Annotated in this window: 53 protein-coding genes and 2 tRNA genes (2 of these 55 running past the window's edge); 41 read left to right on the forward strand and 14 right to left on the reverse strand. The window is 65.5% G+C overall.

From position 1 onward, the window contains the following. Both K7G82_RS21245 and K7G82_RS21250 read right to left on the reverse strand, forming a co-directional pair. Positions 1 to 727, reverse strand: partial view of an NUDIX hydrolase gene (locus K7G82_RS21245; RefSeq protein WP_222991958.1) — the 5' portion only. The gene continues 26 nt to the left of window position 1, outside the view; 727 of the gene's 753 nt are visible here — the first part of the coding sequence; the start codon lies at positions 725 to 727; its stop codon lies beyond the left edge, outside the window. An 81-nt stretch (positions 728 to 808) separates the two neighbouring features. Then, positions 809 to 884 (reverse strand) — tRNA-Ala (locus K7G82_RS21250). A gap of 229 nt (positions 885 to 1,113) precedes the next feature. On the opposite strand from K7G82_RS21250, the gene K7G82_RS21255 reads away from it, so the two are divergent. Next, positions 1,114 to 1,929 (forward strand): DUF2171 domain-containing protein, encoded by an 816-nt coding sequence (locus tag K7G82_RS21255; protein ID WP_246623768.1) that lies wholly within the window; start codon positions 1,114 to 1,116, stop codon positions 1,927 to 1,929. Between the two features lie 136 nt (positions 1,930 to 2,065). On the opposite strand, the gene K7G82_RS21260 is transcribed toward K7G82_RS21255, so the two are convergent. Continuing rightward, positions 2,066 to 2,149, reverse strand: a tRNA-Tyr gene (locus tag K7G82_RS21260). Between the two features lie 123 nt (positions 2,150 to 2,272). After that, a complete protein-coding gene (gene ypfJ / locus K7G82_RS21265; RefSeq protein ID WP_222991960.1) occupies positions 2,273 to 3,169 on the reverse strand; it encodes a KPN_02809 family neutral zinc metallopeptidase in 897 nt (298 codons plus the stop codon). Between the two features lie 174 nt (positions 3,170 to 3,343). Between ypfJ and K7G82_RS21270 the strand changes: the two genes are divergently transcribed. The 5 genes from K7G82_RS21270 (at position 3,344) to K7G82_RS21290 (ending at position 8,299) form a co-directional block, all read left to right on the forward strand. Further along, positions 3,344 to 4,513 carry a patatin-like phospholipase family protein gene (locus tag K7G82_RS21270; RefSeq protein ID WP_222991961.1) on the forward strand — a complete coding sequence of 390 codons (1,170 nt, stop codon included), beginning with the start codon at positions 3,344 to 3,346 and terminating at the stop codon, positions 4,511 to 4,513. A gap of 124 nt (positions 4,514 to 4,637) precedes the next feature. Next, positions 4,638 to 5,423, forward strand: a complete 786-nt coding sequence (locus K7G82_RS21275) for a 3-hydroxybutyrate dehydrogenase (RefSeq protein WP_222991962.1) — start codon at positions 4,638 to 4,640, stop codon at positions 5,421 to 5,423. A gap of 171 nt (positions 5,424 to 5,594) precedes the next feature. Then, positions 5,595 to 6,134: a DUF4893 domain-containing protein gene (locus K7G82_RS21280; RefSeq protein ID WP_246623769.1), complete on the forward strand. Its 540-nt coding sequence runs from the start codon at positions 5,595 to 5,597 to the stop codon at positions 6,132 to 6,134. Between the two features lie 288 nt (positions 6,135 to 6,422). After that, positions 6,423 to 7,739, forward strand: coding sequence for an amidohydrolase (locus K7G82_RS21285; protein ID WP_222991964.1), 1,317 nt, complete (start codon positions 6,423 to 6,425; stop codon positions 7,737 to 7,739). After that, entirely contained in the window at positions 7,739 to 8,299 is a 561-nt protein-coding gene (locus tag K7G82_RS21290; protein WP_222991965.1) for an ASCH domain-containing protein, read from the forward strand. The genes K7G82_RS21285 and K7G82_RS21290 overlap by 1 nt, the downstream gene beginning before the upstream one ends. A gap of 131 nt (positions 8,300 to 8,430) precedes the next feature. Here K7G82_RS21290 and K7G82_RS21295 read toward each other — a convergent pair whose 3' ends face one another. Further along, entirely contained in the window at positions 8,431 to 9,189 is a 759-nt protein-coding gene (locus tag K7G82_RS21295) for a crotonase/enoyl-CoA hydratase family protein (RefSeq protein WP_222991966.1), read from the reverse strand. Positions 9,190 to 9,222: 33 nt separating this feature from the next. Beyond that, a complete protein-coding gene (locus K7G82_RS21300; RefSeq protein WP_222991967.1) occupies positions 9,223 to 10,725 on the reverse strand; it encodes a flavin-containing monooxygenase in 1,503 nt (500 codons plus the stop codon). Positions 10,726 to 10,937: 212 nt separating this feature from the next. On the opposite strand from K7G82_RS21300, the gene K7G82_RS21305 reads away from it, so the two are divergent. The 5 genes from K7G82_RS21305 (at position 10,938) to K7G82_RS21325 (ending at position 14,440) form a co-directional block, all read left to right on the forward strand. Continuing rightward, positions 10,938 to 11,357 (forward strand): rubrerythrin family protein, encoded by a 420-nt coding sequence (locus tag K7G82_RS21305; protein ID WP_222991968.1) that lies wholly within the window; start codon positions 10,938 to 10,940, stop codon positions 11,355 to 11,357. Positions 11,358 to 11,492: 135 nt separating this feature from the next. Then, on the forward strand, positions 11,493 to 12,830 hold the full coding sequence (locus K7G82_RS21310) for a (Fe-S)-binding protein (protein ID WP_222991969.1): 1,338 nt from the start codon (positions 11,493 to 11,495) through the stop codon (positions 12,828 to 12,830). Between the two features lie 5 nt (positions 12,831 to 12,835). Beyond that, positions 12,836 to 13,429 (forward strand): DUF3501 family protein, encoded by a 594-nt coding sequence (locus K7G82_RS21315; RefSeq protein WP_222991970.1) that lies wholly within the window; start codon positions 12,836 to 12,838, stop codon positions 13,427 to 13,429. 49 nt (positions 13,430 to 13,478) lie between these two features. Then, the gene (locus K7G82_RS21320; RefSeq protein WP_222991971.1) at positions 13,479 to 13,871 is read left to right on the forward strand and encodes a hypothetical protein; all 393 of its coding nucleotides are present in this window, start codon (positions 13,479 to 13,481) and stop codon (positions 13,869 to 13,871) included. A gap of 248 nt (positions 13,872 to 14,119) precedes the next feature. After that, on the forward strand, positions 14,120 to 14,440 hold the full coding sequence (locus K7G82_RS21325) for a hypothetical protein (RefSeq protein ID WP_222991972.1): 321 nt from the start codon (positions 14,120 to 14,122) through the stop codon (positions 14,438 to 14,440). Between the two features lie 108 nt (positions 14,441 to 14,548). On the opposite strand, the gene K7G82_RS21330 is transcribed toward K7G82_RS21325, so the two are convergent. Then, a complete protein-coding gene (locus tag K7G82_RS21330) occupies positions 14,549 to 16,150 on the reverse strand; it encodes an isocitrate lyase (RefSeq protein WP_222991973.1) in 1,602 nt (533 codons plus the stop codon). A gap of 144 nt (positions 16,151 to 16,294) precedes the next feature. Between K7G82_RS21330 and K7G82_RS21335 the strand changes: the two genes are divergently transcribed. Together K7G82_RS21335 and K7G82_RS21340 are read left to right on the forward strand one after the other, a co-directional pair. Then, positions 16,295 to 17,680 carry a helix-turn-helix domain-containing protein gene (locus K7G82_RS21335; protein WP_222991974.1) on the forward strand — a complete coding sequence of 462 codons (1,386 nt, stop codon included), beginning with the start codon at positions 16,295 to 16,297 and terminating at the stop codon, positions 17,678 to 17,680. A 114-nt stretch (positions 17,681 to 17,794) separates the two neighbouring features. After that, entirely contained in the window at positions 17,795 to 18,205 is a 411-nt protein-coding gene (locus K7G82_RS21340) for a VOC family protein (protein WP_222991975.1), read from the forward strand. Between the two features lie 12 nt (positions 18,206 to 18,217). On the opposite strand, the gene hisN is transcribed toward K7G82_RS21340, so the two are convergent. Together hisN and K7G82_RS21350 are read right to left on the reverse strand one after the other, a co-directional pair. Further along, entirely contained in the window at positions 18,218 to 18,997 is a 780-nt protein-coding gene (hisN, locus tag K7G82_RS21345) for a histidinol-phosphatase (RefSeq protein WP_222991976.1), read from the reverse strand. Between the two features lie 187 nt (positions 18,998 to 19,184). Next, on the reverse strand, positions 19,185 to 20,120 hold the full coding sequence (locus tag K7G82_RS21350; RefSeq protein WP_222991977.1) for a ribose-phosphate pyrophosphokinase: 936 nt from the start codon (positions 20,118 to 20,120) through the stop codon (positions 19,185 to 19,187). Between the two features lie 197 nt (positions 20,121 to 20,317). On the opposite strand from K7G82_RS21350, the gene K7G82_RS21355 reads away from it, so the two are divergent. The 9 genes from K7G82_RS21355 (at position 20,318) to K7G82_RS21395 (ending at position 28,552) form a co-directional block, all read left to right on the forward strand. Next, entirely contained in the window at positions 20,318 to 21,973 is a 1,656-nt protein-coding gene (locus K7G82_RS21355) for an NAD+ synthase (protein ID WP_222991978.1), read from the forward strand. Positions 21,974 to 22,033: 60 nt separating this feature from the next. Continuing rightward, on the forward strand, positions 22,034 to 23,338 hold the full coding sequence (locus K7G82_RS21360) for a glutamate--tRNA ligase (protein ID WP_222991979.1): 1,305 nt from the start codon (positions 22,034 to 22,036) through the stop codon (positions 23,336 to 23,338). A gap of 103 nt (positions 23,339 to 23,441) precedes the next feature. Next, on the forward strand, positions 23,442 to 24,098 hold the full coding sequence (locus K7G82_RS21365; protein WP_246623770.1) for an energy transducer TonB: 657 nt from the start codon (positions 23,442 to 23,444) through the stop codon (positions 24,096 to 24,098). 1 nt (position 24,099) lies between these two features. Further along, complete coding sequence (locus tag K7G82_RS21370) at positions 24,100 to 24,501, forward strand: hypothetical protein (RefSeq protein ID WP_222991980.1); 402 nt, start codon at positions 24,100 to 24,102, stop codon at positions 24,499 to 24,501. Positions 24,502 to 24,518: 17 nt separating this feature from the next. Further along, positions 24,519 to 25,472, forward strand: coding sequence for a bifunctional diaminohydroxyphosphoribosylaminopyrimidine deaminase/5-amino-6-(5-phosphoribosylamino)uracil reductase RibD (gene ribD / locus K7G82_RS21375; RefSeq protein WP_222992034.1), 954 nt, complete (start codon positions 24,519 to 24,521; stop codon positions 25,470 to 25,472). Positions 25,473 to 25,482: 10 nt separating this feature from the next. Beyond that, positions 25,483 to 26,097, forward strand: coding sequence for a riboflavin synthase (locus tag K7G82_RS21380; RefSeq protein ID WP_222991981.1), 615 nt, complete (start codon positions 25,483 to 25,485; stop codon positions 26,095 to 26,097). 49 nt (positions 26,098 to 26,146) lie between these two features. Beyond that, the gene (gene ribB, locus K7G82_RS21385) at positions 26,147 to 27,439 is read left to right on the forward strand and encodes a 3,4-dihydroxy-2-butanone-4-phosphate synthase (protein ID WP_222991982.1); all 1,293 of its coding nucleotides are present in this window, start codon (positions 26,147 to 26,149) and stop codon (positions 27,437 to 27,439) included. After that, positions 27,439 to 27,858 (forward strand): 6,7-dimethyl-8-ribityllumazine synthase, encoded by a 420-nt coding sequence (gene ribH, locus K7G82_RS21390; RefSeq protein WP_222991983.1) that lies wholly within the window; start codon positions 27,439 to 27,441, stop codon positions 27,856 to 27,858. Before ribB ends, ribH begins: the two co-directional genes overlap by 1 nt. A 142-nt stretch (positions 27,859 to 28,000) precedes the next feature. Further along, positions 28,001 to 28,552: a GNAT family N-acetyltransferase gene (locus K7G82_RS21395; protein ID WP_222991984.1), complete on the forward strand. Its 552-nt coding sequence runs from the start codon at positions 28,001 to 28,003 to the stop codon at positions 28,550 to 28,552. A 73-nt stretch (positions 28,553 to 28,625) separates the two neighbouring features. On the opposite strand, the gene K7G82_RS21400 is transcribed toward K7G82_RS21395, so the two are convergent. Further along, positions 28,626 to 29,057, reverse strand: coding sequence for an ExbD/TolR family protein (locus tag K7G82_RS21400; protein ID WP_222991985.1), 432 nt, complete (start codon positions 29,055 to 29,057; stop codon positions 28,626 to 28,628). 176 nt (positions 29,058 to 29,233) lie between these two features. Here K7G82_RS21400 and K7G82_RS21405 point away from each other — a divergent pair, with 176 nt between their 5' ends. Genes K7G82_RS21405 through K7G82_RS21435 form a run of 7 tightly spaced genes read left to right on the forward strand, consistent with a single transcriptional unit; the run spans position 29,234 to position 33,671 of the window. Then, positions 29,234 to 29,962 carry a hypothetical protein gene (locus K7G82_RS21405; protein ID WP_222991986.1) on the forward strand — a complete coding sequence of 243 codons (729 nt, stop codon included), beginning with the start codon at positions 29,234 to 29,236 and terminating at the stop codon, positions 29,960 to 29,962. 46 nt (positions 29,963 to 30,008) lie between these two features. Further along, positions 30,009 to 30,383, forward strand: a complete 375-nt coding sequence (gene crcB, locus K7G82_RS21410; protein WP_222991987.1) for a fluoride efflux transporter CrcB — start codon at positions 30,009 to 30,011, stop codon at positions 30,381 to 30,383. Beyond that, complete coding sequence (locus K7G82_RS21415; RefSeq protein WP_222991988.1) at positions 30,380 to 31,498, forward strand: RluA family pseudouridine synthase; 1,119 nt, start codon at positions 30,380 to 30,382, stop codon at positions 31,496 to 31,498. Before crcB ends, K7G82_RS21415 begins: the two co-directional genes overlap by 4 nt. Beyond that, on the forward strand, positions 31,498 to 32,100 hold the full coding sequence (locus tag K7G82_RS21420; RefSeq protein ID WP_222991989.1) for an FMN-binding negative transcriptional regulator: 603 nt from the start codon (positions 31,498 to 31,500) through the stop codon (positions 32,098 to 32,100). The genes K7G82_RS21415 and K7G82_RS21420 overlap by 1 nt, the downstream gene beginning before the upstream one ends. A 10-nt stretch (positions 32,101 to 32,110) precedes the next feature. Further along, on the forward strand, positions 32,111 to 32,770 hold the full coding sequence (locus tag K7G82_RS21425; protein WP_222991990.1) for an HAD-IA family hydrolase: 660 nt from the start codon (positions 32,111 to 32,113) through the stop codon (positions 32,768 to 32,770). Then, positions 32,767 to 32,991 (forward strand): hypothetical protein, encoded by a 225-nt coding sequence (locus K7G82_RS21430; RefSeq protein WP_222991991.1) that lies wholly within the window; start codon positions 32,767 to 32,769, stop codon positions 32,989 to 32,991. Before K7G82_RS21425 ends, K7G82_RS21430 begins: the two co-directional genes overlap by 4 nt. Beyond that, positions 32,988 to 33,671, forward strand: a complete 684-nt coding sequence (locus tag K7G82_RS21435; protein WP_222991992.1) for an ATP12 family chaperone protein — start codon at positions 32,988 to 32,990, stop codon at positions 33,669 to 33,671. The genes K7G82_RS21430 and K7G82_RS21435 overlap by 4 nt, the downstream gene beginning before the upstream one ends. 12 nt (positions 33,672 to 33,683) lie before the next feature. Here K7G82_RS21435 and K7G82_RS21440 read toward each other — a convergent pair whose 3' ends face one another. After that, positions 33,684 to 34,760, reverse strand: coding sequence for an alkene reductase (locus tag K7G82_RS21440; RefSeq protein WP_222991993.1), 1,077 nt, complete (start codon positions 34,758 to 34,760; stop codon positions 33,684 to 33,686). A gap of 53 nt (positions 34,761 to 34,813) precedes the next feature. Here K7G82_RS21440 and K7G82_RS21445 point away from each other — a divergent pair, with 53 nt between their 5' ends. Next, positions 34,814 to 35,731: a DMT family transporter gene (locus tag K7G82_RS21445; protein WP_222991994.1), complete on the forward strand. Its 918-nt coding sequence runs from the start codon at positions 34,814 to 34,816 to the stop codon at positions 35,729 to 35,731. Positions 35,732 to 36,763: 1,032 nt separating this feature from the next. On the opposite strand, the gene K7G82_RS21450 is transcribed toward K7G82_RS21445, so the two are convergent. Next, entirely contained in the window at positions 36,764 to 37,996 is a 1,233-nt protein-coding gene (locus tag K7G82_RS21450) for a UbiH/UbiF/VisC/COQ6 family ubiquinone biosynthesis hydroxylase (RefSeq protein WP_222991995.1), read from the reverse strand. A gap of 139 nt (positions 37,997 to 38,135) precedes the next feature. On the opposite strand from K7G82_RS21450, the gene K7G82_RS21455 reads away from it, so the two are divergent. Next, entirely contained in the window at positions 38,136 to 40,460 is a 2,325-nt protein-coding gene (locus K7G82_RS21455) for an FtsK/SpoIIIE family DNA translocase (RefSeq protein ID WP_222991996.1), read from the forward strand. 187 nt (positions 40,461 to 40,647) lie between these two features. After that, the gene (locus tag K7G82_RS21460; RefSeq protein ID WP_222991997.1) at positions 40,648 to 41,277 is read left to right on the forward strand and encodes a LolA family protein; all 630 of its coding nucleotides are present in this window, start codon (positions 40,648 to 40,650) and stop codon (positions 41,275 to 41,277) included. Between the two features lie 373 nt (positions 41,278 to 41,650). Here the strand turns inward: K7G82_RS21460 and K7G82_RS21465 are convergent, their stop codons facing one another. Then, complete coding sequence (locus tag K7G82_RS21465) at positions 41,651 to 42,274, reverse strand: porin (protein ID WP_246623772.1); 624 nt, start codon at positions 42,272 to 42,274, stop codon at positions 41,651 to 41,653. A 332-nt stretch (positions 42,275 to 42,606) separates the two neighbouring features. Between K7G82_RS21465 and K7G82_RS21470 the strand changes: the two genes are divergently transcribed. From K7G82_RS21470 to K7G82_RS21490, 5 genes are all read left to right on the forward strand, one after another. After that, positions 42,607 to 43,095, forward strand: coding sequence for a DUF3576 domain-containing protein (locus K7G82_RS21470; RefSeq protein WP_222991998.1), 489 nt, complete (start codon positions 42,607 to 42,609; stop codon positions 43,093 to 43,095). A gap of 9 nt (positions 43,096 to 43,104) precedes the next feature. Next, positions 43,105 to 45,603 carry a leucine--tRNA ligase gene (gene leuS, locus K7G82_RS21475; protein ID WP_222991999.1) on the forward strand — a complete coding sequence of 833 codons (2,499 nt, stop codon included), beginning with the start codon at positions 43,105 to 43,107 and terminating at the stop codon, positions 45,601 to 45,603. Next, a complete protein-coding gene (gene lptE / locus K7G82_RS21480; protein ID WP_222992000.1) occupies positions 45,600 to 46,133 on the forward strand; it encodes an LPS assembly lipoprotein LptE in 534 nt (177 codons plus the stop codon). The genes leuS and lptE overlap by 4 nt, the downstream gene beginning before the upstream one ends. Further along, complete coding sequence (gene holA / locus K7G82_RS21485) at positions 46,130 to 47,161, forward strand: DNA polymerase III subunit delta (RefSeq protein WP_222992001.1); 1,032 nt, start codon at positions 46,130 to 46,132, stop codon at positions 47,159 to 47,161. Before lptE ends, holA begins: the two co-directional genes overlap by 4 nt. A gap of 276 nt (positions 47,162 to 47,437) precedes the next feature. Beyond that, the gene (locus K7G82_RS21490) at positions 47,438 to 48,826 is read left to right on the forward strand and encodes a M20/M25/M40 family metallo-hydrolase (RefSeq protein WP_222992002.1); all 1,389 of its coding nucleotides are present in this window, start codon (positions 47,438 to 47,440) and stop codon (positions 48,824 to 48,826) included. A gap of 563 nt (positions 48,827 to 49,389) precedes the next feature. On the opposite strand, the gene K7G82_RS30075 is transcribed toward K7G82_RS21490, so the two are convergent. Then, positions 49,390 to 49,521, reverse strand: coding sequence for a hypothetical protein (locus K7G82_RS30075; RefSeq protein WP_281423043.1), 132 nt, complete (start codon positions 49,519 to 49,521; stop codon positions 49,390 to 49,392). Positions 49,522 to 49,680: 159 nt separating this feature from the next. On the opposite strand from K7G82_RS30075, the gene K7G82_RS21495 reads away from it, so the two are divergent. The 4 genes in view from K7G82_RS21495 to K7G82_RS21510 are tightly spaced (at most 25 nt apart) and all read left to right on the forward strand, a layout consistent with a single transcriptional unit that may run on beyond the window. Next, positions 49,681 to 52,374, forward strand: coding sequence for a TonB-dependent receptor (locus K7G82_RS21495; protein ID WP_222992003.1), 2,694 nt, complete (start codon positions 49,681 to 49,683; stop codon positions 52,372 to 52,374). Positions 52,375 to 52,393: 19 nt separating this feature from the next. Beyond that, positions 52,394 to 53,860 carry a sugar porter family MFS transporter gene (locus K7G82_RS21500; RefSeq protein ID WP_222992004.1) on the forward strand — a complete coding sequence of 489 codons (1,467 nt, stop codon included), beginning with the start codon at positions 52,394 to 52,396 and terminating at the stop codon, positions 53,858 to 53,860. A gap of 2 nt (positions 53,861 to 53,862) precedes the next feature. Beyond that, entirely contained in the window at positions 53,863 to 54,642 is a 780-nt protein-coding gene (locus tag K7G82_RS21505; protein WP_246623780.1) for an SDR family NAD(P)-dependent oxidoreductase, read from the forward strand. A gap of 25 nt (positions 54,643 to 54,667) precedes the next feature. Further along, positions 54,668 to 56,118 carry the 5' portion of an alpha-L-fucosidase gene (locus K7G82_RS21510; RefSeq protein ID WP_222992006.1) on the forward strand. The gene runs 142 nt beyond the window's last position, so the window shows 1,451 of its 1,593 coding nt (coding positions 1-1,451); its start codon is at positions 54,668 to 54,670; its stop codon lies off the right edge, out of view.

Raw genomic sequence — 56,118 nt, forward strand, 5'->3', positions numbered from 1 at the left:
GTTGCTCGGTCACCGGATAGCCGAGATCGTCGGGAATCAGCAGATAGGGGCCGCTTTCCCGCTGCTCGACCCAGGGACGGATCAGCCGGATCGGATAGTTCGCGCTATAGGCGGCGGCGGCATCGAAATCGGCGAACAGCGCGAGCCGTTCGAGGTTGCGCCAGGTCGGGAAAATGACGCGCGCCGCGCCGGACCGCGCGCGATCGAGCACCGTATCGGCATCCGCCCAGAAAATATGCGTGTTCTCGCTGGCGTCCACGCTGGGCTCGGGCGCATTTTCGGGCAGGCGCGCGATATAGAACCGTGTGTCGAAGGCGCGGGTCTCGCGGAAATTGGGGCACCAGCGCGCCCATGGGACCAGCATGTCGAGATCGAGGCGCCAGCCGCCGCGCGCGATCGCCTCGCCGAATGCCATGCCGTCGACCATCGCCTGGCGCAGCGCCGCCACGGTTTCGGGATCGGGCATGGGGTCGAAGCCGATCGCGATCCCGCTTTCCTCCAGCGTCTCGCGGATCGCGGCGACGCGGGCCGCGCCATCCTCCGGATCGGCGGCGCCCGCCGCCAGCACATGGTCGCCGGGATCGACCCGCCCGCCCGGAAAGACCAGGGCGCCGGCCGCGAAGCTCATCACGCTGGCGCGCTTGACGATCAGCAGTTCGGGTGGCGCGCCCTTGCGGTCGCGAAACACGATCAGCGTCGCCGCCGGGGTGGGTTGGGGATCGGTCATGCCCTTCGAGCTAGGCTCGACGTTGGGCTTTGGAAAGGGGGCTTTGGAAAGGCGGCTTCGGAAAGGGAAGCTTTGGCGGGGTGGTGGAGCTGAGGGGAATCGAACCCCTGACCTCTGCAGTGCGATTGCAGCGCTCTCCCATCTGAGCTACAGCCCCGCCCCGTACCCGGCGCTTCCGCGCGGGCCGCTCCCTTTAGCTTCACATTTCAGGGGATGCAACGGGCTTGATCATGCAAAATTCCTGATCGTTTCGCCTGCGTCAGGCGGTTCGTCGGCATGGCGGAACGATTGGACGACTCGCCCCGGAACTCCGCCATGAACTCTCCATTTTTTCAATGGATTGCGCGCGGCGTGACGCCCGCGCTCCGCTGTTGAGGAGGTGTTCGATGGGCTATTATCGAAACGAACGCGGTTTCCAGACGGGATCCCGCGAAGAACGCGACTATCGCGATCATCGCTTCCGGGACGATCGCGGCGCCAGCGCCTATGGAGACCGTTTGCGCGGTTACGATCGCGAGCGCTACGATCAGCCGCGTGGCCGTTCATATGAATCGTGGAGTGATCGCGAACGAAGCCGTTATGGCCGCGCCGATATGCCGCGCGATTATGATTATGACGATCGCGGCTTCTTCACCCGCGCGGGCGACGAGGTCCGGTCCTGGTTCGGCGACGAGGATGCCGAGCGGCGGCGCGAACTGGATGCGCGCCATGACGAGCGTTATGAAGCCGATCGCCCGCAGCGGGGATCGCGCCATCATGATCCCAGCTACAATCATTGGCGCAACCGCCAGATCGCGGCGCTCGACCGCGATTATGATGAATATCGTCGGGAAACCCAGTCGCATTTCGACAATGAATTCGGTTCCTGGCGCAGCCGCCGGTCCAGCCAGCGCGATTCGCTCCAGCTGGTGGCCGAACATATGGAGGTCGTCGGCAGCGATGGCGCCCATGTCGGCACGGTCGACAAGGTACGCGGCGATCGCGTCATCCTGACGAAGGGCGACACCGATGCCGGCGGCCATCATCATTCGATCCCGTCGGCCTGGATCCAGTCGGTCGACGATCGTGTCACGATTTCGAAGTCGGCGGACGAGGCGCAACGCGCCTGGCGCGACGAGGAGCGTCGCGGCGCGCTGTTCGGTGATGTCGATGACGGCCGAAGCGCGTCCTACAGCTATGCCCGCTTCATGAGCTTCTACTGATCGCGAGCTCCCTCTCCGGGAGGGATGTTCCGCACATCCGCAGATGCGGTGCGGAACGAACGGGAAGGGCCGGCATGGCGACATGCCGGCCCTTTTCGCGAAGAGCGCCCGGTGCGGAGAAATGCGCGCTTTTCGCTGGTGGACGGGGAAGGAATTCGCACCTTCACAGCAATTGCGGGGGATTTACAGTCCCTTGGGTTCACTCATACCCAGCCCGTCCGCGCGTGACGGGCACAGCTCGCCCGTCAGTTGGAGCGGGGGTATCGATAGCCGAGAGCGAACATCTTCATAGGCGGGCCTTTAGCCCTGATGGCGGCGCCTGTCCATCGTGCGGCCGATCGCTTCAGATCGCGCCGCTGAACGTGTCGCATTGCGCGGGATCGCCCGTTTCCAGCCCGCGCTTCAGCCATTTCATGCGTTGGGCCGAGGTGCCGTGGGTGAAGCTTTCGGGCACGGGGCGCTGGCCGGCGGCTTTTTGCAGCGTATCATCCCCGATCGCGTTGGCGGCGGTCAGCCCTTCCTCCATGTCGCCGGGCTCCATCAGATTCTTGTCGTTCGCCGCCCAGACACCGGCATAGCAATCGGCCTGCAGTTCCATGCGCACCTGCAGCGCATTGCCTTGCGCGCGGCTGGCGCGTGCACGCTCCGCATGGACCCGTTCGGCGGTGCCGGTGATGGTCTGGACGTGATGGCCCACTTCATGCGCGATCACATAGGCGCCGGCGAAATCGCCTTTCGCGCCGAAACGGTTGGCGAGCTCATCGAAGAAGGAGACGTCGAGATAGATGCGGTGATCGGCCGGGCAGTAGAAGGGACCCATCGCCGCCTGCGCCGCGCCGCAGCCCGACTGGTCGTTGTCGGTGTAGAAGACCAGCACCGGTTTTTCGTAGCTCTGGCCGTTCGCCTGGAAGATGTCGCTCCAGCGCCGTTCGGTCGAACCCAGCACTTTCAGGATCGTGCTGCGGAGCTGCGGATTGATCGTGGACCCGTCCGGGCCCGCCTGTGTGGAAGGTGCCTGTGTCTGCGACTGGGGCGCAGGTGTGCTGAGTTGGCCGCCGCCGAATGAATCGAGCCCGAACACCAGCGCGATGATGATCAATATCACGAGGCCGCCGCAGCCGATCTTCCCGCCGCCCAGGTTGAGGCCGCCGCCGCCCATCGGAAAGCCGAAACCGCGACCGCCACCGCCGCCGCTGCGATCCTCGAAGCTGGTGCTTTCCTGTTCGTCGTCCAACCGCATGGCGCGCTCCCCAGCCTGTGTGCGTCTCGATCCGTTTCAACGTTGCGCCACCCGAAGGCGTTGCGCGAAGCAAGTTATGGCGCAGCCCGCGCGTCGTGGACAGTCCTCTTGCATTGGCCTTCGCACACCGGAAGCGATGGCCCTGCGGAGCGTCTTCTGATATTGCGCTGCACAATGGCTCGGCCCGATCCCGCTTCCAGTCGCCGTACGGCACGCAACGCCGCGTTGCCGCTGCCCGATCAGGTCGCGCTCGTCCTGCAAGGTGGCGGTGCGCTGGGCAGCTATCAGGCCGGCGTGTTCGAGGCGCTGGCCGATACCGGCATCGAGATCGACTGGGTGGCGGGCATCTCGATCGGCGCGGTCAATGCGGCGCTGATCGCGGGCAATCCGCCCGAACGCCGGGTCGAACGGCTGCGCGCCTTCTGGGATCGCGTCACCAGCGCATTGCCGAGCTTTCCGGTCTGGCACGACGATCAGCTCCGCGAGTTCCTGCACGAATGGTCGGCCGGCTTCGTCGCGGGTTTCGGCGTGCCCGGTTTCTTCAGTCCGCGCGCCATTCCGCCGATGCTGGCCGTGCCCGGCACGATGCAGGCGCTCAGCTTCTACGACAGCGCGGCGCTGGCCGGCACGCTCGACGCGCTGGTCGACTGGGATCTGCTGAATGATGGGCCGATGCGGTTTTCCGTGGGGGCGGTGAACGTCGAATCGGGCAATTTCCGCTATTTCGACAATCGCATCGAACGCATCGACGCGCGCCACATCATGGCGTCGGGCGCGTTGCCGCCCGGCCTGCCGCCGATCGAGATCGACGGCTGCCTGTGGTGGGATGGCGGGCTGGTGTCGAACACGCCGCTCAGCCATGTGCTCGACAATCAGTCGGGCGACCTGCTGGTCTTCCAGGTCGATCTGTTCTCCGCCGCGCATGATCGCCCGCGCACGATCATGGACGTGATGGCGCGCGAGAAGGAGATCCGCTTCTCCAGCCGCACGCGTCAGGTGTCGGACCAGTTGCTGAAACTGCGCAAGGAGCGGGAAGCGATCCGGCGCGCGCTCTCGAAACTGCCCGCGGACCTCGCCGAGGATCCCGATATGAAGGCGCTGGCGGAGCTGGCGCGCGAAAGCGCGGTCAATCTGGTCCATCTCATCTATCGCGCCAATGCCTGGGAGGGCGGTTCGCGCGACTATGAATTCTCGGCGCGCACCATGGCCGAGCATTGGCTGGCCGGGCATCAGGCGGTTTCCGGCGCGATCTCCAAGGCCGGGCTGCTCGCGACCAACATCATCGACGGCAAGACCGCCGCGTTCGATTTGTCTCCGCCGGCGACGGCGAAACCGGACATATGAGTTTCCTGAACACCTTGTCATCATCCGGAAAGCGGGATTCCAGCCAATCTCCGGCATCATGCCCGGAGACCCTGGAGTCCCGCCTTCGCGGGAATGACACCGAGATATCGAAAGGCTGACCAGAATGTTCCTCAAGGGCAAGACCGCGCTCGTCACCGGCTCCACCTCCGGCATCGGCCTCGCTTATGCCAAGGCGCTTGCCGCCGAAGGCGCGAACCTGATCATCAACGGCTTCGGCGATGCGCAGGCGATCGAGACGGAGCGTGCGGCGCTGGCGCAGGCGAGCGGCGGCGATGCGATGTATAGCGGCCACGATCTGACCAAGGTCGATGAGATCGAGGCGATGATGGCGGAGGCCGCCAAGGCGTTCGGCGGCGTCGACATCCTGATCAACAATGCCGGAGTCCAGCATGTCGCGCCCGTCGAGGAGTTTCCGCTCGACAAATGGAATCTGATCATCGCGCTCAATCTGAACGCGGCGTTCCACACCACCCGCCTTGCCGTGCCGCACATGAAGCAGAGCAAATGGGGGCGGATCATCCAGACGGCCTCCGCGCATTCGCTCGTCGCCTCGCCGTTCAAATCGGCCTATGTCACCGCCAAGCACGGTCTGGCCGGCTTCACCAAGACGGTCGCGCTCGAACTCGCCACGTTCGGCGTCACCGCCAACTGCATCTCGCCGGGCTATGTCTGGACGCCGCTCGTCGAGAACCAGATCCCGGACACGATGAAGGCGCGCAACATGACGCGCGAGCAGGTGATGAACGACGTGCTCCTCGCGGGCCAGCCCACCAAGACCTTCGTCACGGTCGAACAGGTGGCGGCGCTCGCGCTGTTCCTGTGCCGCGACGAAGCCAGCACGATCACCGGCGCCAATCTGTCGGTCGACGGCGGATGGACGGCGCAATAATTCGGTAGGGGTTTTCCGCACTGGTCCTTTCGGTGGCGCCCTGTCATGCTGGCTCCCGTCAGTTACGATAGGGTCGCCATGAATGCAGTTTTCCGGGGGGCGCTCATTGCCCTTCTGGTCGCGGGATGCACGTCCAAGGGGCCGTCCGGGGTAAGATCGTCTTCCGCTCCGATGGCGGCCGACTGGCGCAAGGTCGCGACCGCGGCCGATCGCCAAAGGCTGCGGGATTGGCGGACCGCCTTCACGACGGCGTTGCGGCAGGCGCGCCTGTCGCATGCCGCGCAGGTCGCGAACCAGGGCGCGCTGCTCGAACCCGATGCGGCGATCGCCGATCCCGACGGCATCCCGCCCGGCGCCTATCGCTGCCGCGTCATCAAACTGGGTGCGAAAAGCGCGGGCATGAGCGACTATACCGCTTATCCGGCCTTCAACTGCGACATCGCGGACGAGGGCGAGGTTTCGAGCTTCACCAAGACCAGCGGATCGCAGCGGCCCGTCGGCCTCGTGTTCAACGACGATGGCGGCCGCCAGATCTTTCTGGGCACGCTGATGCTGGGCGACGAGACCCAGGCGATCGATTATGGCCGCGATGCCGATCGCGACATGGCCGGCGCGGTCGAGAAGATCGGCCCGCGCCGCTGGCGGATGATCCTGCCCTGGCCGCGTTTCGAATCGATGATGGACGTGATCGAACTGGTGCCGGCGGGCTAGAGCGGACTGCGCAAAACCTGAATCGCGAAGTCCGCTCTAGATGTTTGTGATCGCATCGTTTTTACGGAAAACCGGTTCCCACTTTTCCGCACGATGCTCTAAGGATTTCTCTCTTGTCTCGGCTCTTCTCTCCCTGTCGCTCCAGCGAAAGCTGGAGCCCATGCGATCCTTGCAGATTTCGCGATGTTCCAGCCATTGCATGGGCTCAAGCTTCCGCTGGAGCGACGAAGGGTTTTGAGTTCAACGGCTTTTCGGCCTAGCGTCCCGCGCATCATCTGGGAGACCCGAATGCGCCGCCTTGCCCCCGTCCTTGCTCTGCCTCTGCTGTTCGCCACCCCCGCGCTTGCCGATCCGCTGCGCGATGCCGTCGCGAAGGACATGCCGGCGGTGATGCCGCTCTATCGCGACCTGCACGCCAATCCCGAATTGAGCATGAAGGAGGTCAACACCGCCGCGAAGCTCGCGGTGGAGGCGCGCAAGCTGGGCTTCAAGGTGACCGAGAAGGTCGGCGTGACCGGCGTGGTCGCGGTGATGGAGAATGGCCCCGGCCCGGTGCTGCTGATCCGCGCCGACATGGACGGGCTGCCCGTTCCCGAACAGACCGGGCTCCCCTTCGCCAGCAAGGCCAAGGGCGTGAGCGCGACCGGCGTCGAGACCAGCGTGATGCACGCCTGCGGGCATGACACGCACATGACCGCCTGGGTCGCCACCGCGAAGCGGCTGGCGGCGATGAAGGATCAATGGTCGGGCACGCTCGTCATGATCCTGCAGCCGGGCGAGGAGACGAGCGAAGGCGCCAAGGCGATGCTCGCCGACGGGCTGTTCACGCGATTCCCCAAGCCGCAATATGCGCTCGCCTTCCATGACAGCGCCTCGCTGCCCGCCGGCACGATCGGCTACACGTCCGGCCCCGCCGCCGCGACGGTCGATAGCGTCGACCTGATCGTGAAGGGGCTGGGCGGGCATGGCGCCGTGCCGCAGGCGACCAAGGATCCGATCGTGCTCGCTTCACGCATCGTCGGCGCGTTGCAGACGTTGGTGAGCCGCGAGCTCGATCCGCAGGATGCCGCAGTGGTCACCGTCGGCAGTTTCCAGGCCGGTGCCAAGCACAATGTGATCCCGGACGAGGCGAAGCTGTTGCTGACCGTGCGCACCTATAACGACAAGGCGCGAGAACTGATGCTGGGCGGCATCGCCCGCATCGCGAAGGGCGAGGCGATCGCGGCCGGAGTGCCGGAAGACAAGATGCCGGTCGTGACGGTTCAGCGTGACACCTCCACCCCGGCCGCGATCAATACCCCGGAATTCACGGCGCGCATGGCCGGCTTCTTCGCCGCTCGCTTTGGAAAGGATCGGGTGACGGCCGTGCCGCCGCCGATGGTGGGTGAGGATTTCGGGCGCTATCGCGATGCCGACAAGTCGATCCAGAGCCTGTTGTTCTGGGTGGGTGGCGTGCCCAGGGCGAAATGGGATGCCGCGGGCGGTGATCTCACGACGCTGCCCTCGCTGCACAGTCCGTTCTGGGCGCCGGAGGCGGAGACGGTCATCTCCACCGCAACGGAAGCGATGACGGCGGCGGCGCTCGATATTCTGAAGAAGGGCTGATGCTTTTCCGCCGCGAGACGCTGGATGGCATCGCGGCGGGACGCATCACGCTCCAGTTCCGCCGCTGGAAGGCGCCCGCGGCCAGAACGGGCGGCGCCCAGCTTACATCGATCGGCCTCGTCGCGTTCGATCGCGTCGAGCCGATGGCACTGGATGCGCTGACCGACGAAGACGCGCGCGCCGCCGGCCACCCCGATCTTGCTGCGCTGAAGGCCGAACTCTCGGCGCGCGATGGCGACCTCTATCGCATCGCCGTCCGCCCGGCCGGCGCAGACCCGCGCCCGGCGCTTCGCGAGGATGCGGACCTGTCGGATGCCGCGATCGCGGACCTGCTGGGGAGAACCGACCAGGTGTTCGCCCGCGCGGCGCTTGAGCTGATCGAACGCTTTCCCGGACGGCGCGCGCCCGATCTCGCCGCGGAACTCGGGCTTGAGACCGCGATCTTCAAACCGCGTGTCCGTGCGCTCAAGGCCAAGGGGCTGACCGAAAGTCTGGCGGTGGGATATCGGCTTTCGCCGCGTGGCGAGCGGGTGTTGCGGTGGCTGGAACTGAATATCTGATGCTTCTTCGAGCCATCCATAACCACCCTTGTCATTCCCGCGCACGCGGGAATCCAGCTGCACTACGTTTTCCGGACAGATCTGCGCCACTGGATTCCCGCGTTCGCGGGAATGACAAGGAATTGGCCTGATCAGATCTCCTCGAAATCGCCGCCGCGACCCTTTCCTCCGGTGAAGCGCGCGGCGCCGGCTTCAGCGCCATGGCGCAGCGGGGCTTCGCCCTCGCGGCCCTCGAATCGCAGCGCATCCTCGATCGTCATGTCCCATTGGCGATGGGCGGACATGCGATCCGTCTTCATGCACAGCGCTGGAAAACGGGCGATCTCGGCGGCCAGCGCCTGCGCCGCCGACAGCGCGCCGCCGGCGGGCACCAGCCGGTTGGCGAGGCCCATCGCCAGGGCTTCGGGGGCTTCGACCGGCCGTCCGGTCAGGATCATGTCGAGCGCGTGGCCTTGCCCCACGATGCGCGGCAGCCGCACCGTTCCGCCATCGATCAGCGGCACGCCCCAGCGCCGGCAGAACACGCCGAAGATCGCGGTCTCGGAAGCGACGCGCAGGTCGCACCACAAAGCGAGTTCCAGCCCGCCGGCGACCGCATGGCCTTCCACCGCCGCGATCACGGGCTTGGACAGCAACATGCGGGTCGGCCCCATCGGTCCGACGCCCTCGGGCTCGTACCGGGTCTGGCCGACAGCGCCCAGATCGAAGCCGGCGCAGAAGGTGCCACCCGATCCAGTCAGGATCGCGACATCGACGGCATCGTCCGCATCGAACGCGGCAAAGGCGTCCCGCAGCGCATTGGCGGTCGCGGGATCGACAGCATTGCGCTTGTCGGGCCGGTGGATCGTCACCGTCCGCACCGGGCCGTCGTCGGAAATCAGCACCGTCATCCGGCTTCCCCGCTCATGGCCCGTCACATCGGCTCAGGCCGGCTCGGGCGTCAGTCGTCCGGTCGTCCGCGCGGCCGGTTGAGGGGCCGGATTGGAAAAGCGCATCGTGCCGTCGTCGACCTTGCCGTAGCGCAGCATCATCAGGTCGCGGGCATAATTCTGATGGACCTTCCAGGGCAGCTTGGATCCCTGGCGCGGAAGCTTCGCCCGGGCGCGCTGGACATAGCCGGAACTGAAATCGAGGAAGTCCTCGTCGGTGACACTCGGATCGTCGAGCGTCGGCGTGCATTGGCGCGTGCCCGTCCGGTCCATATGATTGAGCAGCCGGCAGACATATTCGCAGGTGAGATCCGCCTTCAGTGTCCATGACGCGTTGGTGTAGCCGAAGCTCGTCGCGAAATTGGGAACGCCTGAAAGCATCATCGCCTTGTAGCTGAGGCATTGCGACGGCTCGACCGCGGCGCCGTCGACATCCAGCGTCATGCCGCCGAGCAACTGCATGTCGAGCCCGGTGGCGGTCACGATCAGATCGGCCTCGATCTGCTCGCCGGATGCGAGCTTCACGCCGGTTTCGGTGAAACGGTCGATCGTATCGGTGACGATCGACGACTTGCCCTCGCGGATCGATGCGAACAGGTCGCCATCGGGCACCAGGCAGACGCGCTGGTCCCAGGGATTGTAGCGGGGGGTGAGGTGGGTGGCGACGTCGTAACCGCCGGGCAGCTCCGCCTTGGCGAGCGCGATCAGCTTCGCTTTCACCTTGGCCGGCTTCCGGCGCGCCATGCGGAAGAAGAACATGCCGAGCAGCACATTCTTCCAGCGGGTGATGCCATAAGCGAGCTTGCTCGGCAGCACGCGGCGCAGGCCGTTGGCGATCGCGTCTTCGGCGGGACGCGAGACGATATAGGTGGGGGAGCGCTGGAGCATGGTGACGTGCGCGGCCCGTTTCGCCATTTCGGGCACCAGGGTCACCGCCGTCGCGCCGCTGCCGATCACGACGACATGCTTGCCGCTATAGTCGATATCGTCGGTCCAGAGCTGGGGATGGACGATCCGGCCCTTGAAATCGGCGCGTCCCGCGAAATCGGGCGTATAGCCGGCGGCGTAATTGTAATAGCCCGAACACATGAACAGGAAGCCGCAGGTGAAGCGCGCGGACTGGCCGTCGATCTCGACATCGACCGTCCAGCGCGCATCCGCCGTCGACCAGCTCGCATGGCGGACCTTGTGGCCGAAGCGGATATGCCGGTCGATGCCGTGATCGCGCGCGGTCTCGTCCAGATAGTTGAGGATGGCGGGGCCGTCCGCGATCGCCTTGGCCTCGGTCCATGGGCGGAAGGAATAGCCCAGCGTGTACATGTCCGAATCGGAACGGATGCCGGGATAGCGGAACAGATCCCAGGTGCCGCCGATGCGCGCGCGGCCCTCCAGGATCGCATAGCTTTTACCGGGGCAATTGGCCTGCAGGTGATAGCCGGCGCCGATGCCCGAAATCCCTGCACCGACGATCAGCACGTCGAAATGTTCGATCGCCATCACACCTCTCTTTCGCGGCTCGACCCAGTGATCGGGCCGTTGCCGTCACCCAGTTATTAACATGACTGTCAGCGCCGCGATAGCGGTTCACTGATCGCTTCAGTTGATCATAAACTGTCAACAAATCGATTTTTCTGGCGATTTCGGTGCTGCTAGCCTGATGATGCCGCAAATATGCGGCCGACTCAGACAGTTTAGCGAGGGACACCGCCATGACTTTGAAGGGTACGAAGACCGAGGATAATCTGAAGGCCGCGTTCGCCGGCGAAAGCCAGGCCAATCGCCGTTATCTCTATTTCGCGCAAAAGGCCGATATCGAAGGCTATAATGACGTCGCGGCGGTGTTCCGCTCGACCGCCGAGGGTGAGACCGGCCATGCCCACGGCCATCTCGAATTCCTGGAGGAAGCCGGCGATCCGGCGACCGATCTGCCGATCGGCCCCACGTCCGATAACCTCAAGGCCGCGATCGCGGGCGAGACCCACGAATATACCGACATGTATCCCGGCATGGCGCGCACCGCGCGCGACGAGGGCTTCGACGAGATCGCCGACTGGTTCGAGACCCTGGCCAAGGCCGAGAAGAGCCACGCCGGCAAATTCCAGAAGACGCTCGACACGCTCGACGCCTGAGGGCGCACTGAACGTCTCTACCGTTCGGGCTGCGCTTGTCGAAGCCCTGCTTTCCTTCGCCAGTGCAAGGGAAGGGCAGGGCTTCCACGGGCCCGGTCCGGACGGATTGTTGTTCTCCGAACAAGGGGGATCCGCATGAAGGAAGGCAGTCTCGACGCGCCCATCCGCCATCCGATCGACTGGCGATCGGATGGTTTCTATGACGAGGAAGCGCTCGACGCCGAACTGCGCCGCGTCTTCGACATTTGCCATGGCTGCCGCCGCTGCTTCAATCTGTGCGACAGCTTCCCGACGCTGTTCGACATGGTCGACGAAAGCCCGGGCGAGGATGTCGAAAGCCTGGAGTCGGAGAGTTTCAAGGCCGTCGTCGATGCCTGCACGCTGTGCGACATGTGTTTCATGGTGAAGTGCCCCTATGTGCCGCCGCACGAATTCGACCTGGATTTTCCGCATCTGATGCTGCGCTATCGCGCGGTCGAGCATCGCAAGGGCGAGACCGGACTGGCCGATCGCGAGCTCGCGAAGACCGATCGCAACGGCAAGCTCGGCACCCTGCTCAACGATGTCGCGAATTGGGCAACGCAGGAGTCCAACGGGCTGACGCGCGGCGTGATGCAGGCGACGCTGGGCATCGACAAGCGCGCGCATCTGCCCGGTTTCGCCGAGGTGCCGCTGACCCGCGCGGTCGCGAACCGCATACCCGCGCCCAACGCCCAGGCGCCCGGTTTCGGCCGCAAGGTCGCGCTCTATGCGACCTGCTACGGCAATTTCAACGATCAGACGCCCGGCGAGGCGGCGATCAAGGTGCTGGCGCATAACGGCGTCGAGGTCCGTGTGGAACATCCGCAATGCTGCGCGATGCCCAAGCTCGAAAACGGCGATCTCGCGGCGGTGGCGGATGCCGCCGAGCAGGTCGCGGCCTGGTTCGCGCCGCTGATCGACCAGGGCTATGACATCGTGCCGCTGACGACGAGTTGCGCGCTGATGCTCAAGTTCGAATGGCCCTTGCTCCATCCCGGCAATGCGGCGGTGAAGCGGCTGTCCGAACACACCTATGATCTGTCGCAATATGTGGTCGCGCTGTCGAAGGAGGCGGGGCTTGTGCCGATCGATGCGATGCCGGCTTCGATCGGCGTGCATTTCGCCTGCCACAGCCGCGCGCAGAATATGGGGCCGAAGGCGATGGAGATGCTGCGGCTGATCCCCGGCGCGACGCCCGCCCTGACCGAGCGTTGTTCGGGCCATGGCGGCAAATGGGGGATCATGGCGGAGAATTTCGAGACGGGCGTCAAGGTGGGCCGTCCCGCCGCCGGTGCGCTCGCCAAGACGGATCCGGACTATATGGTCAGCGAATGTCCGCTCGCCGGCCCGCATCTGCAGCAGGTGATGAAGCTGTCCGGATCGGAAAAGGTGCCTGAGCGGATCGGCCACCCGATCGAGATCATGGCCAGGGCCTATGGATTCGAGGACTGAACGAGATGCCCCGCGAAACACGTACCATTACCCCGGCGGATATAGTGCCCGTCGCCGACTATGAGCGGATCCGCAAGGCGAAGCGCGACGAGAATATCGTGCGCAAGCGCCTGCGCCGGCTCTCGGTGGGGCCGCATGCGACCGTGCTTTTCGAAAGCTGGGATTCGATGTGGCTCCAGATCCAGGAGATGCTGCGGATCGAAAAGGGGGGCGATGCGCAACTTCCCGACGAGCTGGCCGCCTATAACCCGATGATCCCCAATGGCGGCGAACTCACTGCGACGATGATGTTCGAGATCGACGATCCGGTGATCCGTACCCGCGTGCTCGGCCAGTTGGGCGGCGTGGAGGACCGGATCTTCATTTCGATCGGTGACGAACGCGTGCCTGCGGTGCCGGAGGGCGATGTCGAGCGTAGTCGGCCCGACGGCAAGGCATCGAGCGTGCATTTCTTCCACTTCCCCTTCACCGCCGCGCAGGTCGCGGCATGGCGTGCCGGCGGCGCGCCCGCGATGTTCCATGTCGAGCACCCCAATTACGGCCATATCGCGTTGATCGGCGACGATATGCGGCAGGAACTGGCACGGGATTTCGCGTGAATCGGGCACCGGATTGGCCATTCGCGCTCCGATCCCCTAGATAAGGGGCATGGATCCGGTGACCGACATCCTGCCTGAACGGCCGCGCCTTGCGCGGCGCCTGTTGTCATGGCTGGCTTTGTTGCTGCTTGCCGGCCATCTCGCAGGCACCGCGCCCCGGCTCGGCGCCATCGAGGCGCCGAACAAGCCGCTGTCGATCGAAGTGCGGCCGATCCAGGCCGTCGTCGCGCAGGGGCGTGGCGCGGATATCGTCAAGGCGGGCCGTTTCCAGGCACCCGAAAAGCCCGGTCAGGGTGGCGGTGATCCGCCGCTTGCGGGCATCGCGCCGATGGTGGCCGCACCGGCCGCCGAGATTGTTTCGGCTTATGCCGCGTTCGAATCCGATGCGTCTCGAAGTAGAATCTCCGGCGCTTATCACGCCCGCGCGCCCCCTGTAGCGTGATTCTGACCGGCTGAATCCCACCATGTCATCCCCGCGTATGCGGGGATCCAGCGGCGCGGATTTATCCGGACAGAGCGGTGCAACTGGATCCCCGCATACGCGGGGATGACAACATAGGTGGTCCGAACGTTCGGCCATGCCTCCCGCATCGCATGAAGCGCGAGCTCAAAGCTCAATTTCAACACCGGTGACCGTCGCGCCGTTCGGCGCACGGCACTGCCGCGCATAGGCGCATCGAAGAGAATATCATGACCAATATCCAGATCATCGACCATGTTCCCGCGGACGACCGCGATCATCGTGACCATATCGCGACGCTGCTGCGCCGCTATCCGCAACTCGACGCAGCGGAGACCGAAACCCTGCTCGATTTCCTCGCGACCGGCCCGATCATCGAGGTGGGCCATCTTGCCGGCGATCCGGAGCTAAGTCCGATCGTCGAACGGGTGCGGCGCGAGCATGCGAAACGCTTCGGCGTCGGGATCGGCCGCAACCTGCTGATCGGCCTGGCGCTGATATTGCCGCTGCTGCTGTTCTGCTGGGTCGCGTGGGATCTCGGCGGTAAATAACCCGAAAGACAGCGCCCGCCGGTGGGCTTCCCCACCGACGGGCGTGCTTTCCTCCCCAGGAAACTTTCAAAGGCCGGTATGCCGGTCCTTCACCAGGGTGCGGGTGGCTTAAGCGGCCTCGCTGAACTGGTTCATCGTATTGTCCTTGCCGCCGGCTTTCAGGGCGGCTTCGCCGGCGAAATATTCCTTGTGGTCGTCGCCGATGTCCGAACCCGACATGTTCTGGTGCTTCACGCAGGCGATGCCCTGGCGGATCTCCTTGCGCTGCACGCCGGCGACGTAGCCCAGCATCGCCTGTTCGCCGAAATATTCCTTGGCGAGATTGTCGGTGCTGAGCGCGGCCGTGTGATAGGTCGGCAGCGTGATCAGGTGGTGGAAGATGCCGGCGCGCTTCGCGGCATCGCGCTGGAAGGTGCGGATGCGCTCATCGGCTTCGGCCGCCAGCTCGCTCTCGTCATAGCTCGCGCTCATCAGGTTCGCGCGGTCATAGCCGGACACGTCCTTGCCCGCCTGGGTCCACGCATCGAACACCTGCTGGCGGAAGTTGAGCGTCCAGTTGAACGAGGGCGAATTATTATAGACCAGCTTGGCGTTGGGAACGGCCTCGCGGATGCGGTCGACCATGCCGGCGATCTGCTCGATATGCGGCTTCTCGGTTTCGATCCACAGAAGGTCCGCGCCGTTCTGGAGCGAGGTGATGCAATCGAGCACGCAGCGATCCTCGCCGGTTCCGGCGCGGAACTGGAACAGGTTGCTGGGCAGCCGCTTGGGGCGCACCAGCTTGCCGTCGCGGGTGATGACGACATCGCCATTGCCGATGCTCGAGGCATCGATCTCTTCGCAGTCGAGGAAGCTGTTATACTGGTCGCCGATGTCGCCGGGCTCGCGGCTATAGGCGATCTGCTTGGTCAGGCCCGCGCCCAGCGAGTCGGTGCGGGTGACGACGATGCCGTCCTCCACGCCCAGCTCGAGAAAGGCGTAGCGGCAGGCGCGAACCTTCGCGAGGAAGTCCTCGTGCGGCACGGTCACCTTGCCGTCCTGGTGGCCGCACTGCTTCTCGTCGGACACCTGGTTCTCGATCTGCAGCGCGCAGGCGCCGGCCTCGATCATCTTCTTGGCGAGCAGATAGGTCGCCTCGGCATTGCCGAAGCCGGCATCGATATCGGCGATGATCGGCACGACATGCGTCTGGAAGGCCTCGACCTTGGCGAGCGCTTCCTTCTCGCGGCCGGCATCACCGGCATCGCGCGCCGCGTCGATCTCGCGGAACAGGCCGCCCAGCTCGCGCGCATCGGCCTGGCGCAGGAAGGTGTAGAGCTCCTCGATCAGCGCGGGCACGCTGGTCTTCTCGTGCATCGATTGATCGGGCAGCGGCCCGAATTCGGAGCGCAGGGCAGCAACCATCCAGCCCGACAGATAGAGATATTTGCCCTTGGTGGTGCCGAAATGCTTCTTGATCGAAATCATCTTCTGCTGGCCGATAAAGCCGTGCCAGCAGCCCAGCGACTGGGTGTAGTTGGCCGGATCGGCATCATAGGCGGCCATGTCGGCGCGCATGATCTTCGCGGTGTAGCGCGCGATGTCGAGCCCGGTCTGGAACCGGTTCTGCAGACGCATGCGCGTGACCGCCTCGGCGCTGATCCCGTCCCAGGTTCCGCTCTTGGAACGGATGAGCTGGTTCGTCTGCGCGATCTGGTCCTGGTACGACATTGGAATGGGCCTTTCGTTCGATTGGCCCTGTGATGACGCAGGCGACGGGACGGTGCGACTCAGGATTGTAAATTTTCGTGTGTAAATGTCGCCCGCGGCTGTTCCTGTCTTGTCATTTTGTGAATTTCTTGACAATGCTTGGCGATGGCCGAAGCGAAGCTTTTTGCCGGGCATGCGGTGAAGCGCGTGCGCCGCGCACAGGGAATGACCCAGTCGGCGATGGCCGATGCGCTGGCGATCTCGCCCAGCTATCTCAACCTGGTAGAGCGCAACCAGCGCCCCCTGACGGCGGCGCTGCTGTTGCGGCTGGCCGAGCGCTTCGATTTCGATCCGCGCACGCTGTCGGCGGGTGAGCCGGGCGGCGGAGCCGAGGCGATCCGCCGCCGGCTGGCGGATCCGATGTTCGCCGATCTGGAGATCGACCGCGCCGAGCTCGCGGACTGGCTGGCGGGCGCGCCGAGTGGGGCGGAGGCGTTCGCGCGCGCGTTCGACGCGTTGCGCGCGGGTGCGCCGGCCGCGCCCGCGGATGACGGCATTTCCGACGTGCGCCGCGAGATCGAGCGCTGGCGCAATCATTTTCCCGATCTCGATGCTCAGGCCGAAACGCTGGCCGACGAATTGCGATTGGGCGCGGGCGATCTTTACGGTGCGATCGCGGAGCGGCTGCGCACCAGGCACCAGCTCGCGATCCGCATCCTGCCCGTCGATGTGATGCCCGATATGCTGCGCCGGCTCGATCTTCACGCGCGCCAGCTTCAGCTTTCCGAAACGCTCGACACCGCCTCACGCACCTTCGCGGTCGCCTTCCAGCTTGCGCAGAACGAGGCGCGCGCGGAGGTCGATGCACTGGTGCGTGGCGCGGGCTTTGCCGAACGCGCGAGCGAGCGGCTCTATCGCCGGCATCTGCTCGGCTATTTCGCCGCCGCGATCATGATGCCCTATGCCCGTTTCCTGCGCGCGTGCGAGGCGACGGGTTACGATGTCGAATTGCTCCAGCGCCGCTTCGGCGCGGGCTTCGAACAGGTTTCGCATCGGCTGACCACATTGCAGCGCGTCGGCGCGCGCGGGCTGCCCTTCTTCATGATCCGCATCGACCGCGCCGGGCAGGCGTCGAAACTCTATGCGGGCGCAAGCGGATCGGCGCTCGCCGAAAGCCCGGTGCGCTGCCCGTTATGGCGATTGCACAATGCGTTCGACCGGCCGGGGCATCTGGTGCGGCATCTCGTTGTGCTGGAGGATGATAGCCGCTGGTTCACGATCGCGCGCACCGTTCAGCCGCAGGGCCGGCGCTTCGGCGCCGTCGCCGCCGAATTCGCGATCGGTCTGGGGCTGGATGCAGCGCTCGCCGCGCCGCTCGCCGCCGCAACGGGCATCGATCTGCGCGCGGGGCGGGCAACACCGATCGGCCTTGGCTGCCGGCGTTGCACCCGCGCCGATTGCCCACAACGCGCGCATCCGCCGGCTGGCCGGTCGTTGCTGATCAACGAACGCGAACGCGGGGTTTCGCCGTTCAGTTTCGCGGGGGATTGATTCCGCGCATCGACTGGATTCCACCGGACGGAATATCCGCGCTGCGGGATGGTGCCGATCCGGCGGTGGCGGATTATACGGGGGGATCGGAAGCGACTCGTCAGGAGTGCCGACATGGAAAACCGCATCGTCTATCCGGGGATCAGCCCGCACCTCACCATCCGCGACAATCGCGCGATGGAAGCGATCGATTTCTACACGCGCGCCTTCGGCGCGGTCGAACGCTTCCGCAAGGAAGCCGAGGACGGGGCACGGCTGATGCACGCGCATCTCGAGGTGAATGGCGGCGCGCTGTTCCTCAACGACGATTTCCCGGAGATGATGGGCGGAACGCCGTCTTCGGCGCCGACCGGGGTGACGCTGCATCTGGAAGTCGCGGATGCCGACGCGGCCTGGGAACAGGCGCTCGCGGCGGGTGCCTCGGTGCGTTTTCCGCTCGAAAACCAGTTCTGGGGGCAACGCTATGGGCAGCTATTGGATCCGTTCGGCCATTGCTGGTCGATCGGCGGGCCGGTGAAAGGCTGATACCCGCTCCCGTCAATGCGCGCAGGCCAGGCCCTCGATGATGTCGTCGATGCGCGCTGGATCGCCGGCGGCGATCACATCGCCACGGCTCTGTTCGCCCAGCGGGTCGCCGTTCCAGTCGCACATCCGCCCGCCCGCGCCCTCGACCACGGGCACCAGCGCGGCGAAGTCGTGCAGCTTCAGCCCCGATTCGACGACCAGATCGACATGGCCGGAGGCGACCAGCCCGTAATTATAGCAATCCCCGCCGAACAGCGTGTCTCCGCATTGGCGTGCGAGCATCGAGAAATGCTCGGCGGAATGAGGGCTGAAGAATTGCGGACCCGTGGTCGCCAGGATCGCGGTGTCCAGCGCCCGGCAGGCGCGGGTCGTGACCGGATCGCCGTTGAACAGCGTCTTTCGCCCGACCGCGCCCAGCCAGCGTTCGCGGCCGATCGGCTGGTCGATCACGCCGATCATCGGCCAGCCTTCGCCGAGCAGCGCGATCAGCGTGCCGAAGATCGGCCGGCCGGCGATGAAGGATCGCGTTCCGTCGATCGGATCGAGCACCCAGGTCCGTCCGCTGGTGCCGGGCTTCTCGCCATATTCCTCGCCGATAATCCCGTCGCGCGGACGCTCGGCTTCGATCAGCCGCCGCATCGCCGCCTCGGCCGCGCGATCGGCCTGCGTCACCGGCGACGAATCGTCCTTGGTCTCGATCTCGAAGCGCGCGCGGAAAAAGGGGCGGATCGCCTGCCCCGCCGCGTCGGCAAGGGCATTGGCGAGGGCGATGTCGTTCTCGGTGAAGCTCATGGCCGTGCGGTAGCGCAGCCCGTGCGGCGCGGCTAGGCTTCCGGTGTTGAAAGCGGCGATGTGCCGTTTCCAGTCCTTCCCGCTTTGTCATTCCCGCGAAAGCGGGAATCCAGCTTCTTCTTCTTTCTGATATTTCACGGAAAAGCTGGATCCCCGCTTTCGCGGGGATGACAGAAGAAGTTCAGTTTTAATCGAAGAGGCTGGAGACCGAGCTCTCGTCCGCGATGCGGCGGATCGCTTCGGCGAGCAGCGGCGCGATCGTCAGGTGGCGAATCTTCTTCGCATCCTTGATCACGTCATGGCCGCCGATCGAATCGGTGATCACCAGCTCGGTCAGCTCCGATCCCTCGACACGCGCGACCGCGCCGCCCGAAAGCACGCCATGCGTACAATAGGCGACGACTTCCTCGGCGCCCGCCGCCTTCAGCGCGGCGGCGGCGTTGCACAATGTGCCCGCCGAATCGACGATGTCGTCGATCAGGATGCAGAAACGTCCCTCGACATCGCCGATGATGTTCATCACTTCCGATTCGCCGGCGCGCTCGCGGCGCTTGTCGACGATGGCGAGCGGCGCATTGTCGAGCCGCTTGGCGAGCGCGCGCGCGCGGACCACGCCGCCGACGTCGGGCGAGACGACCATCATCTTGCGGCCGCCGAAGCGCGCCTGGATGTCGGCCGACATCACCGGCGCCGCGAAGAGATTGTCGGTCGGGATATCGAAGAAGCCCTGGATCTGGCCGGCATGGAGATCGACCGAAAGCACGCGGTTCGCGCCCGCGACGGTGATCAGGTTGGCGACGAGCTTGGCCGAGATCGGCGTGCGCGGGCCGGGTTTGCGATCCTGCCGGGCATAGCCGAAATAGGGGATGACGGCTGTGATCCGCTTGGCCGATGCGCGCTTAAGCGCATCGATGCAGATCAGCAGCTCCATCAGATTGTCGTTGGCGGGATAGCCGGTCGATTGCAGGACGAACACGTCCTCGCCACGGACATTCTCGTGGATTTCGACGAACACTTCCTCGTCGGCGAAGCGACGGACGCTGGCGTCGGTCAGCTTGATCTCGAGATAATCGGCAATGGCCTTGGCCAGCGGCAGGTTCGAATTGCCGGTCAACAATTTCATGCGCGCATTCCCGCAAAAAATGATCCGCGAACAGCGGTGGGTGATGAACAGGGGTTGACGAAAAGCCTTTAACCGCACTCGCGCGTTCGTAAAGGGGGCATTGCCCGCCTCGTCGACCTTAGGCGGCGATGGGCCGCATCGTTTTTGCCGAAAACCGGTTCCCACTTCTTCGCGCGATGCTCTAATGCGGACGCGATATGACGGACCGGCTCACCATCGCGCTCGCGCAACTTTCGCAGACGGTCGGCGATCTTCCCGGAAATGCGGATGCGATGTTGGAATGGCGCGCCCGCACGCCCGGCGCCGACCTGATCGTCTATCCCGAACTCCAGCTCATCGGCTATCCGCCTGAGGATCTGGTGCTGAAGCCGGCGCTGATCGCGCGCGCCGAATCGGAACTGGCGCGGTTGGCGGCCGCCACCGCCGATGGCGGGCCGGCGATGCTGGTCGGAACCGTCGTGCGCGAACAGGGGCTGCTCTACAACGCGCTGGCGCTGCTCGACGGCGGCAGGATCGCGGAGATTCGCCGCAAGCACGAACTGCCCAATTACGGCACTTTCGACGAGAAGCGCCTGTTCGCGTCCGCGCCGCCGCCCGAACCCATCGTTTTCCGTGGCGTGCGCATCGGCCTGCCGATCTGCGAGGATATCTGGTTCCCGGCGGTATGCGCGCATCTGCGCGCGCGCGGGGCCGAACTGCTGATCTCGCCCAATGGCAGCCCGTATGAGGTCGACAAGGACGATCTGCGCAGCAGCGCGATCGCCGCGGCGCGCGTGGCGGAGACGGGGCTGCCGCTCGCTTATCTCAACCGCGTCGGCGGGCAGGACGAGATCGTCTTCGACGGTGCGAGCTTCGTGCTGAACGCCGACGGTCTGCTCGCCCACCAGCTTCCCGACTGGGAGGAAACGGTGGTCGAGACGCAGTGGCAGCGCGGTCCCGATGGCTGGCGCTGCCTGCCGGGCGTGCTCAACGCGCTGGAGCCGCACCCCTCCGACATCTATCACGCGATGGTCGTGGGACTGCGCGACTATGTCGACGGCAATCGCTTTCCCGGCGTCGTGCTCGGCCTGTCCGGCGGCATCGATTCGGCGATCTGCGCCGCGATCGCCGCCGATGCGCTCGGGCCCGATCGCGTCTGGTGCGTGATGCTGCCCAGCCGCTTCACCAGCGAGGCCAGCCTAGACGATGCCGCCCAATGCGCGCGGATGATCGGCTGCCGGCTCGACACGATCCCGATCGCGCCGGCGGTCGAGGCGTTCGACGCCATGTTGTCGGACAGTTTCGCCGATCGCACCGTCGACATCACCGAAGAGAATATCCAGTCGCGTATCCGTGGCGTCACCCTGATGGCGCTCAGCAACAAGTTCGGCCACATGCTGCTGACCACCGGCAACAAGAGCGAGATGTCGGTCGGCTACGCCACCATCTATGGCGATATGGCCGGCGGCTATAATCCGCTCAAGGACGCATACAAGACGACGGTGTTCGCGATCTCGCGCTGGCGCAATGCCAATCGCCCGCGAATCGGGCTGGGGCCGGACGGGCCGGTGATGCCCGAAACCATCATCACCAAGCCGCCATCGGCGGAGCTGCGGCCCGATCAGAAGGATTCGGATTCGCTGCCGCCCTATGATGTGCTCGATCCGATCCTGCATGGGCTGGTCGAAGAGGAATTGTCGGTCTCGGCTTTGGTCGAACGCGGTTTCGATCGCGATACGGTCATCCGGATCGAACGGCTGCTCTACATCGCCGAATATAAGCGGCGGCAGGCGCCGCCGGGGGTGAAGCTCGGCACGCGCAATTTCGGCCGCGACCGGCGTTATCCGATCACCAACGCGTTTCGGACGTCATAGGCGGGTTTCGACGCGCGCGGTGATTGCCGGTTCCGCCGCAATGGCGGTAAGAGCGCGCGCATGACAGTCGTGACCCGTTTCGCCCCGTCGCCCACCGGGCGGCTCCATGTCGGCAATATCCGCACCGCGCTCCATAACTGGATGTGGGCGAAGAAGCATGGCGGCCATTTCCTGCTGCGTATCGACGACACCGATCTCGCACGTTCGACCGAGGAGAATGTCGAAGCGATCCGCGCCGACCTTGCCTGGCTCGGCCTGCATCCTGATGGCGAGGCGCGTCAGTCCGAACGGTTCGCGCTTTACGAGGCGCGTTTCGAGGCGCTGCGTGCGGCCGGCCGCGTCTATGCCTGCTATGAGACCGCCGAGGAGCTCGATCTTCGCCGCAAGATCCTGCTCGGACGCGGGCTGCCGCCGGTCTATGAGCGCCCGGCGCCCGGCACGCCGGTGCCCGAGGGGCGCAATCCGCATTGGCGTTTCCGGCTCGATCATGACGCGCCGATCGTCTGGGACGATCTGATTCGCGGGCCGCAGCGCTTCGATTCGAAATTGCTGTCCGATCCCGTCATTCGCCGCGCCGACGGGAGCTGGCTCTATATGCTGCCCTCGGCGATCGACGATCTCGACATGGGCGTCACCCATGTCGTGCGCGGCGAGGATCATGTGTCCAACACCGCGACGCAGATCCAGATGTTCGCCGCGATGGGCGGCACGGCGCCTGCCTTTGTGCACGAGGCGTTGCTGACCGGTAGCGAAGGCAAGCTTTCCAAGCGCCTGGGTTCGCTCGGCGTCGATCATTTTCGCGAGATCGGCATCGAACCGGTCACGCTCGTCGCCAAGCTCGCGCGGATCGGCACCAGCGATCCGGTGGAGGCGGTCACCGATCCGCAGCCGCTGATCGACGCATTCGATTTCGGACATTTCGGCCGCGCGCCCGCGCGCTTCGACGAGGCGGAATTGCTCCAGCTCAACGCGCGTATCGTCCATCAGCTCGATTTCGATGCCGTCGCCGATCGGTTGCCGGCGGGCATGGATCAGGCCGCCTGGGACGCGATCCGCCCCAATCTCGAAACCGTCGCGCAGGTGGTGGACTGGTGGTCGGTGGTCGAAGGGCCGATCGCGCGGCCAGACCTGTCTGACGAGGATCGGGCCTACATCGCGGAAGCGGCAACAGTCGCCGAGTCGCTCGACTGGTCGGTTGATCCCTGGCACGCGCTCACCGCCGCGCTCAAGGAAAAGACCGGCCGCAAGGGCAAGCCGTTGTTCCTGCCGCTGCGCCAGGCGCTCACCGGGCGCGACCATGGCCCCGACATGGCGGCTTTGCTGCCGTTGATCGGCAAGGCTCAAGCGCTCGAAAGACTGGGCTGACCTCTGGATTTCAAGAAATGATACAACATCACTTATCGCTTTACTTGGTTATGTGATGTTGTAACATCCTTCATTGCGGGACCATCCCGTGATGGAGGATGTCATGTCTGTCTATGCCAAAGGAGGCTATCTCGATCAGAAAACGCGAAGCCCGCTGAGCCTTGGCGCGGCGATCGCAATCAACGGTGTGATGGTGGGCGCGCTGGTGTTCATGAGTCCGGCCGTGCGCGAGAAGATCCCGACCATCTTCGAAACGATCAACATCCCGGTCGAGAAGCAGCCGGAACCCACGAAGCCAGAGCCGCAGAAGCAACACCGGCAGGCTGCGACTGAAAATATTATTCCGGTGAAGCCGCCGATTGCAGAGCCGACGACAGGTTTCAGGGTGCCGGATATACCCATTCCGCCAACGGGCAGCATTCTCGGCCCTATAGCCGACCCTGCTCCACCGCCGCCCCTGCCACATGTTCCCGTCTTCAAGGGGTCACAGGTCGACCCCCGTTACGCAGGAACGCTCCAGCCGCCTTATCCGCCGGGCAAGATCCGCTCGGGCGAAGAAGGCGTCGTGGTGGTCCGCGTTCTGGTGGGGCCGGATGGGCGGGTGAAGGACGTGCAGAAAGTGGAGGCGGCCGACGAGGTCTTCTTCCGCGCGACTGCCGAACAGGCGATGAAGCGTTGGCGTTTCACGCCCGCGACCAGTGACGGCACGCCGGTCGAAAGCTGGCGGACCATGACGGTTCGATTCAAGCTGGACACCTGACGTGCCGGGGACGGGGCTGGCGTCGCCGCGTTCGCGCGCCTATCTTGGTGCCATGGCGATCTTTCCCCGTCCCGTCTCGCCGGTGCGCGCGATCCGCGATCTTCGCGGATTTCTGGCGCAGCGCCAGCGACACGAGCTGCTTTTCGGATTCCTTTCGGTGATGATCACGACGCTGATCATCGCCGGCTTCTATGTCGATTCGAAGTTCGAAAAGCCGTGGAAGCGCGACATCCAATATTTCGAGAACTGGCCGGCCAATCGCACGGATGAAGAGATCCGCGCCCGGCTCGCCGCCGATCTGATCAAGGACAAGCAGCGCAAGGCCGAGCTCGAGAAGCTGCGCCAGGAACGGATGAAGTCGTTCCAGCGTCTCGACAAGAAGCTCGACGATCTCGGCATTTGAGCGCCGACCCCCGCTATCTGGCCGCAGCATTGGCGCTTGCCGAACGTGGCCGCGCGACCACCGCGCCCGCGCCTTGTGTCGGCTGCGTGATTGTCCGGAACGGTCATGTGATCGGTCGTGGCTGGTCGCAGTCCGGCGGCCGCCCGCATGCGGAGGCGATGGCGCTGGCCGAGGCCGGAGGCGCGGCGCGCGGCGCCACCGCTTATGTCACGCTTGAACCCTGTGCGCATGACAGTCCGAAAGGTCCCAAATGTTCGTCGCTGCTGATCGATGCGGGCGTGGCTTGCGTCGTGGCGGCCATCGGCGATCCCGATCCGCGTACCGACGGGCGCGGTTTCGCGGCGCTGGAGGCGGCGGGCGTGGAGGTGGTGCGCGCTGTCCATGCGGATGCGGCCCGCCGTTCGATGGCGGGATTCCTGACGCGCAAGGCGCTTGGCCGGCCCTTCGTCACGCTCAAGCTCGCGACCTCGCTCGACGGCTGCATCGCCATGGCGGACGGCAGCGCGCGCTGGATCACCGGCGATGCCGCGCGCCGCCATGGCCATCTGGAGCGCGCGCGCGCCGAAGCGATCCTGGTCGGGCGGGGCACGCTGGAGGCGGACGATCCGACGCTCGACGTGCGCCTGCCGGGTCTCGAGGCGCGCTCGCCGGCCCGTTATGTCCTGTCGCGCGACGGTGCTGTGCCCAACGGGTGGGCGCGGCTGTCCTCGCCACAGGCGATCGCCGAATTGCCGGGCGATTTCCTGCTGGTGGAGGGCGGGGCCGGCGCGGCCTCGGCCTTCCTCACCGCGGATCTGGTCGATCGCCTGCTGCTGTATCGCGCGCCGATCCTGATCGGTGGCGGGTGCGCCGCGCTCGGCGATATCGGTCTTGCCGATCTCGCGGCGGCGCATGGTCGCTGGCGCCTGCACGATGCGCGGGTGCTTGGCAGCGACCGGCTCGAAGTCTACGAGCGGGTCCGGCAAATATAGAAGGGCGGCTATGTTCACCGGCATCATCACAGATATCGGCACCATCCGGGCTGCGGAGCAGCGCGGCGATCTGCGGCTGGTCGTCGAAACCGCCTATGATACCGCGACCGTCGATCTGGGTGCGTCGATCGCCTGTTCGGGCGTGTGCCTGACGGTGGTCGACAAGGGGCCGGGCTGGTTCGCCGTCGATGTGTCGGGCGAAACGCGGTCGCGCACCGCCGACGGGCAATGGCTGCCGGGCAGCCGCCTCAACCTCGAACGCGCGATGAAACTGGGCGAGGAGCTTGGCGGGCATATCGTGACGGGCCATGTCGACGGCATCGGCAGCGTGGTTTCGGTCGAGGCCCAGGGCGATTCGCATCGCGTCGTCGTTGCCGCGCCTGCCGATCTCGCGCCCTTCATCGCGCCCAAGGGATCGATCGCGCTCGACGGCATCTCGCTCACCGTGAACACCGTCGAGGACGATGCGGCGGGCACGCGCTTCTCGATCAACATCATTCCGCACACCGCGGAGATGACGACCTTTTCGACGCTCGAATCCGGCCGTCCGCTCAATATCGAGATCGATGTGCTGGCGCGTTATCTCGGGCGCATGCGCTCGGTTCTCGAGAAATCGACAGCCTGATGTGATTCCGTCGTTGCGATATCACATTCTGATGTGATATCGCGTCGTCATGAGCACGCAACTGATCGATCGCATTCGCGACCTCGTCACCGATGGCGCGATTTCGCGCTCCGGCCTTGCCCGCGCCGCCGGGCTTCACGCCAATTCGCTGCGCAATCTCGACGATTCCCAATGGAATCCGACCGCCGAGACGCTGCGCAAGCTGGAAAGCTATCTGGTGCGCCGAGAGGCGGCGCCGGCGCTGGTGCCGATCGAGGAGATCATCGACGAGGCGCGGAACGGCCGGATGTTCATCCTGGTCGATGATGAGGACCGGGAGAATGAAGGTGACCTGATCATTCCGGCGCAGATGGCGACGCCGTCGGCGATCAACTTCATGGCGAAGCATGGCCGGGGCCTGATCTGCCTGGCGCTGTCCAAGCGGCGCGTCGATCAGTTGGGCCTCGACCTGATGAGCCGCAACAACGGCACCCGCCACGAAACCGCCTTCACCGTCTCGATCGAGGCGCGCGAGGGCGTGACCACGGGCATCTCCGCCGCCGACCGCGCCCGCACCGTCGCGGTCGCCATCGACGCATCCAAGGGCCCCGAGGAAATCGTGACCCCCGGCCATGTCTTCCCGCTGGTCGCGCGCGAAGGCGGCGTGCTCGTACGCGCCGGCCATACCGAAGCCGCCGTCGACGTCTCGCGCCTCGCCGGCCTCAATCCCTCCGGCGTCATCTGCGAGATCATGAAGGACGACGGCACCATGGCCCGCATGGACGACCTCGTCGCCTTCGCACAGGAACATGGCCTCAAGATCGGCACCATCCGCGACCTCATCGCCTATCGCAGGCAGCACGACCATCTCGTCCAGAAAAAGGCCGAGGCGCGCTTCGAAAGCCGCTGGGGCGGCGACTGGACCGCGATGACCTTCTACAACAAGGCAACGGGCACCGAGCAGATCGCGCTGGTCAAGGGCCGGATCGATCCCGAACAGCCGACCCTGGTGCGCATGCACGTGCTCTCCCCCTTCGGCGACCTGTTCGGCGAGTCGGGCGATCGCGGCACGATGCTGCAGCGATCGATGGAGATCATCGCGGCGCAGGGCACCGGCGTGGTGGTGGTGATCAACCGCCAGCGCAACGACGCCTTCACCACCGCGGTGCTGCGCAAGGCGGGCCTGCCCACGCCCGACATGGAGGAACTGCGCGACTATGGCGTCGGCGCGATGATCCTGACCGAACTGGGCGTGCAGGACATGATCCTGCTCACCAACACCCACCACACTCTGGTCGGCCTGGACGGCTATGGCCTCTCGATCGTCGGCGAGCGCCCGATCGACTGCAAGGGAGCGGCATGATGGCAAAGTTTCTGATCGTCGAGGCGCGTTTCTACGACCATCTCAACGACCTGCTGCTCGAAGGCGTCCGCGCCGCGCTGGAGGAGGCGGGGCACGGTCATGAGACCGTGACGGTTCCCGGCGCGCTGGAAGTACCCGGCGCGATCGCGCTGGCGGCGGAGAGCGGCCGTTATGACGGCTATGTCGCCCTGGGCGTGGTGATCCGCGGCGAGACCTATCATTTCGAGATCGTCTCCAACGAAAGCGCGCGGGGCATCATGGCGCTCACGCTTGACGGTCTTGCGATCGGCAACGGCATCCTGACCGTCGAGAACGAAGCCCAGGCTTTGACGCGCGCGCGCCGCACGGAGAAGGATAAGGGCGGTGAGGCGGCCAAGGCCGCCATTGCAATGCTCGCGCTGCGCGGTCGTTTCGGCTAGACGCATCTGAACATCGTCATTCCCGCGTAGGCGGGAATCCATAACCACCAGAGTTTTCGGACATGGTCGCGTTTATGGATTCCCGCCTACGCGGGAATGACGGTTCCATTCGAACCAGCGGCCATCGATCGGAAACGCCACCATGTTCAACGGACCGCTGCTCGTAACCGAGCGATTGATCCTGCGTCCGCCGACGCGCGACGATTTCGACGCCTGGGTCGATTTCCACGCCGATCCCGATACGATGCGCTTCCTCGGCGGTGTCCAGCCGCGTTCGGTCGCCTGGCGCGGCTTGTGCGCGATGGCGGGTGCCTGGCAGATTTCGGGCTTCGCGATGTTCTCGCTGATCGAGCGCACCACGGGGCGCTGGGTCGGCCGCGTGGGTCCGTGGCGACCGGACGGATGGCCGGCCAATGAAGTGGGCTGGGGCGTCTCCCGCGAGTTCGCGGGGCAGGGCTATGCCCATGAGGCCGCCGTCGCGAGCATGGACTATGCCTTCGAGATCCTGGGCTGGACCGATGTGATCCATATCATCGATCCCGAAAATGCCGGATCGATCGCGCTGGCCAAGCGCCTCGGGTCGGTCAATCGGGGGGCGACGCGGATGCCGGAACCCTATCATGAAGCATCGGTCGATGCCTGGGGGCAGAGCGCCGAGGAATGGCGGGCGCGGAAAAGCGGCCTGACGAGCTGAAGACTCGCCCGTCTCCGCGTCTCCGTGCGGGCTGCCTTTTTCCCGCGCGAAGACGCGAAGCGGGTAGCGGCGCTCAGCGGGCCGCGATCGCGCTCACGAACTGTTCGTTGCCGACCATGCCGAGCCGGGTGATTCCCGCCTTCTTCGCAGCCGCCAATGTGCGGTCGAATATCTCATAGCGCGCGGCGCCGTCCGCCGCGATCTGCAGGACGGGCTGCGCCGGATCGGTGACGAGCCCATGGAAGCGGCCGGGCAGACTGTCCTCGCCGATCGCGCTGCCGTTCCAGCGCACGACATCGTCCGCGCCGATGCTCAGCCGGACGATCGGGCGATCGGCGGCCGGCCCGGGCTTGCCGGGCAGGTCGAGCGGCACTTCGTGGAACTGGACCGGGATCAGCAGGATGAACATCACCAGCAGCACGAGCATGACGTCGATCAACGGCGTGATGTTCAGGTCCTGAAAGGGGCGGGGTTCCGCGACGACAGCCGGACGAAGCCTTCTCATATCCACCTCCATCGTTATGTTATATGATTACATATCATCGTGCCTCGTGGCTGTCGAGGGCGGGGAAGCTGATCCATATTGGGGCAGATCTTAACGAAAAATTCAGGAATTAACGATGTTTTACAGGGATTTTTAACCCTGGCTGCGTCAGAAGGGCGGGCGAAGGAGCAACATCGATGATCTCGTCCGCAATCCGGCTGAGCCCGTTATTGGCGCTTGCGCTCGCGGCCTGCGGCAGCGGGCAGAAGAACGATCAGGCGCTCAATGCGCTCGACCGCAGCCTGGCCGGCAATGCCGTGAACGCGCAGGATGTCGATCCCGCGCTCGCCGCTTCGCTCGAGGACCAGATCATGGTCGATCCCTCGCTGAGCGCGCAGGCCAATCGCGACAGCGTCCGCCCGCCGGCCGAACCGATGCGCGCGCCCGTTCCGGCGGACGGCCCCGCCACGGCCAATGTCGGCACCGGCAAATTGCTGTCCGCACCGAAGGCGGTGGCGATGGATGCGCCCGAGGCGCCGACGACGCTCGGCGCGCTCGCCAGCCAGCAGGCGCGCCGCGCCGGCCAGAGCTGCGGTGCCGAACTCGGCTATAGCCAGGCCTGGGCGACCCGCTTGCCGGCCGATCTGCCGCTCTTTCCGCAGGCGCGGGTGACGGAGGCGGCGGGCAGCGACGCCGGCGGTTGCCGCGCGGTCAGCTTCACCAGCGGCGCCGCGCTCCAGACCGTGCTCGACTATTATTATACCCAGGCCGTGCGTGGCGGCTTCACCGCCGAGCATCGCGTCGATGGCGGCGAGCACACGCTGGGCGGCACGCGCGGCAAGGACGACGGCGCTTTCGTCGTCATCGCGCGCGCGCGTCCCGGCGGCGGCACCGAAGTCGATCTGATCACCAATAACGGGCGCTGATTCCCGCTTCCTTTCCAGCGGGGCTCCGCTGCGCTAAGCGCAGCGCATGATCCACCTGTTTCTTGTCATGCTGGGCGGCGCGCTCGGTTCGGGCGCGCGCTATGGCGTCGGCCGTGCGTCGCTCGCCATGCTCGGCCCCGGCTATCCCTGGGGAACGCTGACGGTGAATCTGGCCGGCGGCTTCGCCATGGGGCTGCTCGCCGGGCTGATCAGCCGGTTCGTCTCGGGAGAGGAATGGCGGCTGCTGCTCGGCGTTGGCGTGCTCGGCGGCTTCACCACTTTCTCCGCCTTCAGCCTGGAGGTCGCGAACATGATCGAGCGCGGCACCATCGGCACTGCTGCACTGTATGTCGCCGTCTCGGTCGTGGGATCGGTCGCGGCGCTTTTCGTCGGGCTCGCGCTCGCCAGGGGATTCGCATGAACGAGAGTGTTTCCGCCGATGTCCGGCAATTCACCGTCGGCGACGATGACGACGGCATCCGGCTCGATCGCTGGTTCAAGCGCCATCTGCCCGATGTCAGCTTCAATCTCGTTTCGCGCTGGGCGCGGACCGGCCAGTTGCGCGTCGACGGCAAGCGCGCCGCGCCGGGCGACCGGATCGAGGCGGGGCAGGTGCTGCGCGTGCCCCCGGCTGAGGCGCCCAAGCCTGCGGCCGCGCCGGCCCGGCGCCAGCGCGCCCCGCTGAGCGAGGACCAGATCGATTTCGCGCAAGCGCTGGTGATCCATCGCGATCGTCAGGCGATCGTCGTCAACAAGCCGCCGGGCCTCGCGACGCAGGGCGGCACCAAGACCGAAATGCATCTCGACGGGCTGCTCGACGCGCTCCAGTTCGAGGCGGAGGGGCGGCCCAAGCTGGTTCACCGGCTCGACAAGGATACGTCGGGCGCGCTGCTCCTCGCGCGGAGCGCACGGGCTGCGGCGCATTTCGCCAAGGCCTTTTCCAGCCGCACCGCGCGCAAGGTCTATTGGGCGCTCGTCATCGGCGTGCCCTCGATCGAAGACGGCATGATCGAACTGCCGCTCGCCAAGCAGCCGGGCACCGGCGGCGAGAAGATGCATGTCGACGAAAAGGAAGGCCTGCCGTCGCGGACGCGCTATCGCGTGATCGAGCGCGCAGGGAACCGCGCCGCCTGGGTGGAACTCCAGCCTTTCACCGGGCGTACCCATCAGTTGCGCGTCCATATGGCGGCGATCGGGCACCCCATCGTCGGCGACGGCAAATATGGCGGCAAGGAAGCATTCCTGTCCGGCGGGGTCAGCCGCAAGATGCATCTTCATGCCCGGCGCATCCGCGTCGATCATCCCGATGGCGGCCATGTCGACGTTTCGGCCGAGCTTCCGAGCCATTTCGCCGAAAGCGTCGCGACGCTGGGCTTCGATCCCCTGCTCGCCGAGGCGCTGCCGTTCGACGAGGTGAAATTCTCCGAAACCGCCGAGGGCAAGCGTCGCAAGGCGGCGGCGGTCGCCAAGGACAAGCGCCGCGAGCGCAAGGGCGAACGCCGTGGTCGCAGCCGTACGGGGGAAAAGCGCGGCTGATGCACCCCGATCCCAAATTCCGTTGGGAGGATCGCGCCGCGATGCGCGATTTCGTCACAGAGATCGGCTTCGGCACGCTGTTCGCCGCGACGCCCGACGGGCCGCGCGCCGCGCATGTGCCCGTGATCTTCGTCGCGGAGGACCGCATCGGCTTCCACGTCTCGCGCGGCAACGGCATCGCCCGCCATCTCGACGGCGCGACCGCGCTGTTTTCCGCCCATGGCCCGGACGCCTATGTCAGCCCGGACTGGTACGGGCTGGAGGATCAGGTGCCGACCTGGAATTATCTGGCCGTCGAACTGGAAGGGCGCGTCGCGAAAATGGATCGCGATGCGCTGCTCGACCAGATCGATCGCCTGTCGGCCGAACATGAGGCGCGGCTGGCGCCCAAGCCGATATGGACGCGCGCCAAGATGCACCCGGGCACGCTCGACAAGATGCTGGGTGCGATCACCGGCTATACGCTGGAGATCCAGGCCTGGCGGGGAACGCGCAAGCTTGGCCAGAACAAGTCCGATGCCGCGCGCCTGGCGGCGGCCGATGGGCTGGACGCATCGGGCAAGCGCGCGATGGCGCATCTGATGCGCCATCTGCCATTATGAAAGCCGCGATATGAATCGTCTCGCCATCTTCGATTGCGACGGCACGCTCGTCGACAGCCAGATCAATATCTGCCGCGCGATGGAGGAATGTTTCACGCGCGCGCGGCTCGACCCGCCCGAGCGTGCCGCCACCCGGCGCATCGTGGGGCTCAGCCTGGTCGAGGCGATGCAGGCGCTGCTGCCCGAGGCCGATGCGGGCACGCATCACATGCTCGCGGCCGAATATAAATCGGCCTTTCATCGCCTGCGCGGGCTGGGCGAGGTGGAGGAGCCGCTGTTCGACGGCATCGCCGAGGCGATCGCGGCGCTCGACGATGCCGGCTGGCTGCTCGGTGTCGCGACGGGCAAATCGGATCGCGGGCTGGCGATCTGCCTGGAACATCATGGGCTGACGCGGCGCTTCGTCACACTGCAGACCGCCGATCGCCATCCATCCAAGCCGCACCCGGCAATGGCGGCGGCGGCGATCGCGGAAGCCGGGGCTTTGCCCGAAACAACGGTCGTCATCGGCGACACCAGCTTCGACATGGTGATGGCGCGTGCCGCCGATGCCCATGCGGTCGGTGTCGCCTGGGGCTATCACCCACCCGAGGAACTGACCCAGGCCGGCGCGCATCGCATCGCCGGGCTGACTGCCGACATCCCCGCACTGCTGGAGGAACTGGTATGAGCACCGATCCCGACACGCTGGCGCGCAATCGCTTCTTCGCGATCGGCGCGTTGCGCCTGACCGGCGTGGCGATGCTCGTCGTCGGGCTGATGGCGGTTTCCGGCCGGATCGCCGCCATCCCGCCCGTTGCCGGCTATATATTGGTGCTGATCGGTCTTGCCGATTTCCTGGTCGTGCCGCGCGTGCTCGCGCGCCGCTGGCGGAGCCCGCGCGGGGAATGAAGCGCTTCTACACGTCGGTTTCGGTGACCTCCGATGGCGGGATCGCGCTCGACGGCCGGCCGGTGCGCACGCCGGGGCGGGCGCCGCTGGTCGCGCCGACCGCCGCACTGGCGGATGCGATCGCGCGCGAATGGGCCGAACAGGGCGATCAGATCGATCCGCGCTCCATGCGCTTCACCGGCCTTTCCAATGCCGCGATCGACCGGGTCGCACCCGATCCGGAGACGTTCGCACGGGGCCTTTCGGTCTATGGCGAGAGCGACCTGCTCTGTTATCGCGCCGAAAGTCCCGAAACATTGGTCGCTCGTCAGGCGGCCGCATGGGATCCGTTGCTGGCCTGGGCGGCGACGCGTTACGATGTCGCCTTCACCGTCGCCACCGGCATCGTCCACCGGCCGCAGCCCGATGCGACGCTCGATCGGCTGACGGCGGCGACGGTGGCGCGCGATCCCTTCGCGCTCGTCGGCCTGTCGCCGCTCGTGACCATCTCGGGCTCGCTGGTCACCGCGCTCGCGGTGGCCGAAGAGGCGGTATCGCCTGATGCGGCCTGGCTGGCGATCACCGTCGACGAAGCATGGCAGGCGGAGCGCTGGGGCGAGGACACGCTCGCCGCTCAGGCGCTGGAGGCACGCCGCGTCGAGTTCATCGCCGCGGCGTCCTTCCTGTCTCTGTTGCGCTGAGCGGCGGCCCGGTCAGGATGCGGCCGGATAGTCGGTATAGCCTTCCGGCCCCCGGCCATACCATGTCGCCATCACGTCGGGATTGAGCGGCAGGCCCCTTTCGAAGCGCGCCGGCAGGTCCGGATTGGCCAGGAAGGTGCGGCCGAAGGACACCGCGTTGGCGACGCCGCTGTCGAGCACGGCCTGGGCGTCGTCCGCGCGATAATCCGAATTGACGACCAGGGGGCCGTCGAACACGCGCCGGATCGCCGGTGATTGCTTCGCCTGTTCGGTGCGGCCGAAACTGCCGTCCGGGCCGGGTTCGCGCAGTTCGAGAAAGGCGATGCCGATCTTCGAGAGCGCGGCGGCGGCGGGAACGAATACGCTCGCCGGATCGCTGTCGATCACGCCCTGGGTATCGCCATTGGGGGAAAGGCGCACCGCCGTGCGGTCGGCGCCGACTTCGCCCGCCACCGCTTCGGTCACTTCGCGCAACAGCCGGATCCGGTTCTCCGGGCCGCCGCCATAATCGTCGTCGCGGAAATTGGTGCCGTCGCGCAGGAACTGGTCGATCAGATAGCCGTTCGCGGCATGAACCTGCACGCCGTCGAAACCCGCCGACCGCGCATTGCGCGCGGCGCGGACATAGTCGCCGATCAGCGCGGGAAGCTCGTCCAGCCGCAGCGCGCGCGCCTCCACATAAGGCTGTTTGCCGTCATAGGTGTGCGCATAGGCCGGCGCGGTGGTGGCTGAGGCGGAGACCGGACGTTCGCCGCCCATGAAGCTGGGATGGACGACCCGCCCCATATGCCAGAGCTGCGCGAAGATCCGCCCGCCCGCGCGGTGGACGGCTTCGGTCACCGGCTTCCATGCCTCGGTCTGCGCGTCGGTCCACAGGCCCGGGGCATAGGGAAAACCCAGGCCCTGCTGGCTGATGCCGGTTGCTTCGCTGATGATCAGGCCCGCGCTCGCGCGCTGCGCGTAATAGGTCGCCATCATCTCCGACGGCACATGGTCGCGGCTCGACCGGCCGCGCGTCAGCGGCGCCATCAGCATGCGATTGGGTGCCGCGATCGCGCCGAGCTGGATGGGATCGAACAGGCTTGGCATATCAGTTCCTTTTTGAAACGGGACTGCGTGGACATAGGGCGTTATGGGGCGCCATGCATCAGGCCGATCCTCCAAGTTTTTCTGTCGCGACGCCAAGCGGAAAAGTGGCGCCGCCGCGCTTTGCCTTCGCGGCGCTGCTCGGCAGCAATCTGTGCCTCGCTTTCGGCCCGCTGCTCGTGCGGGCGTCCGATGTCGGCCCGGTGGCGGCGGGTTTCTGGCGCGTCACGCTCGCCGTGCCCTTCCTGCTGATCATGCTCGGCCTGTCGCGTGAGCGGATTTCGCGCATGCGCGCCGGCCTCTGGGTGACGCTGGCGATCGCCGGCCTCTTCTTCGCGCTCGATCTGGGGGCATGGCATCTCGGCATCCATCAGACCAAGCTGGCGAACGCGACGCTGTTCGGCAATGCCAGCATCCTGCTGTTCCCGATCTACGGTTTCATCATGGCGCGCGCCTGGCCCAATCGCAGCCAGGCGGTGGCGCTGCTGCTCGCGGCGTTCGGCGCGGCGCTGCTGATGGGGCGATCCTATGAAATGTCGGCGGATAATCTGATCGGCGATCTCCTCTGCCTGCTCGCCGGACTGCTCTATACCGGTTATCTCGTCGCGATGACGCGGGTGCGCGGAACGCTCGGTTCATGGAGCGCGCTGATCCTCTCGACCATGGCGGGCATATTGCCGCTGCTCGCCATGGCCAGCCTGCTCGGCGAGAAGATTCTACCGACGGACTGGACGCCGCTGATCATGCTGGCGCTGGTCAGCCAGGTGGTCGGCCAGGGGCTGCTCACTTATGCGATGGTGCATTTCCAGCCGATCGTCGTCGGCTTGGTGCTGCTTGTCCAGCCCATCATCGCCGCCACCATCGGCTGGCTGATCTATGGCGAGCGCCTGGGATTGCTCGATTTCGTGGGCGCCGTGGCGGTCGCGATCGCATTGGTGCTGGTCAGGCGACCCGATCGTCCGCGCGGCGATTGAACGGACGGGTGCAGAATGTGCGGCGCCTGAGAATTGTCATTCGAGGATGGTGATATTCTCCCCGATTTCCCCGTTATCCACAGCTGGAAACGCTTTGCGCGACTCGCCGGATCATGAAAGCTTGGCCTTGCGGACGAGAGAGTTCGGACGGCGACGGACGAAGCCTCCTCACCCGCAGGCCGCTGTGGATGCCGATTTTCCTTAGGGATTTGAAGGCTGGAAACGGCAGTCGGGCGACGGACCAAGCGTCGGGATGCAAGCGCGAGAGTGCATGCGGAACGCGATTTGAGGATGGAGCCATCGGCGATCTCCGTTTTCGGGCGGGGCGCCATACCGCCGAGGCGCGGACGGCCGGTCTTCGGGCCGGACATGTCGGTTTCGGCAGCGTGGGGGCTGGCAGCGATGCCCGCCCCCATTTCGCATGCGTGCGATGCCAACCGCGATGCCAACCATTGTGTCAGCCGGAAAATCCGCTAATCGCGCTGCGTCGCGGCGCGAATCGCCATGCGCCGATCCGGCGTCCGAAGCGCCGCTCACTTATCCCCGTTTTCCCCGTTATCCACAGGCTGGACAGCCGATTTTGCGCTTGGTGCGACTCGGTTTTCATGACAGCTTCGTGACGTGGAAGAGAGAGTTCCGCGGGATACCAGAGAAGCCTCGATCAACCACAAGCCGCTGTGAAAGCACAGGATTTTCTTCGGAAAATGGCTGGACGGAAGCAGATGGCAGGCGCCGGAAGCGGTGTAAACGAGCCGAAACGCAAGTGGAGGCGGCGCGACACCCCAAGAAGGAGCCGGTGAACGACCCGGAGGCTTCGGCCAAGGGGTGGAAAGCACCGACGCCTGAGCGAGAATGGATCGCCGCAAGGCTGAGATGTTCGTAAAGCTCGGCGCAGTGGGGGCTGGCAGCGATGCCAGCCCCCATTTACGTTCGGGGATTCGGCGCTTCGGCCGACCTGCGGGTGCAAAGCTGGAGCGATTTGCAGTTCGATGGACTCATCGAGCGACTTGAAAATCGCGGTAAAGCAAAAACCTAGACCATCATCCCCTGCAGCAGCTTCGGCAGATCGCCGGACTCGCCGCGCGCCTCCGCCATGAACCGCGCCTTGAGCGGCGGAATCCGCTGAACCGCGCCCAGCCCGAAGCGGCGGATCGCAGAAGCTGTGCGGCCTTTCACGCCGAACAGCCGGGTCAGGCCGTCGGTCGATGCCGCGACCATGAAGGTGTCGAGGCTGCGCCAGCGTTCGTAGCGGGCGAGCACTTGCGCATCACCCAGGTCGAGGCCCAGCCGCGCGCCGGTGACGATCACCTCCGCCAGCGCCGCCGCGTCGCGAAAGCCCAGATTGAGGCCCTGGCCCGCGATCGGGTGGATGCCATGCGCCGCGTCGCCGATCAGCGCCAGCCGATCGCCGACGATATGCGCGGCATGGTGGAAGCCCAGCGGATAGCTCGAGCGCGGCGCGGCGGGGGAGAGTTTGCCGAGCAGCCCGCCCATCTTCTTTTCCGCTTCGGCCAGAAAGGCGCGGTCGGACAATTTGAGCATGCCGGCCGCGTCCTTGCGCGTGACCGACCAGACGATCGCCGAACGCCCCAATCCTTGCGTGGCCGACAGCATCGGGAGCAGCGCGAAGGGGCCGGCCGGATAGAAGATCTCATAGGCGACATTGTCGTGCGGCCGTTCGTGGTCGAAGGCGGAGACGATCGCGACATGATCATATTGCCAGCGCGCGACATTGATTCCCGCCGCCTCGCGCGTCGGCGAATTGCGGCCTTCTGCCGCCACCAGCAGCGGCGCCGCGAGCATGCGCCCATCCTCGAGCCGGACGGCCACGCCATGCGGCCCACGTTCGACATGCGCCGCGCGCGATAGCGCATACAGCGTCACGCCGGCCGCGTCCGCCGCGCATTGGTGGAGCGCGCGGCGCAGCCCGCGATTCTCGAACATGACGCCCAGGGGCTCGTCGTCCTCGCCCGGCACGAAATCGAGGCCGCCCGGTGCCAGGCCGTCGGCGACGCGGATTTCCCGGATCGGACAACCCTGCCCGGCCAGTTTCTCGCCGACGCCGATCGTCTCGAGCAGCCGCCAGCTCGCGCTCGACACCGCCGATGCCCGGCCATCGAAGCCGGGCGCGAGCTGGGTCGACGGATCGAGCGGATCGATCACCGCGCTGGTCAGGCCATGGGCGTCGAGCGCGATGGCGAGCGTCAGGCCGACGAGTCCGCCGCCCAGGATGATCACGTCGCTGCGAAGAATTGCGGTGTCCATGTCGTCCTCCTACCCCCTTCGCCCATCCGGCAAAAGCCCGCCGAAGATTCGGCGAAAATGTGGGACTCTTGACGCAGAGTCCCGCAAAAAGGCATTGTGCCGTCGCGGGACAAGGCCGTTCCGCGGCGTAGGGGGTCGCATGGCGAGCCGAGGCGGGACCAAGTCCGTGCCGATTTGGCGGGAAACGATGAAGCGTGGCGCCGTGCGCAGCAGCGCGCTGGCGGGCGCGCTGGCGCTCGGGCTGCTCGCGCTGCTGCTTGTGCTGGCGCTGGCCAGCTATCGCCCCAGCGATCCGTCGATGATGACGGCCGCGGGCGGGCCGGCGCGCAACCTGGTCGGCGGCGTCGGTGCCTGGACGTCGGACCTGCTGCTCTGGATCTTCGGCCCCGCCGTGATTCTGGTCGTGCCCCTGCCGGTGATCTTCGCGACGCGGCTGTGGCGCGGTGTTCCCGTGGGTGAATGGCGGTCGATGCTACTGCGCGCGCTGCTTGGCATCGTCCTGGCGGCGGTGGCGCTGGCGCTGTTCCGCGCTGACGCGGTACCCTATCTGCCCGGCAGCTTCGGTGGCGCTCTCGGTCTTGCCGGCGCCAATGCCACCGAATGGGCATTGGGCTTCATTCCCGACGAAACCGCGCAGGGCTGGACGCGTTTCGCGGCCGGTCTCGCTTTCGCGCTTGCCGGTATCGTCATCTGGGCGCGCAGCCTGGGGCTCGATGACGAGGAGCGCGCCTGGCTGTTCCGCCGCCGCGATCCCGGCGACGAGGATTATGCCGATGATGACGGCGATGCCGAGGTGCTGGTGCGCGAGCCGGCGCGCAAGCCCGAGCCGCGCAAGGTCCAGACCGCCGAGGAGCGCCGCCCGCCGATCATCTCGCTGCCGGGCAAACGCCCGCCGCCCGAACCGGAAAAGGCGCCCCAGCCGCCTGTCCAGGCGTCGTTCGACCTGCGTGACCGCTACAAGCTGCCGGGCGGAGATCTGCTGACGCCGGCACCGCCCTCAACCGGCACCGTGCTCGACAAGGCCGCGCTGGAGCGCAATGCGCGATTGCTCGAGACCGTGCTCGACGATTTCCACGTCAAGGGCCAGATCGTCGAGGTTCGCCCCGGCCCGGTCGTGACCATGTACGAGCTTGAGCCCGCCGCCGGCATCAAGGCCAGCCGCGTCATCCAGCTTGCCGACGATATCGCGCGCAACATGTCCGCGCTGTCGGCGCGTGTCGCGACCATTCCTGGCCGCAACGTGATCGGCATCGAGCTGCCCAACAAGAATCGCGAATCGGTTTCGCTGCACGAACTCGTCACCTCGTCCAATTTCCAGGATCAGACCGCGCAGCTCTCGCTGATCCTCGGCAAGAATATCGCGGGCGATCCGGTGATCGCCGATCTTGCGCCGATGCCGCATCTGCTGGTCGCGGGCACCACCGGATCGGGTAAGTCGGTCGGCCTCAACTGCATGATCCTGTCGCTGCTCTACCGGCTGAGCCCGGATCAGTGCCGGATGATCATGATCGATCCGAAGCATCTGGAACTCTCGATCTACGAGGGCATCCCGCATCTCCTGTCTCCCGTCGTCACCGACCCCGCAAAGGCGGTGCGCGCGCTCAAATGGGCGGTCGAGCAGATGGAGGAACGCTATCGGATGATGGCTTCGGTCGGCGTGCGCGGGCTGGCCGGCTTCAACGACAAGGTGCGCACCGCGCGCGCCAAGGGGCAAAGGCTCGGCCGCCGTGTCCAGACCGGTTATGATTCGGAAACCGGCCAGCCGATCTACGAGGAAGAGCAACTCGACTATCAGCCGCTGCCGCAGATCGTCGTCATCGTCGACGAGCTGGCCGATCTGATGATCACCGCGGGCAAGGAAGTCGAATTCCTCATCCAGCGGCTGGCGCAGAAAGCGCGCGCCGCCGGCATCCACCTGATCATGGCGACGCAGCGCCCGTCGGTCGACGTCATCACCGGCGTGATCAAGGCGAACCTGCCTACACGGATCAGCTTCGCCGTCACCTCCAAGATCGATTCGCGGACCATCCTGGGCGAGCAGGGCGCCGAGCAGCTGCTGGGCAAGGGCGATATGCTTTACATGCCCGGCGGCAAGCAGATCGCACGCGTCCACGGCCCCTTCGTGTCGGACGAGGAAGTGCTGCGCGTCGCCGATCACTGGCGCGCGCAGGGCACGCCCGAATATATCCAGGCGGTCACCGAGGAGCCGGAGGACGGCGGTTATGCGCTGGATGGCGCGCCGACCGGCGACGACAGCCCGGAAGAGCAGGAATATCGCAAGGCTGTGCAGCTCGTCGCCGAAAGCCAGAAGGCGTCGACAAGCTGGCTGCAACGCCAGCTGCGCATCGGCTATAATCGCGCCGCACGGCATATCGAGCGGATGGAGAAGGAGAATCTCGTCTCCCGTCCCGATCATGTCGGGCGTCGCGACGTGTTGATGGATACCGACGGCCGGCCGCTTTAGAGTGGTTCCGAGGCGGGTGGGCTCACCGGCCGGCTCGGGCTCCGCGACAAATCGGCGGAATCCGGAGTCTTCAATCCGAACCGGAACGCCCCTAGAGCGCTGTGCGGCTATTCGCGGAACCGAGGGGGTTCACCCCGCATTCAAGGCGCGTTCGGCAATCCGGGCCGGAATCGATCGGGAGTTTTTGATGTTTCGCCGTCGTCTTGCCTTTGCCCTCACCCTTGCGCCGCTGGCCGCTGCCGCGCTGATCGCGCCTGCGGTCGTCGCGGCGCCGGGCGATCTCGACAGGGTTTCCACGCATCTCCAGGCGGTGGAGAGCATGACCGCCAATTTCGTCCAGACCGATCGTGCGGGCAAGGCCCTGACCGGGCAGCTTACCATGAAGCGGCCGGGCAAGGTGCGTTTCCAATATGAAAAGGGCGTCCCGCTGCTGATCGTCGGCGACGGCAAGTCGCTGACCATGATCGACTATCAGGTCCGCCAGGTGCAGCGCTGGCCTGTCGGCAATTCGCCGCTGGGCGTGCTGCTCAATCCCAAAAAGGATATCGCGAGCGTCGCCAAGATCGTGCAGACCGCCGACGATCGCATCGTGCTGGTCGAAGCGCGCGATCCCAAGCGCCCTGAATTCGGCACGCTGACGCTGGCCTTCGCGCGCAACGCGTCGGCGCCCGGCGGATTGATGCTGCAGGGTTGGGTGGCGCTGGATTCGCAGAATAATCGCACCTCGGTCCGGCTCAGCGACCAGCGTTTCAACGTGCCTGTATCCGACAATGCGTTCAAATGGAGCGATCCGCGGCGGCCGATCGGCCGTCCCTGAACAAAATCATTCATGCTGGCGACAGGTACGCCCCGCTATTGATGATGCTGCGGATGTGGGCAGACCCGATCGGGATTTCCCCCCTGTTGCCTGGTTGGCAGCCCTCATCCAGCCTCGCGTGACGAACGCCAGGTCGGCCCCTGCTCCACGCCCCCGGAGCGGGGGCCTTTGGCGTTCTGGGCCTCACGATATTGACGATCGATGCGCTGGCCGGGATGGCTCGTGAACCCGGTGGGATGGATGTGCGCGCTCGGGCCATGGTCAGGAACCGCCGATTCCCTGTGCTCATGAATTTCCGGGCCCGAATCCGGGCCGACGCATTTGAATTGACCGTTTAAGATCGATTGTCCGGAAAAATCGACCGCCCTGACCGTCAGAAACGGAAGGCGGTGCCGAGATAGACCGCCTGGCTGTCGCGGCGATTGTCGGACAGCGGCTGGAGGCGGTCACGCTCGTCCATGCGGTAACGCACGCCGGCGGTGACATCCAGATTGCGCGTCAGGCGATAGCTGCCGCCGACATCGAGCGAATAGCTCTTCTCAGGCGTGATCATATGCGGTTGCCCGCCGATGCCGCGATCGGCATCGACCTGCACGCGGCCGACCCATTTGGGTGCGACATAGCTTGCGCCCGCGCTTACGATCTCGCGACTGCCCGGTGCCAGGCCGGTATCGATCCGCGCGACGTCGCCCGAAAGCGCGAAACGCTTCCATCCGATCGAGGCGCCGAGATTATAGGCGGACGGGGTCACGCCAAGCGATGCGATCGTCGGCGCGTCGGTGCGCAGGGTAAGCGCGGAGCTCATGCCCAGCGTCACGCTCCGCGCGCGGACGGCCACGGTGACCTGGCGGCTCTTGCCCGATTCGCCCGAAGGGGTGAATCGGAAGCTCCCGCCGGACAAGGATGTCCGGGCGAGCAAGGCGGCCAGTTTCGGGTCTGCGGCGGCCGGCGTGAACGAGCCGACCCCGCCACGCGCGCTCAACGAAACCCGCGGCATTGAGCCATTTTCTGCGGTTTCACGGGCGGCGACGATCGCGGGCGACAGCAAGAGGCCGGCGACAGCGATGGCTGCGCCTATTCCTCCCAATACTGTGCGACTCGCGACCATTTGATGGGCAATCCTCTGCTTGGCTTCGCCCATATCATGCTCTCGCCGGAATTTTCCAGCGCTTCGCGTCCTTTTTTGGTCATCTGTTGCACATCGCACACAGCACGCGCCTGATCGGGCCTTGAAACCGCCGAATCGGGCCGTCAAACGCGCGCTTGCGGGCGACGCCGGAGCATCTATAACGGCCCGGTTCAAATACCCGCGTATATCAGGATTTTCACATGGCCCGCCCGTCCCGCATCGCGATCGCGATCGCCCTTGCCGCTTCGCTCTCCGCCTGCACTGCGATCAAGAAGGATCTCAGCAAGGGACTGTTCGGCATCGGTGCATCCGAAGATTCGCTGTCCGATGCCAAGCGCGCCGATCTGGCGGCGTCGAAGGTCACGACGATCGGCGTGAACAGCTATCTGTGGCGCGCCAGCCTCGACACGCTGTCCTTCATGCCGCTGCTGCAGACCGATTCGAACGGCGGTGTGATCGTGACCGACTGGTATGCCAATCCGCAGAATCCGTCGGAACGGATGAAGGTGACCGTTACCATCCTCGATCAGGATCTGCGCGCCGATGCGCTGCGCGTCTCGGCCGCGCGCCAGGTGAGCCAGGGTAGCGGCTGGGTCGATGCCCCCACCCAGGCGGCGACTGTTCAGAAGCTGGAGGAGATCATCCTCACTAAGGCGCGCGACCTGAGGCGCAGCGCGATCCAGGGATAATCCAGCTCCATGCGCTTCAACCCGCTCGCCGCGGATGCGCGCTGGCAACAGGTCTGGGACGAACGGCAGACCTTCCGCGCCGACGACGCTTCGCCGAAACCGAAATCCTATGTGCTCGAGATGTTCCCCTATCCGTCGGGGCGCATCCATATGGGCCATGTCCGCAACTATACGATGGGCGACGTGCTTGCGCGTTTCCGGCGGATGCGTGGCATGGAAGTGCTCCATCCGATGGGCTGGGACGCCTTCGGCATGCCCGCCGAAAATGCCGCGATGGAGCGCAAGGTTCATCCGGGCAGCTGGACGCGCGCCAATATCGAGGCGATGAAGGCGCAGCTCAAGCGGCTGGGCTTCGCGCTCGACTGGAGCCGCGAGCTGGCGACCTGCGAGCCCGATTATTACGGGCATGAACAGTCGCTGTTCATCGATCTGTACGAGGCGGGCCTCGTCTATCGCAAGGAATCGGCGGTCAACTGGGATCCGGTCGACCAGACCGTGCTTGCCAACGAACAGGTGATCGACGGCAAGGGCTGGCGCTCGGGCGCGCTCGTCGAGAAGCGCAAGCTCAGCCAGTGGTTCCTGAAGATCACCGACTTCGCGGACGACCTGCTCGCCGGGCTCGGCACGCTCGATCAATGGCCCGACAAGGTCCGGCTGATGCAGGAGAACTGGATCGGCAAGAGCCGCGGCATGCGGATCACCTTCCATTTCGTCGGCCGGCCCGGCGGCTTCGAGGTGTTCTCGACGCGGCCGGACACGATCTACGGCGCCAGCTTCACCGCGATCGCCGCCGATCATCCGATCGCGCAGGAATTGGCGACGCACAGCCCGCAGCTCCAGGCGTTCATCGAGGAGTGCAAGCGCACCGGCACCGCCGCCGCCGATATCGAGACCGCCGAGAAAAAGGGCTTCGACACCGGCCTGCGCGTCACGCATCCGCTCGATCCGAACCTGCACCTGCCGCTCTACGTCGCGAATTTCGTGCTGATGGAATATGGCACGGGCGCCGTGATGGGCGTGCCGGCGCACGACCAGCGCGATCTAGATTTCGCGCGGAAATATGATCTGCCCGTCGTCCGCGTCGTCGCGCCCGATGGCGATCATGGCGAGATCGGCACAGAGGCTTATACCGGCCCCGGCCGTCTGGTGAATTCGCACTTCCTGAACGGCATGGAGGTGGAAGAGGCCAAGGCCGCGGTGATCGCTCGCGCGCAGCACGAGCATTGGGGCAAGGGCACCACGGTGTGGCGGCTGCGCGACTGGGGCGTTTCGCGCCAGCGCTATTGGGGCACCCCGATCCCCTTCATCCATTGCGAAGGCTGCGGCGTGGTGCCGGTGCCCAAGAGCCAGCTTCCGGTGACCTTGCCCGATGATGTCAGCTTCGACATTCCGGGCAATCCGCTCGACCGGCATCCGACCTGGAAGCATGTCGATTGCCCGAAATGCGGCAAGCCGGCCCGGCGCGAGACCGACACGCTCGACACGTTCGTCGATTCGAGCTGGTATTTCATCCGCTTCGCCAGCCAGCCCGGCGACCGGCCGTTCGACCGCGCGACGGCGGAAAGCTGGCTGCCTGTCGGCCAGTATATCGGCGGGGTCGAGCATGCGATCCTGCACCTTCTCTATGCGCGCTTCTGGACGCGCGCGCTCCAGCGCGTCGGCCTGATCGACGTGAAGGAGCCGTTCACCGGTCTGTTCACGCAGGGCATGGTGACGCACGAGACCTACAAGGCGCCCGATGGCCGCTGGCTTGCGCCCGACGAGGTGGAGAAGCGCGACGGCCGTCTGGTCATCGTTGAGACGGGCGAGGCGGCGACGCCCGGCCGTGTCGAGAAGATGTCCAAATCGAAGCGCAACACCGTCGATCCCGGCCCGATCGTCGATCAATATGGCGCCGATGCGGTGCGCTGGTTCATGCTGTCGGACAGCCCGCCCGAGCGCGACCTGCCGTGGAGCGAGTCGGGCATCGAGGGTGCCTGGCGCTTCGTGAACCGGCTGTGGCGCCAGATCGACGGCATCGAGGATGCCGAGGGCGAGGATCGCGAACTCGATCGCAAGCTGCACAAGACGATCGCCGGCGTCGCCGAAGACGTGGAATCGCTCGGCTTCAACAAGGCTGTCGCCAAGCTTTACGAGCTGACTGGCGCGATCGAGAAGGCGAAGCCCTCGGCATCGCGTGCGAACGCGATCCGCACCATCGTGCGGCTCGTCGCCCCGATGGTGCCGCATCTGGCGGAAGAAGGCTGGGCGAAGCTGGGGCAGGACGGGCTGGTGGCCGATGCCGCCTGGCCCGATGTCGATCCCGCATTGCTCGTCGATGACGAAGTGACCATCGCCGTCCAGATCAACGGCAAGCTGCGCGACACGCTGACCGTCGCCAAGGGCACCGATCGCGCGACGCTGGAAACGCTCGCGCTCGCGGCACCCAATGTGGTCCGCCAGCTCGATGGTGCGGTGCCGAAAAAGGTGATCGTCGTGCCCGACCGGCTGGTCAATCTCGTCGCATGAGACGCGCGCGCGCCTCGCTGCTGATCGGGCCGCTGCTGCTGGCCTCGCTCACGCTGGCGGGCTGCGGATTGAGGCCGCTTTATTCGAGCGGCTCGCGCGGCGCGGTGGCGCAGGCACTTGGCGGGGTCGAGGTCGCGCCGATCGAAGGCAAGGCGGGCTGGCTGGTCCGCAACGCGCTCGTCGATCGGCTGGCCGCGATGCCGAAGGGCGCGCCCACTTATCGGCTGAAGATCGAACTCGACGACCAGATCACCGGCTTCGGCATCCGCGCCGACGATTCGGTGACGCGTGAGCGGCGGACGTTGCGGGCGCGCTATCAACTGGTTGAAGCTGGGCGGGGCACCGTCGTGCTCGACGCGACGGCGGGGTCGGACGCCGGCATCGACATCGTCAGTTCGGAATATGCGACGATCGCGGCGGAGAATACCGCGCTCGAAAACCTGTCGCAGGTGATCGCCGATCAGATCGTCGCCCGGCTCGCGCTCTATGCGCGGCGCACCGGCGAGGCGTCGCCCCCACAGCAGCCGTGAAGGCCAATAAGGGCCAGATCGAACGGGCGCTCGACGCGCCGCCCGCCGATATCCGACTGTTCCTGCTCCACGGTCCGGACGAGGCGGGCTCGCGTGCGCTGGCGGAACGGATCGAACGCGCCATGGGGCCGGAGGCCGAGCGCATCGATCTCGATTCGGCGGCGCTGAAGGGCGATCCCGCGCGGCTGGCGGACGAGGCCGCTTCGATTTCCCTGTTCGGCGGGGCGCGGCACATCCGCGTCGCTATCGCCAATGCCGATGATTGCGTGCCGGCGGTCGACGCGCTGCTCACCGCCGCCGTCGCCGGCAATCCCGTGGTCGCCATCGCCGGCGCACTCAAGGGCACGAGCGCGCTGCTCAAGCGCGCGCTGGCCGAACCAGCGATCATGGCGTTCGCCAGCTACGCGCCGGAAGGGCAGGATGCCGATCGGCTGGCCCAGGCGATGGCGCGCGATGCCGGATTGCGGCTCGCCTCGGCCGAAGTGGCGCGGCGGCTGGCCGGCGCCGCCAATAACGACCGCGCGGTGCTGGCGCGCGAGATCGAGAAGCTGGCCATCTATCTCGATGCGGCGCCCGATCGCCCCGCCGATCTCGATCATGCCGCGCTCGACGCGCTGTCGGCCGATGCCGACGAGGGCGACATGTCGCGTCTGGTCGATGCGGTGATGGGCGGTGATCCGGGGGCGGCGGCGGCGGAAATGGCGCGGCTCGGCAGCGTCGGCATCGAAGGGATTCCGCTGATCCGCGCGGTGATGAAACGCGCGCAGCTGCTTTGCCAGCTTCGCGCCGATGTCGAACAGGGCAACAGCGTCGATTCGGTGATGGCGGCGGCGGGCAAGGCGATCTTCTGGAAGGAGAAGGCGTCGATCCAGCGTCAGCTTCAGCGTTGGAACATCGATCGCCTCGCCACCGCGCAATCGCGGCTGCTGGATGCGGAGCGCGCCATGAAATCCTCGGGAACATTGGGCGTCGCCGCCGTCGAAGCGGAGTTCGTCGCGATCAGCCGCGCCGCGCAACGCGCGCGCTGACGTGTTCGGAGAGGTCCCGGGCGGCTTCGTTGTGTTTCCTGGCAATCCCGGGATCGGCTGGCGCATCGTGCGGAAAATGAGAACCGGGTTCCCTGGAAAACGATGTGACAACAAATAGCCGGGGCGAGGAAACTCGGCCGGGGCCATCAACTGCGCCATCAAATTGCTGACGCTTCAGATTGTACCCGAACCGACCAGGCTTGCCGGGAAAATCGCTTGAGGGTGAGGGCTTTCCGCCCCATCCTCTTCGCAAAGATCGCATCAGGGGATCCCTATATGTTCAAGACTTTCGCCGGCTTCGTCTCGCTTGCCGCACTCGCTGCCCCGGCCATGGCGCAGGATAAGCCCTATCAGCGCCAGGCAAGGGATATCTACGAAAAGCTGATCTCCTACCGTACCGCCAAGGATCATGGTCAGGTTCCGGCGATGGCCGCCTATATCGCCGACACGCTGAAGGCAGGCGGAGTTCCGGCCGAGGACATCGTGATCGTCCCGCACAAGGAGACCGCGGCCCTGCTGGTGCGTGTACCCGGCCGCGACCGATCGACGCGCAAGATCATGTTCTCCGCCCATATGGATGTGGTCGATGCCCGGCCCGAGGATTGGGAGCGCAGCCCGTTCAAGCTGATCGAGGAAAATGGCTATTTCTTCGGCCGTGGTACCGGTGACAACAAGCAGGGCGTTGCCGCGCTCGTCTCCACCATCCTGCGTCTGAAGGCGGACAAGGTCGTGCCCGGCCGCGCGCTCGTCTTCGCCTTTGTCGGCGATGAGGAGACCGGCATGGAGACGACCCGCCTGATCGCCGATCATGAATGGGTGAAGGGCACCGAATATGTGATCAACACCGATGCCGGGGGTGGCACGCTCGACGAGCAGGGCAAACCGACTTCCTATGGCGTCCAGGGCGCCGAGAAGACCTATGCGACATATACGCTGACCCTCCGCAACCCCGGTGGCCACAGCAGCCGGCCGCGTAACGACAATGCGATCTACGAGATGGCCGATGTCCTGAACGGCATCCGGGGGCTGAAATTCCCCGCTCAGGCCAATGAGCTGACGCGCGCCACGCTACGCCTCGCAGCCAAGTCCGCGCCCGGCGAAAAGGGGATGATGATGTCCCGCTTCGCCGAGAATCCGAAGGATACCGAAGCCGCCGCTTATCTGATGGCCGATCCCAGCGTCGCCTATGAGATCAGCACCACATGCGTCGCGACCATGGTGGATGCCGGACATGCTGAAAATGCGTTGCCGCAACGCGCGAAGGCGACCGTCAATTGCCGCATCTATCCGGGTGAGACGATCGAAGGCGTCAAGGCGCGCCTGGCGGAGGCGGCCGGCAACACCGCCGTGGCAATCGAAGTGATCGGCAATCCGGTCGTCAGCCCGGTTTCCGATCCGCGACCCGATGTCATGGCCGCGATCACCAAATCGATCCATGCCCGTTATCCCGGCATTCCGATTACGCCGTATCTGGAGGCGGGCGGCACCGACGGCATGATCTATCGCACCAAGGGCATGCCGACTTTCGCGAGTTCGGGCGTGTTCATGAAGCCCAGCGACGTCTTCTTCCACGGCCTCAACGAACGGCTGCCGGTAAAGGCCTTTTACGAAGCGATCGACCATGTCCATGATCTGGCCGTGGGTCTGAGCGGTACCCGAAAATAGGGGCGCGGCATGCGGCCCCGGATGTCGCGCGGATTGTTCGCGAAGGTTCGGTCTCGATTTCTGTCCGTACCGCCGTGCCGGATGGCCGCCGCCGTCAGCCGGACAGCAGGTGCCTGACCGTCAAACCCGGCCTGGCTGCGGCCGGCCGGGTTTATCCGGATATCCGTCAGGATTGGTCGCAATACTGCGCTGGAACCGAATCCCACGGACTCGGTTGGCTGGGGCGGCAGGATTCGAACCTGCGAATGCCGGTACCAAAAACCAGCATGTCACCATTTGACGACGTCTCAACCTTCCCGAGACCCGCAGAAATCTGCGGATTTTCCAACCTTAGCAAATGCAGAATCCGGCTGAAAGAAAAATCCTGACAGAAATCCTGACAGAATCGAGCAGATCTAAGCAGCGGTCGTTGGGCCGCCAGAGTTGGTGAATCAGATGCCGTCATGGAGCTGTCAGTCTTGCGCGACCCGCTCTCCAGCTGATGGTCCCCCGGTCTTTGAAGCTGGCGGCCTAGCTCGCCAAGATTTGCCACTGGGCGCCTGTCGGACCGGCAGGCCGGCCTTTCAGGCAGCGATGTTCCGCCAACCCGCGAGTACGGCCGAGTGGCGTTCCTTGTAGAGTTGACGGCTGACGAGGTGGCGTTCGAGGCTGAAGTGATTGCCGATACTGGCGTGGACGAAAGCGAATTTCTGCATCCCGGCACCTCTTCAGCCCCGGAGGTATCGACGCGCCACACATGATTTCGTTTCATAATTGACACGGTGTATCACTGATGGCACATGCGCTTCACGGTCAACGAACCGCTGGAGGGGATGATGGGTAATCACGGGGTTCTGTCTCAGTTGCGTGCTGCCATGGTTGGAACGGCAGGCTGGTCGGCGATCGCCGCCGCCGCCCTTTGGACGCCGACGGCATCCGCGCAGGCGGATACGAGCGCGGACGTCAGCCAGGAGGAACCGGAGGTGGTCGTCACCGGGTACGCCGCATCCATCGCGCGTGCACTCGCCAACAAGCGTTCGGCGGATGTGGTGAGCGACGGCATCGCCGCGGAGGACATCGGCAAATATCCAGAGCAGAACATTGCCGAGTCGCTTCAGCGCGTGACTGGTGTCCAGATCACCCGCACCTTGGGCGAGGGCCAGTTCCTGAGCGTGCGCGGCCTCGATCCGAAATTCACCAATACGCTCTATAACGGCCGGCAGATGCCGAGCGCTTCAGGAACCCGCGCGTTCGATTTCCAGGTGCTCACCTCGAACTTCGCGAGCCGTGTCGACGTCTACAAGTCACCGAGCGCCGACCTTATCGAGAGTGGCCTCGCGGCGACCGTCAACATGCAATCGATCGATCCGCTCTCCGTCGGCAGCCGCAAGATCGTGGTCAGCGCCGAGGGTAATTATGACCAGCAGCTCGATGGCGGCGTCGATCCCCACATCGCCGCGCTCTACAGCGATACCTTCCTCGACGGGAAGCTGGGCATCAGCGTTGCGCTCGACTGGAATGATCGTGCGTTCAACAGCCAGAACTTCAGCACCGACGGCGTCGTGCCGGACGGCACCTATGCTGGCCCCGGCACGCAATATCGCGTGTTCGGCATCCATCAGAACGATCTGGTCGGCAGCAATCGCCGCCGCAGCGCGACCGGCGCGATCCAGTTCAGGCCAACCGACAATTTCGAGATCAAGCTCGACACGATCTATTCCCGGCTCTCGCAGAAATACGACATGAGCCAAGGCAATAACTGGTACACCGGCGCCGGCGCTCTCGGTCCGTCGCCGACCAGCACATCGACGGTTGACGAGAATGGCGTGCAGACCGCCTGGCGCGGCACCAACGTCTTCGCCTGGGTCCAGGCGAACCGCTATTCGTTCTTGCAGGAAACCCACTCGACCGCGCTGTCGACCAAGCTCACGCTCGGCAACTGGGCGATCTCCGGCGAAGCCTCTTATGGCCGCGCCAAGGAGGAGGCGACGCAGACCTTCGTGTCCTGGGCCACGCGCTCGCCCGGCGCGAGCCTCTATTATGACGCCAATGTCGATCCGGGCGGCCCGCTCAGCTTCGGTTTCTACAACGGCTTCAATCCGCTCGATCCGTCGAGCTACTATTTCTTCGGCGTCCAGGGCCCCTACAAGGAGCCGACCACCGACGAGATCTGGAACGGCAAGATCGACGTCGCCCGCAATTTCGAGCGCGGCTGGCTGCGCGCGGTCAAGTTCGGCGTGAACATTCAGGAGCGGACGCTCGCGACCACGCCCAACAACATGACCAACTCGGCGGTCGGTCTTCCGGCGGACATGACCCCGTATCTGACCGTCAACCGCAACCCGAATTATTTCGCGAGCTATGACGGACCGGCGCAGTTTCCGCGTACCTTCCTGACGGTCGATCTCGACAAGCTGTTCGCCGACTACCCGCTCGACACGCTTGTGGCGCTCAACCCGCCGCAACAGGCGCTGACGCGGACCACGAGCATCACCGAAAAGTCGCAGTCCGGCTATGTCCGTTTCGATTTCGCCAGCGGCAACGATCTGTTCAAGGCCAATCTCGGCGTACGCGCCGTGCGGACCGAACAGGCCTCCTCGGGCTATATTCCGGCCCCCGGCGCGACGCTGGTCTATGGTCTGTTCGGTGGTCCGAACTCGCTGAGCTACAGCGCGGCCGACCTGCTCTCGCAGAAGCATGACTATACCTATGTCCTGCCCTCGCTGAACGCGCGCTACCAGATCGGCAACGACCTGCTCGTCCGCTTCGCGGCGGCGCGCGTGATGCAGCGGCCGGACATGAACCTGCTCGGTCAGGCGAGCAGCCCCAATGCTTCTTCCGGTCCGCCGCCTGCCGGAACGATCTGGCGCGGCACGCTGACCCGCGGCAATCCGAACCTGAAGCCCTATCTTTCCGATCAGCTCGATCTCTCGTTCGAATGGTATTTCGGTAACCAGAACATGCTTGGCGCCGCGGTCTTCCTCAAGGAAGTGAAGAACCTGGTGCTCACCAACTATAGCGACCAGAACGCGACCGTCGCGATGCATCCGAGCGGCGAGATCCGCGACATCACGCTCTCGGTCGCACAGCCGGTGAACGCGGAGACCACCACGATCAAGGGGCTCGAAATCGGCTATCAGCATGCGCTGACCTTCCTGCCGGGCTTCCTGAGCAAGACCGGGATCCGGGCGAACTGGACGCATATCTGGTATGGCTCGGTGGTGCTCAATCAGGGTTCGCCCGCCGTGCCACTCACCGGCATTTCCAGCGACACCTATAATCTGGGCGCCTATTATGACGATGGCACCTTCAGCGTGCATGCCGGCTATAATTACCGCAGCCGCTGGGTGCAGGACCCGCTGAGCTTCTTCGGGGACGGCATCTTCACCGAAGGCTATGGCCAGCTCGACCTTGCGGCCAATTACCGGATCACGCCGAACATCAGCCTCAACGCCTGGGTGATCAACGTCACCGAGTCGGCGCTGCGGCAAACCAATCGCTACGGTATCACGCGTCTCTACGAGTTGAGCGGGCGCCGTTTCACGCTCGGTGTGCGCGCCAACTTCTGACGAGCGAGAGGAGAAGATCGTGGCGGCCATCCAACCCGTGATAGACGCGCCAGCGCCGGATGATCCGGCGGCGGCTTTCGGCAATGGCAATCTGCTTTACGTGACACTGGTGAGCCTGGTGTCCGCGATGGGCGGGTTCCTGTTCGGCTATGAAACCGTCGTCATCGCCGGTGCGCTGGGGCTGGTGAAGGCGCAATTCGCCTTCGGCGCGGTGATGGAGGGATGGTTCGTCACGTCCGGCCTGTTCGGTTGCGCCGCGGGCGTGCTGATCGCGGGGCGGCTGTGCGATATCCTGGGGCGCAAGCCGGTGATGCTGATCTCGGGCCTGCTGCTCGGCCTGTGCGCGGTGGTCTGCGCGCTGGCGGGCAGCGCGGACTGGGTGATCATCGGCCGGATCATCGGCGGCCTCGGCGTCGGCGTCGCCTCGATCGTCTCGCCGCTCTATATCTCGGAGGTCGCGCCGCCCGCGATGCGCGGACGATTGGTGTCGTTGTTCCAGCTCACCATCTGCATCGGCATCGTCACCGCGATGGTGACGAACGCGGTGTTGCTCGACTTCGCGCTCGCGAGCGATGCCGCTGCGGGCACAGGGTTCTGGCATTGGCTGCTCGTCGCCGAAGCGTGGCGCGGGATGTTCCTGACGCAGCTTGTGCCTTCGATGCTGTTCTTCGGTCTCGCCCTGCTGGTGCCGGAAAGCCCGCGCTGGCTCGCACTCACCGGAAAGTCCGCGCGCGCAAGGGCAGTGCTGACCCGGCTGCGCGGCAGCGAGACGGCGGCGGACGCCGAGGCCGCGCAGATCGACCAGGCGATTCGCGCCGAACAGGTGGGGGCGGGCCAATGGTGGCGTGGCGTGCTGCGCCGGCCGCTGCTCCTGGGCGTGTTCCTGGCGGTTTTCTCGGAACTCAGCGGCATCACCGTGGTGATGTATTACGGGCCGACGATCCTGGAGCGCGCGGGCATCTCGGCTGGTTCCTCGCTCGGCGGCCATGCGGTTATCGGCGTCGTCCTTGCCAGCTTCACGGTGCTCTCCCTGTTCGTCGTCGACCGTTTCGGACGGCGGCCGGTGTTGCTCGTCGGCTGCGCCGGGGCCGGCTTGGCGCTCGCGGCGACCGGCATCTGCTTTTCGATGGGTGTGAATGACGGGGCGATCATCATCGCCTTGCTCTGCGCCTTCGTCGCCTTCTTCGCTTTCTCGCTTGGGCCGATCAAGTGGATCGTCATTTCCGAGATCTTCCCGACCAGCATCCGCGCGCGGGCGATGGGTGTCGCGACGGTGGCGGTGTGGATCACCGACATCGCGATCAACCAGGCCTTCCCGGTGGTGCGCGACAGCTTCGGCGTCTCGGCGATGTTCCTCGGCTGCGCGGTGTTCCTCGCGATCCAGTTCGTCGTGGTGCTCGCGAAGCTGCCCGAAACCCGCGGCCTGCCGCTCGAGGATATTCTGACCCTGTGGAACGGCGGCAAGGCCGGAAGGAGCGAAGCGTGAGCATGGATTTCACCGGAAAGACCGTCATCGTCACCGGCGGCGCCGGGGGGCTCGGCAAGGCCTTCTCGCTCGAATTCGCGCGGCTGGGCGCGCAGGTCGTGGTCAATGATCTCGATCCCGATGCGGGGCAGGCGCTGATCGCGGAAGCGGCGGGCCTCGACGGCGCGATCCATTTCGTGCCCGGCAGCATGGGAGAGGCCGAGACATGCGACCGGCTCGCCGCCAGGGCGGCGGAACTGGGCGGTGTCGACGTGCTTTGCAACAATGTCGGCATCCAGCCAGCGTCGAGCTACGTCCCCGCGCATGAACTCGACGATGCGATCTGGGACGCGATCCTGACGGTCAACGTCAAGTCGTTCTTCTGGATGACCAAGCGCTGCGTCCCCCAGATGCTGGCCAAGGGCGGTGGCGTCATCCTCAATACCGGCAGCGTGCAGGGCATCCAGTCGCAAAAGGGCGCGGCCGCCTATGCCGCATCGAAGGGGGCTGTGCTCTCGCTGACCCGGCAGCTCGCGCTGGAATATGCCGAGCGCAATATCCGTGTCCTGTCGATCGCGCCCGGCACCTTCGATACGCCGCTGATGCGCCAGGTCGAGGAAGGGATTGCGGACAAGACGTACATCCCCCGGCTGCGCGACGCCTATCCGATGAAGCGCTTCGGCCGGCCCGAGGAACTGGCGCGTGTCGTCGCCTTCCTCGCCAGCGACGGCGCGTCCTTCATGACCGGCGAATGCGTGACCGTCGATGGCGGGATCATGGCCCAGGGCGGCTGGGCGCAGTGACACAGATTTTCAGGAGGGATTGGGCATGAAACTGACACGGAAGGATTTTCTGCGCGGCGGTGTCGCGGTCGCGGCTGCCTCCAGCCTGCCGGTGTTGGCGGCGGGCACGCGCGGATCGGCTTCCGCTGCACCCGTGGGTGGGTCCGCGGCGCCATCGCCGCTGACGGGCATCGACACGCTCAACCCGATCATCCGTCTCTATCCTGAAAAATCGGTGTTTCGCGGCGGCGATATCCGCTTTGGGGTTGGTGAACTGGAGATGATGCTCCCGTTCCTCGGTACGGGGGAGATCGTCTGGAACTTCAACGTGACCGAGCCGGGCCGCTATCGCATCGGCCTGTGCTATTCGACGGTGAACGCGGGTCAGCCCGTGACCATCACGGTGAATGGCCGCCAGGATCTGCGGTTCGCGGCCCCGGTCACCAAGGGCTATTTCATCCCGCACCCTGAAGGGCCGGTGGAGGATCCGGGCGATCCCGATACCGACGGCTTCTGGCGCATGCGCGAATATTATCTGTTCGAGCGCAAGCCGGTGGAAGGCGAAGTCGATCTGGTGCGCGGCGTCAATGTCGTGAAGCTCCAGGTGACCGCGCCCAAGGGCAAGGAGGCCTTTCGTCTGCGTTCGGTGGAGCTGACGCCGGTGGCGAAGCTCGCCGAGGTCGAGGCCGCCACGCGGCGCCAGCGCGCCAATCGCGCCAACACCGACTGGTTCGCCGATGCCGGCTACGGCATGTGGTTCCACTTCCTCGATCTGACCACGCCGCGCAGCGGTCCGCGCAAGTCCTATGAGGAGGCCGTCAACGCGCTCGACGTGAAGAAGATCGCGAAGATGGTCGATGATTGCGGCGCGCGCTACCTGATCTGGACCGTCAATCACGGCAACCCGACCTGCCCCGCGCCGATCAAGTCGTGGGAGCGGCTGCACCCCGGCATGACCACCAGGCGGGATCTGATCATGGAACTGGCCGACGAGCTGGCGAAGTACCGGATCGAGCTGATGCTGTATCAGAACTGTCCCGGTACGGGCCGGCTGATCCAGCAGCACCAGCGCGCGATCGACACGCCGACCTTCAGCGAAGCGGAATATGCCGCGCAGTTGATCGAGGTCTTCAACGAGTTCGGCGCGCGCTATGGCGCCAAGGTGAAGGGCTGGTGGCTCGATTCCTGGTTCCAGACCATGGAAAGCTATCCCAACCTGCCCAATGAGGCGATCGATCGCGCCATCAAGAGCGGCAACAGGGACTGCATGTCCTCGTTCAACGGCTGGGCTTTTCCGAACGAGGTCGAGTGCCAGGACTATTGGTGTGGAGAAATCACCGATCTGCCCGCCAAGCCGTTCGGCGCGCGGTACCTGAAGGATGGCCCCGCCGCCGGGCTGCAGGCGCATTCGGCGATCAAGCTCGACGCGCCCTGGTTCCATGTCACCGAGAATATGGAGATGGAGCCGCCGCTCTACTCGGCGCAGCAACTGGCCGA

The sequence above is a fragment of the Sphingomonas colocasiae genome (assembly GCF_019880585.1).
In the GTDB taxonomy this organism is placed as follows: Bacteria; Pseudomonadota; Alphaproteobacteria; order Sphingomonadales; family Sphingomonadaceae; genus Sphingobium_A; species Sphingobium_A colocasiae.

Excerpts from the sequence above, each read along its gene's own strand:
- K7G82_RS21470 (WP_222991998.1), top strand. The coding sequence starts at position 42,607 with ATGGCCCGCCCGTCCCGCATCGCGATCGCGATCGCCCTTGCCGCTTCG.
- ribB (WP_222991982.1), top strand. The coding sequence starts at position 26,147 with ATGAGCACGCAACTGATCGATCGCATTCGCGACCTCGTCACCGATGGC.
- K7G82_RS21315 (WP_222991970.1), top strand. The coding sequence starts at position 12,836 with ATGCCCCGCGAAACACGTACCATTACCCCGGCGGATATAGTGCCCGTC.
- K7G82_RS21420 (WP_222991989.1), top strand. The coding sequence starts at position 31,498 with ATGCACCCCGATCCCAAATTCCGTTGGGAGGATCGCGCCGCGATGCGC.
- lptE (WP_222992000.1), top strand. The coding sequence starts at position 45,600 with ATGAGACGCGCGCGCGCCTCGCTGCTGATCGGGCCGCTGCTGCTGGCC.
- K7G82_RS21280 (WP_246623769.1), top strand. The coding sequence starts at position 5,595 with ATGGCGGCCGACTGGCGCAAGGTCGCGACCGCGGCCGATCGCCAAAGG.
- K7G82_RS21365 (WP_246623770.1), top strand. The coding sequence starts at position 23,442 with ATGTCTGTCTATGCCAAAGGAGGCTATCTCGATCAGAAAACGCGAAGC.
- K7G82_RS21285 (WP_222991964.1), top strand. The coding sequence starts at position 6,423 with ATGCGCCGCCTTGCCCCCGTCCTTGCTCTGCCTCTGCTGTTCGCCACC.
- K7G82_RS21440 (WP_222991993.1), bottom strand. The coding sequence starts at position 34,760 with ATGCCAAGCCTGTTCGATCCCATCCAGCTCGGCGCGATCGCGGCACCC.
- K7G82_RS21295 (WP_222991966.1), bottom strand. The coding sequence starts at position 9,189 with ATGACGGTGCTGATTTCCGACGACGGCCCGGTGCGGACGGTGACGATC.
- K7G82_RS21275 (WP_222991962.1), top strand. The coding sequence starts at position 4,638 with ATGTTCCTCAAGGGCAAGACCGCGCTCGTCACCGGCTCCACCTCCGGC.
- K7G82_RS21450 (WP_222991995.1), bottom strand. The coding sequence starts at position 37,996 with ATGGACACCGCAATTCTTCGCAGCGACGTGATCATCCTGGGCGGCGGA.
- K7G82_RS21495 (WP_222992003.1), top strand. The coding sequence starts at position 49,681 with ATGGTTGGAACGGCAGGCTGGTCGGCGATCGCCGCCGCCGCCCTTTGG.
- K7G82_RS21300 (WP_222991967.1), bottom strand. The coding sequence starts at position 10,725 with ATGGCGATCGAACATTTCGACGTGCTGATCGTCGGTGCAGGGATTTCG.
- K7G82_RS21430 (WP_222991991.1), top strand. The coding sequence starts at position 32,767 with ATGAGCACCGATCCCGACACGCTGGCGCGCAATCGCTTCTTCGCGATC.
- K7G82_RS21400 (WP_222991985.1), bottom strand. The coding sequence starts at position 29,057 with ATGAGAAGGCTTCGTCCGGCTGTCGTCGCGGAACCCCGCCCCTTTCAG.
- K7G82_RS21490 (WP_222992002.1), top strand. The coding sequence starts at position 47,438 with ATGTTCAAGACTTTCGCCGGCTTCGTCTCGCTTGCCGCACTCGCTGCC.
- K7G82_RS21465 (WP_246623772.1), bottom strand. The coding sequence starts at position 42,274 with ATGCCGCGGGTTTCGTTGAGCGCGCGTGGCGGGGTCGGCTCGTTCACG.
- K7G82_RS21270 (WP_222991961.1), top strand. The coding sequence starts at position 3,344 with ATGGCTCGGCCCGATCCCGCTTCCAGTCGCCGTACGGCACGCAACGCC.
- K7G82_RS21350 (WP_222991977.1), bottom strand. The coding sequence starts at position 20,120 with ATGAAATTGTTGACCGGCAATTCGAACCTGCCGCTGGCCAAGGCCATT.
- K7G82_RS21355 (WP_222991978.1), top strand. The coding sequence starts at position 20,318 with ATGACGGACCGGCTCACCATCGCGCTCGCGCAACTTTCGCAGACGGTC.
- K7G82_RS21330 (WP_222991973.1), bottom strand. The coding sequence starts at position 16,150 with ATGTCGTACCAGGACCAGATCGCGCAGACGAACCAGCTCATCCGTTCC.
- K7G82_RS21340 (WP_222991975.1), top strand. The coding sequence starts at position 17,795 with ATGGAAAACCGCATCGTCTATCCGGGGATCAGCCCGCACCTCACCATC.
- K7G82_RS21445 (WP_222991994.1), top strand. The coding sequence starts at position 34,814 with ATGCATCAGGCCGATCCTCCAAGTTTTTCTGTCGCGACGCCAAGCGGA.
- K7G82_RS21305 (WP_222991968.1), top strand. The coding sequence starts at position 10,938 with ATGACTTTGAAGGGTACGAAGACCGAGGATAATCTGAAGGCCGCGTTC.
- K7G82_RS21255 (WP_246623768.1), top strand. The coding sequence starts at position 1,114 with ATGGGCTATTATCGAAACGAACGCGGTTTCCAGACGGGATCCCGCGAA.
- K7G82_RS21335 (WP_222991974.1), top strand. The coding sequence starts at position 16,295 with ATGGCCGAAGCGAAGCTTTTTGCCGGGCATGCGGTGAAGCGCGTGCGC.
- K7G82_RS21360 (WP_222991979.1), top strand. The coding sequence starts at position 22,034 with ATGACAGTCGTGACCCGTTTCGCCCCGTCGCCCACCGGGCGGCTCCAT.
- K7G82_RS21325 (WP_222991972.1), top strand. The coding sequence starts at position 14,120 with ATGACCAATATCCAGATCATCGACCATGTTCCCGCGGACGACCGCGAT.
- K7G82_RS21435 (WP_222991992.1), top strand. The coding sequence starts at position 32,988 with ATGAAGCGCTTCTACACGTCGGTTTCGGTGACCTCCGATGGCGGGATC.
- ypfJ (WP_222991960.1), bottom strand. The coding sequence starts at position 3,169 with ATGCGGTTGGACGACGAACAGGAAAGCACCAGCTTCGAGGATCGCAGC.
- K7G82_RS21405 (WP_222991986.1), top strand. The coding sequence starts at position 29,234 with ATGATCTCGTCCGCAATCCGGCTGAGCCCGTTATTGGCGCTTGCGCTC.
- K7G82_RS30075 (WP_281423043.1), bottom strand. The coding sequence starts at position 49,521 with ATGCAGAAATTCGCTTTCGTCCACGCCAGTATCGGCAATCACTTCAGC.
- K7G82_RS21320 (WP_222991971.1), top strand. The coding sequence starts at position 13,479 with ATGGATCCGGTGACCGACATCCTGCCTGAACGGCCGCGCCTTGCGCGG.
- K7G82_RS21395 (WP_222991984.1), top strand. The coding sequence starts at position 28,001 with ATGTTCAACGGACCGCTGCTCGTAACCGAGCGATTGATCCTGCGTCCG.
- crcB (WP_222991987.1), top strand. The coding sequence starts at position 30,009 with ATGATCCACCTGTTTCTTGTCATGCTGGGCGGCGCGCTCGGTTCGGGC.
- hisN (WP_222991976.1), bottom strand. The coding sequence starts at position 18,997 with ATGAGCTTCACCGAGAACGACATCGCCCTCGCCAATGCCCTTGCCGAC.
- ribH (WP_222991983.1), top strand. The coding sequence starts at position 27,439 with ATGGCAAAGTTTCTGATCGTCGAGGCGCGTTTCTACGACCATCTCAAC.
- K7G82_RS21380 (WP_222991981.1), top strand. The coding sequence starts at position 25,483 with ATGTTCACCGGCATCATCACAGATATCGGCACCATCCGGGCTGCGGAG.
- K7G82_RS21505 (WP_246623780.1), top strand. The coding sequence starts at position 53,863 with ATGGATTTCACCGGAAAGACCGTCATCGTCACCGGCGGCGCCGGGGGG.
- K7G82_RS21455 (WP_222991996.1), top strand. The coding sequence starts at position 38,136 with ATGGCGAGCCGAGGCGGGACCAAGTCCGTGCCGATTTGGCGGGAAACG.
- K7G82_RS21425 (WP_222991990.1), top strand. The coding sequence starts at position 32,111 with ATGAATCGTCTCGCCATCTTCGATTGCGACGGCACGCTCGTCGACAGC.
- K7G82_RS21415 (WP_222991988.1), top strand. The coding sequence starts at position 30,380 with ATGAACGAGAGTGTTTCCGCCGATGTCCGGCAATTCACCGTCGGCGAC.
- K7G82_RS21290 (WP_222991965.1), top strand. The coding sequence starts at position 7,739 with ATGCTTTTCCGCCGCGAGACGCTGGATGGCATCGCGGCGGGACGCATC.
- K7G82_RS21460 (WP_222991997.1), top strand. The coding sequence starts at position 40,648 with ATGTTTCGCCGTCGTCTTGCCTTTGCCCTCACCCTTGCGCCGCTGGCC.
- leuS (WP_222991999.1), top strand. The coding sequence starts at position 43,105 with ATGCGCTTCAACCCGCTCGCCGCGGATGCGCGCTGGCAACAGGTCTGG.
- K7G82_RS21310 (WP_222991969.1), top strand. The coding sequence starts at position 11,493 with ATGAAGGAAGGCAGTCTCGACGCGCCCATCCGCCATCCGATCGACTGG.